Source organism: uncultured Pontibacter sp., assembly GCF_947502515.1.
In the GTDB taxonomy this organism is placed as follows: Bacteria; Bacteroidota; Bacteroidia; order Cytophagales; family Hymenobacteraceae; genus Pontibacter.
This window is the reverse complement of record NZ_CANNAI010000002.1, coordinates 1-57,671: the sequence shown is the minus strand read 5'-3', so window position 1 is coordinate 57,671 and position 57,671 is coordinate 1. Positions and strand designations below refer to the sequence as shown.

Sequence of the window (57,671 nt, the reverse complement as noted above, 5' to 3'; positions counted from 1 at the left end):
TCGCTTCATTAAAGTATAAAAAGAGCGAGGCCCTGTATCATTTGGTACAGGGCCTCGCTCTTTTTATAGCACTACCTAATTAGTAGATCGTAGGATAAGCCTTTGGATCAGCTTCGTGCATGATCTCGTATACCGCCTCAAACACATCCTCCGGATTCGGCTTAGAGAAGTAGTCGCCGTCAGATGAGTACGGCGGACGGTGCGCATGTGCTGACAGGCACTGTGGCTTGGAATCCAGGTAACGCCAAGCGCCCTGCTCGTCCACCACCTGCTGCATCATATAGGCTGTTGCCCCTCCTGGCACGTCCTCGTCAGCAAACAGAACACGGTTTGTCTTGCGGATGGAGTCTGTGATCATGTGCTCCAGGTCAAATGGCAGCAAAGACTGCACGTCGATCACTTCAGCCGATATACCAAACTCTTCCAACTGACGAGCGGCATCCATCACAATGCGGCACATAGAGCCGTAAGTCACGATGGTGATATCAGTGCCTTCCTTCAATACTTCCGGCTTACCAAGCGGCACAGTAAACTCACCTACGTTGCTAGGAATACGCTCTTTCAAACGATAGCCGTTGAGACATTCAATTACCAGCGCCGGCTCGTCAGACTTGAGCAGTGTGTTGTAGAAACCTGCTGCCTGCGTCATATCACGCGGTACTAACACATGCATGCCTCTGATGCTGTGCAGGATCATACCGATCGGAGAACCGGAATGCCAGATACCTTCCAGGCGATGACCACGGGTACGCACGATCAAAGGTGCCTTCTGGCCTCCTTTGGTGCGGTACTGTAGGCAGGCCACGTCATCAGACAGGATCTGGATGGCATATAATAAGTAGTCCAGGTATTGGATCTCGGTAATTGGGCGCAGGCCACGCAGGGCGGCTCCTATACCTTGACCGATGATCGTACACTCGCGTATACCTGTATCGGTGACACGCAGCTCACCGTGCTTCTCCTGCAGTCCGGCGAAAGCCTGGTTTACGTCACCGATGCGACCAACGTCCTCGCCGATAGCGAACACACGTGGATCACGGGCCAGCATGGCATCAAAGCAGGCCTGCAGCACCTCACGGCCGTCTACCACAGGAGCATCCTCGGCAAACTCAGGCTTGATTTCCTCTACTAACAGAGCAGCCTCTTCAGACTGGCTATATAAATAGGAGTTGAAACGATCCGCATTTTCGCCCATGGTCTGCTCCAGCCAACCCACCAGTTCACGCTTGGCCTGGTTGTTTTCGTCGCGTACGTAGCGCAATACTTTGCGCACCGCTCTCACCGCATCGCTACGGATAGGAGTTGACGTTTTGCGAAGCTCTTCAGTAATAGTGGCGATCTCTGTGATATGCTCACTGGCAGCTGCCAGGTTATCCATCAGCTTCAGAGCCTCCTCGTGATCGGCCTTGATGCTATCTGCAAAAGCAGTCCAGGCGGCAGTACGAGCCTGACGCACGGCTTCTTTGGCTTCATTTTCAATCTGATCAAGCTGGTCAGTAGTTGCTATCTCATTAGACAGCATCCACTCGCGCATCTTCACGAGGCAGTCATACTCTGCTTCCCAAGCCAGACGGTCTTTAGACTTATAGCGCTCGTGCGAACCAGAAGTAGAGTGCCCCTGTGGCTGTGTTACCTCTTCCACATGCACCAATACAGGCACATGTTCTTCGCGGCATACCTTTACGGCTGCTTCGTAGGCTTCGCAGAGGGCGGCATAGTCCCAGCCCTTTACTTTAAATATCTCGTAGCCATGCTCCTCGCGACTGTTGCGCTGGAAACCGGCCAGAATTTCAGAAATGCTGCCCTTAGTGGTCTGGTACTCAGCCGGCACAGAAATACCGTAGCCATCGTCCCAAACCGATACCAGCATTGGCACCTGCAGCACACCAGCAGCATTGATCGCCTCGAAGAACATGCCTTCTGAGGTGGAAGCGTTACCGATCGTACCGAAAGCCACCTCGTTGCCATTCACTGAAAACTGCTGCATCCCCTGCAGATCAGGATTCTGACGGTATAGCTTAGAAGCATAAGCCAGACCTACCAGGCGTGGCATTTGCGAAGCGGTAGGCGAAATATCAGAGCTGGAGTTTTTTTGCTCCATCAGGTTTTTCCAATTGCCCTCCTCGTCGAGCAGGCGGGTACCGAAGTGGCCGTTCATAGCGCGACCGGCTGTGGAAGGCTCGGCCTCTACATCAGTATGCGCATATAATTGAGCAAAGTACTGCTGGAGCGTCAGCTCGCCAATGGCGAACATAAAAGTCTGGTCACGGTAATAGCCAGAGCGAAAATCGCCATTCTGGAAGAACTTGGCCATGGCCAGCTGGGCAACTTCTTTGCCATCGCCGAAAATACCGAACTTGGCTTTACCCATAAAAACCTCCTTGCGGCCGGCAAGGCTCGCATGGCGGCTCTCCCACGCAATACGATAGTCGTTGAGTATTTCCTGAGTGCTTAGTCTTTGAGTTATAGATGCTTCAGCAGTTTGCATGTCTTGTCTGTAAAAGCTAATGATGGATTTTCTCTTCAAAAGTACAGAAGATTAGCCTAAAATCAAATTAGAGCCCTTCTGCCGCCTAATCAGGCATAGGAATTGTTACTGTTTTTTTGTCAAAAGATTTTATATCTTTGTTTGTTTGCAGAACCTCTTTTTACTTTCGCAAAATTTCTTTACTTCGCATTATGAACAGAAAATTTTACTTCCTTACATTCCTTAGCCTTCTGTTGGCTGGTTTTTCAGCCCAGGCGCAGGGCGAGCTCAAGTTTGAGAAAGAGACCCACGATTTTGGCACATTTGCCGAAGGTGTGATCGCTTCTTACGAGTTTGTAGTGAAGAACGTAGGCGACAAGCCTGTGGTTATAGCGCAGGTACAGCCATCTTGCGGCTGCACCACACCGGAGTGGACCAAAGACCCCATCATGCCAGGTAAAACAGGCGTGATCAAGGCGATGTACAACAGCAACGGTCGCCCCGGGCCCTTTCACAAGTCTATTTCTGTGATCTCAAATGCTGCTACACCTCAGGCTGTTATCTTCATTAAAGGAGAGGTTGGACCAAAAGATTTAAAAACTAGTTACACGCCGGAACAAAAAGCAAACTCACCGCGTTTGGCTGTTGGAACTACTTCACACAGCTTCGGAAAACTTGAAAAAGGACAAAAAGCGGTGGCAAAGTTCACAATCAAAAACACAGGTCGGCAGGACCTTGTAGTGCAGGGCGTGAAGTCAAACTGCAACTGTGTAACCTATAAAGTTTCGGAACCAGCATTAAAACCGGGACAGCAGGCAACTTTGGAACTAACCTACATTCCTACAATGTTAAAGGAGCAAAATGAGGTAGTAACCATCGTTTCAAATGATATTGTAATGCCAGACCTGAAGCTCACGCTGAAGGCAAATGTAGTAGAGAGTCTGGCTCAAAAGAATATGTTAAGGGAAGGCAATCAGCCAGTACCTTTCAGATAGTTTTTTTCATAGTTTTATTTTGTACTAATGGCAGTGATTTTATCACTGCCTTTTTTCATTTTATACCTTTTGGTTCTGGCATTCTGGAATAAGTAGGATACAATTTGAAAGTATCCCCATCATTCACTCCCCAATAGCTAGGTCATGTCCGTCTGTCGTGCAAGACCATACCCCCTCCTATCCTATTCCAAATCCCTTTAAATCAACCGTGTGCAAATGTTTATACAATCTTAAAGCAGGTTTCTTGTTTAGCCTTTTATTTCAAGATAGATATGGTATATTTGCGCAGCTTTTCCAATATCTAATACTATAAATAGAACGACATGATTATTGGTGTTCCAAAGGAAATCAAGAATAACGAAAACCGCGTAGGCGTAACCCCTGCCGGCGTGGTGGAACTGGTGCGCAATGGCCACACCGTGTACGTACAGGCTACTGCCGGCGAAGGCAGCGGCTTCCCAGATGATATGTATACCCAGGCTGGTGCTTCTATCCTGCCTAGCATTGAAGAGGTATACGGTATCGCTGAGATGATCATCAAGGTGAAAGAGCCGATTGAGTCGGAGTATAGCCTGATCAAAGAAGACCAGTTGCTGTTCACCTATTTCCACTTTGCTTCATACGAGCCGCTTACGCACGCTATGATCAAGCAAAAAGCGGTTTGCCTTTCTTACGAAACGGTAGAGCGCGCTGACAGAAGCCTTCCATTGCTGGTGCCTATGTCAGAAGTTGCCGGCCGTATGTCAATACAGGAAGGTGCCAAGTACCTGGAGAAACCACTGAAAGGCCGTGGTATTCTGCTGGGTGGCGTACCTGGTGTGCGTCCTGCCAAGGTAATGATCCTGGGCGGTGGTGTGGTAGGTACCAACGCAGCCAAAATGGCCGCTGGTATGGGTGCTGACGTGACCATCCTTGACACGAACCTGGCCCGTCTGCGTTACCTGGACGATATCATGCCAGCCAACGTGAACACTTTCATGTCTAATGAATACAACATTCGCGAACTTCTCCCTACGCACGACCTGATCATTGGCGCTGTGTTGATCCCAGGCGCTAAGGCTCCTCACCTGATCACACGCGACATGCTGAAGGAAATGCGTCCGGGTACAGTGGTAGTAGACGTGGCAGTTGACCAGGGTGGTTGCATCGAAACCTGCAAGCCGACAACGCACGAGAACCCAACTTACATTATCGATGATGTGGTACACTACTGCGTTGCGAACATGCCTGGTGCCGTTCCTTACACTTCAACACTGGCTCTTACCAACGCTACATTGCCTTACGCTATCCAACTGGCGAACAAAGGCTGGAAGCAGGCTTGCGCAGACAGCAACGAACTGAAGCTTGGCTTGAACGTGGTACAGGGCAAAGTAGTGTACAAAGGTGTGGCAGAAGCCTTCAACCTAGAGTACACAGACGTTAACTCTGTTCTTTAATTAAGGTATAGCCTTTCTATAAATGGAGCGCCTTCCTGATTTGTTCGGGAAGGCGCTCCTGTTTTGTGCAGACTATCGTAAAGCGCACCATTTTCGGTATCTTTGTGTTCCAGTGCCGGCATGTCTCCCTACAGAGACAGCCATGATGCTAAGATTCTCTTATTAAACAGATGTTTGACAGTTCATTTCAAGTGCTGCTGCGGCGCCTAGGGCTTGTTTTTCTGCTCTATACCTTGCTGCGTGCCGTTTTCTTCGTCTTCAACTTCGATCACTTTGCCGAAGCCTCCGCCGGGCAGGTGGCATTGGCCTTTGTGCACGGATTCCGCTTTGACGTAGCGGCACTGGTGATCATAAACTCCCTGTTCATACTGCTGTCGCTGCTGCCCCACGGTAACCTGCAGCACCCGTCCTACCAACGTGTACTTCAGTGGCTGTTTGTGCTCACCAACGCACCATTTATCGCCCTGGCGCTCGTCGATGTAGAGTTTTTTAAGTTCATAGGCAGGCGATCGGGCAATGAGGTGTTCACCATTACAGGCGATGTACTGGGGCAATTAGGGCAGCTGGCCAGCTATTATTGGTACATGGGCCTTGTCTTTGCAGGCCTGGTCTTCGCGATCATCAAGCTATACCCAAAGTCCGCTGCTATACCTGACCAAAAACCCGTGCTTTGGCTGCGCTACCTGCGTCTGCTGTTGGTAGCGGGTTTTGTAGTGTTGGGTATACGAGGCGGTATACAGCTAAAACCATTGCGCCCGGCACACGCTTTTGTGCACGAGCATGCTTCGTTGGGGCACCTTTCGCTTAACACGCCTTTTACTTTTATCAAGAGCATAGGCAAAACCACTTTAGAAGAAAAACACTTTTTTGCGTCAGACGAAGAAATGCTGGCCAGTTTGCCAGTTAAGCCGGGCAGGTATGCTATACCTGTCGGAGAGCCGATTCAGGAAAACGTGGTGCTGGTCATTCTGGAAAGCTTTGCCTCCGAGTATGTAGGAGCTCTGAACAACGGCGAGGGCTATACCCCTTTTCTGGACTCGCTGGCCAGTGAGGGGCTTCTTTTCCGCAACAGCTTTGCAAATGGCCGCAAGTCCATTGAGGCGCTGCCTTCCATCCTGTCGGGGCTGCCTTCGCTCCTGCCTGATCCTTACATCACTTCCCCTTACCAGTCCAACACAGTATACAGCGCCGGGCATCTGCTGCGAAACGCTGGCTATACAACTGCCTTTTTCCACGGCGCGATTAACGGCACCATGGGTTTCAATCAGTATACCCAAATGGCTGGTATACAGCACTACTATGGGTTGGATGAGTACCCTTCAGAACTCCGGGCAAAGCATTTTGATGGCAACTGGGGTATCTTTGATGAGCCTTACCTGCAGTACACGGTGCAGGAAATGAGCACATTCCCTCAGCCCTTCTTCAGCACCGTCTTTACGCTCAGCTCACACCAGCCTTATACCGTGCCTGCCCAGCACAAAGGCAGGTTCCTAAAAGGCGAACTGGAAATACATGAGTCTGTGGGTTATGCTGATTATGCCCTACGGGAATTTTTCAAGACGGCTTCCCAGCAGCCATGGTACGAGAATACCCTGTTTATACTGGTAGCCGACCATACCCAGAAAAGCATACGACCGGAGTACCAGCAGGAACTGGGTTATCATCGGGTGCCACTCCTATTGTTTCATCCGGCAAAAAAACTGAAGGCTGATGTGCAGAAGGTGACGCAGCATGCCGATATCCTGCCGACGATTGTAGATTACTTAAGATTACCGAGCGATAAACTGCTGCTATTCGGACAGTCCGTGCTTGACAGTGCCGCAACGGGTCATGCGCTCCTTTACAATGGGATGTCGTATTACCTGGTGCAGCAGGAAGGTGTGACAGAGTTAACGGCATCGGACGAACTACGCTTCCATACTTTCCCGGAACTGGCACCTGCCGAACAGGCAAATACTGCACATGAACAGCAACTGAAAGCCTATGTGCAGTACTTCAAAAACAAAATGGTGGCTAATGACCTGTATTTCTGGCTGCAGAAAAAGTAAGCTGGAAACCCCAAAAAAGCGATTTTGTAAACCTTAAGCGCTATACCTCTGTTCCGGAAGCCGGTGGTATACCTTGCAACGGTGTAAACTGCCGCGTCTCAAAATCAACTTCCCAGCAGTAGTGCTCCATGCCATTGGTGATGACTACATAGCGGGCTTGCAGCACCTGATTATAGACTGATACCTGTTTCACGACATCCTGCGTAATGGGTACATGCGCAGCCTTGCACTCAACAAGCAGATAAGGTTTGCCTTCCTGATCGTACACACACATATCGGTGCGTTTCTGCAACTTGTTGTAGGTGGTGCCCCGTTCAATACTGATAAGGCTTTTAGGATAGCGGTAGGTCCCGATCAGGAAATGCACGAAGTGCTGACGAACCCACTCTTCTGGCGTAAGCAGCACATATTTGCGGCGAAGCGCATCAAAAATCATGACATTAGCGCCAGAATGCTTAATTTTGTAATCAAATGTCGGTAAGTTCAGCATTTCCATTCCGCAATTTACCAAATTTACAGCCTCCGCCCCAGCAAACTCTCCCTTGCCAAGGCGGCTTTTTTATACCTAATTACTTATATTTAAAACATGAAGAGCAAAGAAGAAATTGTAGGCGACTGGTTACCAAGGTATACCGGTGTGCCTTTAGATGAATTTGGCGAGTATATTCTGCTCACGAACTTTATCAATTATGTGCGTATGTTCGCCGACCGCTTCGGCGTGGAGATAAAAGGCCTTGATAAACCGATGCAAACGGCAACGGCCAATAACATCACCATCATCAACTTCGGTATGGGCAGCGCCATGGCGGCCACCGTGATGGATCTGCTCTCTGCCATCAAGCCGAAAGCAGCCCTTTTTCTGGGTAAGTGCGGTGGTTTGAAAAGAAAAACAGCTATCGGTGACCTGATCCTCCCAATCGCGGCTATCCGCGGTGAGGGTACGTCCGATGACTACCTGCCACCAGAAATCCCGGCTCTGCCGTCTTTCCGTCTGCAGCGTGCCGTATCGTCTATGATCAAGAAGCACGAAATGGACTATTGGACCGGTACCGTGTACACTACCAATCGTCGCGTGTGGGAGCATGATGAGGACTTTAAAGAGTACTTGCGCCAGATCCGCGCCATGGGCATCGACATGGAGACCGCCACGATCTTTACGGTTGGCTTCATCAACGAAATTCCGCACGGTGCCCTGCTGCTCGTGTCAGATAACCCGATGATTCCGGAAGGTGTGAAAACCTCTGAGAGCGACAAGCTGGTAACTACTAATTATGTAGAGAAACACCTCAGTATAGGTATAGACTCCCTCATCGAGCTGATCAATTCGGGTGAGTCAGTGAAACACATGCGTTTCGAATAAGCAGATACATGAAAAAAACACTACGTTCCTTTGCAGCCACTGCCCTGTTGGGCCTCACCCTCCTGAATAGCTGCAACACCACCAACACCGGCAGTGAGTCGGTTGACCTGATCGTGTACAATGGCAACGTGTACACCGTGAACGAGAACTTTGACCAGGCCGAGGCCTTTGCCGTGAAAGACGGCAAGATCGTGGCAGTGGGTACGACAGCTGACATCCGGTCCAAGTATAGCGCCACCGAAGAGCTAGACGCTGAAGGTAAAACCATTTACCCCGGCCTGATCGACGGACACGCCCATTTTTTCCGATATGGACTGGCATTGCAGTCGGCTGACCTGGTAGGCACCACCTCGTTCAAAGAAGTGGTGCAGAAGGTCGTGGACCAGCAGAAAGCCTATCCGGAAGCAGACTGGATTACAGGCCGCGGCTGGGACCAGAACGACTGGGCGGTGAAGGAGTTCCCGACAAAGGACACGCTGGATCAACTCTTCCCAGACACACCGATCATCCTTACCCGCATTGACGGCCATGCCGCACTTGTAAACCAGAAAGCCTTGGATCTGGCAGGTATAACACCACAAACGAAAATGGTGGGTGGCCTGGTGGAAGTGGAAGGTGGCAAAATGACCGGTATCCTGATCGACAATGCCATTGATAAAGTGACGACTGTTATACCTGAAGCGGACGAACAGGAGCAGCGACAGGCCTTGCAGAATGCTGAGAAGAATTGCTTTGAAGTGGGCCTTACCTCTGTTGCGGATGCCGGTCTGGACAAGTCTACGGTTGACCTGATGGATGCCATGCACAAAAGCGGTGAACTGCAAATGCGCGTGTACGCCATGATGAATCCGGGCAAGGTAAACCAAGATCACTATTTTGCAAACGGACCTTATAAGACTGACCGCCTGAACGTGCGCTCCTTCAAGGTATACTCTGATGGTGCATTGGGCTCCCGTGGTGCCAACCTGCTCGAACCCTACAGCGACCGCCATAATCATTACGGCTTTTTGCTGGCTTCCGAACAGGAGTTCCGCGAAATAGCCAAGCTGCTCAACCAGCATGGTTTCCAGATGAACACCCACGCCATTGGCGACTCTGCCAACCGCTTGCTGCTCGACATCTACGGTGAAGTACTGGGTGGTAAAAACGACAAGCGCTGGCGTATAGAGCATTCTCAGATCATCAACCCAGCCGATATGGACAAGTTCGGCAGGTATAGCGTACTACCATCAGTGCAGCCTACGCATGCTACATCGGATATGTACTGGGCTGGTGACCGTCTTGGTAAAGAACGCATTGCACATGCCTACCCATTCAAGCAACTGCTCGATCAGAACGGTTACATGCCACTCGGAAGTGACTTCCCGGTTGAGGATATTAACCCTGTTTATGGTTTCCATGCAGCAGTAGCCCGTCAGGATGGTGAAAATTGGCCAGAAGGCGGCTTCCAAATGGAGAATGCTCTGAGCCGTGAAGAAGCTATGCGCGGTATGACAATCTGGGCTGCGAAAGCTGCTTTCGAAGAAAAAGAAAAAGGCAGCATTGAGCCTGGCAAGTTCGCTGACTTCATCGTCGTAGATCGTGACCTGATGAAAGTTCCAAACGACCAGATGCGTGGGCTGCAAGTACTCCGCACCTACGTGAATGGAGTACAGGTATACAAAAAGTAGGATTGAGTTTGAGAGTTTAGCAGGCAGAGACTTTATAATGTAAGGTCGTGCTAGAAGGGCAAACTGCTTCAGAGACAGGTATAGGATGGTAACTTCTTTTAGGGAGGTTGTAATCTGTCCGAATCGTGCTCCAAATAATCAGCAAACGACAAGAAACAAGTGAGCATTCAAGCCCCAACCTAAACCAAAAGCGGCAGCCTAATTAGGCTGCCGCTTTTGGTTTAGACACGTCAGCCATACCTAGCTAGCTACTGCCTCTGTTTCGCCTTGCGGCTCCAAGGACTTTTTACCTTTGATGAGCGAAAGGAAGATAAGGCCTAACACGAAGAAGATAATCAGTGCCAGGATGCTGTAGCGCATCGAACCTGTTACCTGCGCAACCGCTCCGTAAGCCAGGGTGCCGAGCATGATCGACACTTTCTCGGTCACATCATAAAAGCTGAAATAGGAAGCATGATCCTGTGTGGTGGCTGGAATCAGTTTGGAATAGGTCGATCTGGAGAGCGACTGTATACCTCCCATCACGGAGCCAACCACAGCCGCCAGGGCATAAAATTCATATGCGGTGGTGATAAAATAGGCTGCTATGCATATCCCAATCCATATAATGACAGCGATGATCAGGGCTCTGATGTTGCCATACCTGGCTGAGAGTGCTGCAAAACCGTAGGCACCGGCAATGGCCACCAGTTGAATGATCAAAATGGTAATGATAAGGTTATCGCTTGGCAGTTGCAATTCTTCTATGCCAAACAGCGTAGCCACATACATCACCGTCTGTACCCCCATATTAAAGAAGAAATAGGCCAGCAAATAGCGCTTGAGCAGGTGCAGCTCCTTTACCTGATTCAGGACTTTCTGCAGTTCCTTCACACCATTCAGGATCCAGCTCCCCTGCGGATTGCGTCTGTATACGTTGGCTGGCAAATGATAAAAGGTGTACTGGGCAAAGCCGAACCACCAGATGCCTGTCGTCAGAAATGCTATGCGCGGTGGTAAACTTGCGTTTTCAGCAGCAATCCCAAACCACCCCGGTTGCAGAATCATGGCGAGATTGAAAAGCAGCAGGAGCACACTGCCTATATACCCCATGGCAAAACCACGGGCGCTCAAGCGGTCATACTGATCTTCGGTAGCAATCTCGGGCAGGTATGAGTTGTAGAACACGATACTCCCGGTAAAGCCTATAGACGCCAGCATGAAAAGCACAACCGATATTGAGAAAGTCTCTCTTGTAAAAAAGAAGAGTCCGGCGCATGAAATGGACCCCATGTAACAGAACAACTGCATAAACAGCTTCTTACGTCCACTGTAGTCCGCAATGGCTGTCAGGAAGGGGTTCATGAGCACGATCAGCAGGAAAGAGCCCGACACTGCATAAGAAAACAGCACCGAACTCTGAAGCTCCAGCCCAAAGAAGCTTACGATGGTAGAGGCCGTTTCGGGGTGCTCCGATACTGCGCTATAGTAGATCGGGAAGATCGTGGAAATGATGACGAGCGAATAGACCGAGTTAGCCCAGTCATAGACGCACCAGGCCCTGGTGATGGTAGGGTTGTTTTTTTGCATAGCTGAAATATAGCAAAATATTTATTCAGCGTGTGCGTACCTTCAAATTCACTTCAGCTTTTGCCAGAATCTGCAGGATCAGATCCCATAAATGCTCGTACGGTACAATTTCAATTTCTGCATAGGCATCTCCAGGGGCCGGTGTTTCTATCAGTCTCTTGTAAAGCGCCTCCCCTTTTGTGCGGCAAGCCACTGCATCGTAATCTTCTGTCACGGTGAGTACCAGCAGCTTTAAGAAAAGCTTACTACGTAAGCTAAAGGCATCTTTCAGGTGCGTAGAAACATATTTCTTGATGCTCTCGATGCGGTAAAGCAGCGCTTCCGTCTCGCCTCGTTCCAACAAATAAATGAACTGCAACGTGAGGATCGCCACATTAAAGCCCAGCTTATCTTTGCTGTACTCAGGCAGCGAAAGCAGGTATGGATTATTAGCCTCACCTTCCGGAACAGCTGCCTGCGGATAAATCAGCCTGAAGTACGACCGGTACAGCATCCAGCGTTCTTTGGCAATGGTAGGAATGGTTTGTAGGGCACTGTTTTCGATTACTTGCTGCAGCAGTATATCCGCTAGATCATACCTCCGAGCGTGCACGGCCAACAGGAAATAGTTTTCCATATAGGCAAACCAGTTTCGGGTAGACGGCTGGTAAAGCCCCAGGTTTTCCTGCGCATACATCAACCCATCACTCAGCTGCTTTGCCCTTAGGTGAGCATAAACCATGATAAAGTTGTTATAAGTCAGATCAAAGCGATGCGCGTTGATCTTATTCTGCTCAACCAATCTGAGTGCGTCTACTGTGATTGTAATAATATCCTTGAAATTACCTTCCAGTTCGTGATACCAGATATAGGTCCTGTAATAGGCATAGTAAGTGCTAAAAGTGCCTGATTCGTGCCATAGTTTTTCAAGTTGAGCTATTAAAACTGGCAGCTGAGGCAAAAATTCCTTCCTGGTCTTAGTTGATTTACGAAGTTGCATGTTAATGTGCTGGAACATAGAAATCGCTTCACGTTCCTTAACGAATCGCTGCATCGTCATTTTGAGATCTTCTTGAGCTACTGCAAACTTTTTGATCAATCCCTGATCTGAGTATCCCAAACAGAGTAGCTCAAGTGCAGATAGTTTCAGGTCAATGAAATCAAACTCCTGGGCTACAGCGAGTGCTTTGTTAGCTAAGTTAATCACCAGGTCAAACTCATAGCGGGCACGCACTATGTTTGCCTGGTATATTAAACTGTTACACTGAATTTCCTTCTGTCTTACAAAGTTTGCGGTGACCTTTTCAGCATTTACATAATTCAATTCATTAAAGAGCTTCTTTTTAACCCGGTGCTTCAGCATCTTATACCTTACATCATTTGGGTTAGCATTGTAAAGATCTTTTGCAGCCTCCTCATCTGATGAATAATGCCCGAGTTCTATTCCCTGAATGAATTTCTTCTCCTTAATACTTTGCTTAGGAAGTTCAAGCAAAGCTGTTTCAGCCTGACTACAGGAAAGAACGATATCAATCAGTTTTTTAATTTCCTTCATGCAAACTATCAAGTAAAAATTCTATATATTAGAAATCTGTTAGCTTTTTAAAAGTCAAAAAGCACGCTTTACTACTAACTTCAATAAATTTTAGCTTAAATGTAACTGACTAATGTTACTTTTAAAACTTAATTAGATATTAAAATGCAAATACAATAACATCTGCCTATACATTCATAGATTTTATAAATATAATATAAATTAATATTTTTATATTGATAGTTACCTTTATCTAAAAACTTTCTTTTCTTTTCATCTGATCCGTTTGAATCTTTGTTACATAATAAACCGATTTAACCCCTAGAAATCATGGCAACTATCATCATCACTATCATTCTGAACCTGTTGTTGGGCACTCCTACTGACACTACTAAGGAAACAACAACTACTACAAGCACAACTACAACAACTAATACAAATAAAACTGACGACGCCATGAAGGCAATGGGCGGCTCAGGTACTTGGACAACTATTGAGAAATAGGAAAGCAGTCGATTCTTGGGAATTGCTGTATTTTCCCTATCTTGCCTCTACCCGATTTTAGCTAAAGGGAGTCAAGATAAAATGAGGAAAACTCAAGCATTCCTACTAAGCTTATTATTACTACTAAATTTTTGCGGTCAGCCAGCACGGCAGCCTGATGAAGTACGTCTGCGCTTGGCTATAGACCCAGGAAACATAAGCCCTATTAACTACAACTCACAAGAGGCCTTACAGATAATCAATCTGCTCTACCAAAGCCTGCTGACTGTAGATCTTGAAGACAACACACTGAAGCCGGGTCTTGCCTCCGCTTTTCCGGAAGTGGAGCGCAAAGACTCGCTTACTTTTTTCCATTACCAACTGCGCCCCGAGGCCGAATGGTCTGACGGAAGCCCCGTTACAGCGCAGGATGTGGCCTTCACCCTGAAGGTGCTGAAAGCTCCTTTTATACGGAATGAGAGTATTCGCTCACAGGTTGAGTTTATACAAGACATCCAGTTAGACGCTTCTGATCCCAAAAAATTCACACTGGTTTGCCAGGGTTTTACACCTGAAATGCAACTCCTGACCGGTGACTTCTTCATTTTGCCAGCTTATCTACTTGATCCTCAGGGAAGTTTTTCAGCTATACCTTTCACTGCATTGTCGCAGGCTGACAGCACCCAGTATAACACAGCTCATACACGGGCTGTGGCGGCGCGCTGCAACAAGCTGGGCTCACCAGATAGCAAAGACATATTGCAGGGAAGTGCCGGCTATAGACTAGCTGAGTGGGCTACAGGGCAGCACGTTGTGCTGAAACGCAAAGACAACTGGTGGGGGAAGAACACAGGCAATGCCGTCAGTTACCTCAACGCCAATCCTGAGCAGATTAATTTTCAGATTGTACCTGACAATACCACGGCCCTGCTGGCGCTCAAAAATGCGCAACTCGATGTGCTGGACAATATCCCTGTCAATGAATTTGAGCAGCTACAGCAGGATGACAACTTCCTGAAAAACTATGAGCTGCATACCCCGCAAGGCTATGACCTAATCTACGCTGCGATTAACACGCGCAAGGCCAGGTTCCGCGACAAACGAACCAGGCAGGCTATTGCATACCTGATGGATGTGGACGGCATGATCCGGGTTAGCCAGCAGTCCTATGCTACGCCGACAGTAGGGCCTATACCTCCTGACCGGAAAGACTTTTACCACCCACAGCTACGGCCCCGCCCGTACAACCCTGAGCAGGCAGTTACGCTACTAAAAGCTGCTGGCTGGATTCAGGAGCAAAACGGCTGGTACAGAAACCTGAATGGCCAGCGGGAAGATTTACGTATTGAGCTGCTCTACAGAGCCGGCAACACCATGTACGAGCAAATGGCGCTAGTCTTTCAGCAACACGCGGCCAAAGCAGGTATACCTGTGAGTTTGCAGCCGCTTGAGGGAAATGTTTACAACCAGAAGATAGAGCAACTGGATTATGACATGCATTTCAGAGGCATTTCAGGCAATCCTTTCGTCTTCAATTTTAAGCCCCTTTTCCACACGAGCTTTGCCGGCCCAGGCGGGTTTAACACAACTGGCTTTGGCACGCCTGAGAGCGATCAACTGCTGAACCAGATCAATGAAACTGAAAGCGAAACTGAAAAAGCCCGGCAATTGCACAGATTACAGGAGATCATACAGGAAGAAGCTGCTTTTGTGCCACTTTATTTCCGAAAAGAAAAAATAGCTATACACAGCAGGTTCACCAATACCAGGGTATCGGGTGTACGCCCCTATTACGACCTAAGTTCATTTATGCTAAAGCCTTGATGATGCTATGGCCACTTTTGTATTCAGGCGGCTTCTTCTGGCTATACCTACGCTCTGGTTTATAGCATCTGCCATTTTTTTGCTGAGTAAACTGATGCCAGGCGCTTTTGGGAGCACCAGCCTGGGGCAGCAGGAAGCGGGCTATTACAGCCGAAGCGATGTTGCATCGCGCGAGCATAACTACCGCCAGTTTTTAGAGGCTACCGGACAGGACCTGCCGCTGTTTTATTTTAGTATCACCTCCGCCGCCTTACCCGATACCCTGCACCGTGTTTTCCCGGAGCGTGATCGTACCTTCCTGAAAAAGCTTTCCTGGCAGTATGGCAACCCAATGGCAGCCACCCGCTTTTTCAGAAGCCTGAAAGAGTTTGAAAAAGCCCTGTCTGATACAGAGCGTCTGCAGGTACAACAGCATATTTTCTCAATCTATAGTCACCAGGAGCACGCCGAACTCCGGCAAGCCCTGTCAGGTATAGCTCAGCAATTACCTGCCAGATCAGCTATCACTTCTGAGTTGGTAGTTAAGGGTGATACCTTAATGACTGATTCCTCCAGCTATACCTATTTACTCCCATCTCTACAGTGGCACGGTTCTCAGAATCAGTACCACCGCTGGATAGCCGGAATGTTAAAAGGAAGCCTAGGAACTTCACTGCGAGACGGCAGGCCGGTGACCATCGTGCTGGGCGAAGCGGTCGGGAACACCTGGTGGCTGTTGCTAGCAAGTATCGTCGTTGCGGCATTGCTTGCCCTGGAAATGGCCATCCTGATGATACGCCGCTCCGGGCGCATCTGGCGCAGCACGCTGCTTCCCTCTCTTTTCCTGCTGGATAGCGTGCCCCTCTTTGTCCTGGCCATGCTCTTGCTGGTGCTGCTGGCGAGTCCTGCATTTTTACAGCTTTTCCCGGTATATGGTATGGGCTACTACAGTGCTTACGACCAGAACTGGCTACAGCAAACAGGTCAATGGCTGCAGTTCATGGCACTCCCGATGATTTGCCTGGTGCTGGCCAACCTGCCTTACCTCACCAATCAGTTTTACCAGGCGATGTCAGGGGTCGCGGGGCAGGACTATATCCGCACGGCACGAGCAAAAGGTCTTTCTGAGCATCGCGTCATTCGCAGGCACATGCTGCGCAATGCCTTACTGCCCGTCATCACGCTTTTGTCTGATTACCTGCCTGCCCTGGTGGCTGGGGCCGTTATTGTCGAAACCATTTTTGCTATACCTGGCGTTGGCCGATTGCTCATTGACACTGTACTGGCCCGTGACTATCCGGTTATAGTGGGCATCGTTGTCATCGCAGCTGTGTTCAGGTTGTTATCGCACCTGCTGTCTGACCTGCTATATGCCCTGGTTGACCCGCGTATACGCGCCCATGCATCATGAAAAAGCTGTGGCACATAGCGCGTGAGGTATGGCAGCTGGCACCGGCTTTCAGGCTATCCTTGCTATACCTGATTTTGCTGACTGTTGTCGCACTGGCTCTTCCCTGGTTGCCACTTGCTTATGGGCCAAACGAACTGGACCTGGAGCAGATCTTCCAAGCGCCACTGGGATGGGGAAACGAAACTAACAAACCCAAGCACTGGCTCGGAACGGATGGCCTCGGCCGTGATGTATTAGCTAATGTGTTGTATGGGATCCGTACGGCATTTGCCATCAGTCTGCCTGTTATGGTGATGGCCAGCCTGATCGGCTTGATGCTTGGAGCAGTAGCGGGACTTTTCGGAAACCGCCGTCTGCGCCTAAGCCGGTCCTTGCTGGCAGCTTTGCTCTTCGCCCTGTTACCTTTTACCTATTATGGCATCTATCTCCCTACAATGTTGTACAGCCAGGGAGCCCCTTACTCTGACTTCTTGCTCACAGGCACTGTTGCTATCAGCTTGAGTTTAGTGTTTGTACTTGTTTCTGCACCGCTTTTCAACCGAATGCCTTTTCTCAGAAGGACGATTCATTTTCCAACTGATGAGCTTTTGCTAAGAATAATTGAGATACAGACGAGCATCCCCCGATTAATTTTGATATTGGTACTAGCGGCTATAGTACCACCTACCCTGCCAGCTCTATCAGTGTTGCTCGTACTTACTTTCTGGACAGGAACGGCCCGGTTGGCAAGAGCAGAGATGCTCCGCATCAGAGAACTGCCCTTTTTTGAGGCCGCTACGAGTCTGGGATTCACACAAAGACGCCTTCTGGTGCAACATGCACTTCCACTCCTATTGGGGCCGGTGCTGGTCGCATTTTCATTTGGCTTAGCCGGTTTGCTCATGCTGGAGTCTACGCTGTCATTTCTGAACATCGGCGTGAGCACCGACCTGGTGAGCTGGGGCAGGATGATAGCCGGTATTCGCACTAACACGTCTGCCTGGTGGCTCGTTGCTATACCTGGTGCCATGCTATCACTCACAGTCCTCGCTCTGCAGACTTTCAGCTATTACATTCTGCGTTTCTTACAGCATAAAAAGTAAACACTCCTTTGTTACTTTTTACCATATACCCTCTCACATATAGCTTGCAAATACCCAATTAAGAAGCTACCAAAGCACATTTTGTTAGTTAATTTATAATTATATTTAAAATAATTCAAGTTACCTTATGAAAATATGTTTCCTGTGTTAGGAGAGTGCGTTACTGTATTATTGTATCATACAAAACCAAACTACCCAATCACATGAAGATCTATGAAAGCACAGTCGGCATGTCAAAGCAGAGCATTGGCTGCCGCAACAACTTAAAAACTACAAAAAGCAATTCCCAGGTTGAGGATTCGCAGGAATACTCTACCATTGATGGGGAGGTGATTAATTCGTCATTAGGCTCAGACGCGGTTAAGAAAGGAACTGGTCTGTTTATAGGCGATTATTTCGTAGGTATACTGGACTCGCTCTCCGGGGTGAACAACATGCCTTACCTACGCTACTAATACAAGGCCGCTACACCTTGAGAATAGAATAGAATAGAATAGAAATAGATTGAATAGATAATATTAGTGTTGGTTGTTTGTGTTTAGATTAGGCATTTGCCCTGCAGTCCCCTGCAGGGCATTTGTTTTGTAGCCTATCTCAAAGGGCTTATACCCACCCTTTGCGCTCACTGAAGTGATTACAGCCGAACTGTGCCCCTGTAATCATCTCAAATTTTCTGGGCTTCTTATCTTCCGGGCCTTCATGTACCAGCGGCAACACATAAGCCGGCTCCAGGGCATGCTGCCCGGTTAACTCATCGCACAAGCCAAATTCATTGCTTTGAAGTTGTACTTTGTTTGGGTCCTGCTCCCAATGATTGCAGTTATTGCATGTTGCTTCCATATCTAAAATTTTTAAGTCCTACATTATTCTTCTAATCCATATTTACCTGTTATTACCCACAACAGGTTGCATACACCCCTTGTTATACAGTAATTTAGAATAAAGCTAAACAATCACATCTGCCAAAAATTCACCACCCCTATCAGGTAGCTATCATTAATGCCAAAAGGTGCATGTCATATCCTTTACAGTACGCAGCGAGTATAAACTTTCAAGGAATAAAACTCGAAACAATCGCTACATATAGCTTACGTGCATGAAGCAAGAAATCTCATTTATCCGCAAAGTTGTCATTACCACCTCGGTTGTATTGTTATTAAGTGCTGCGCTGGCTTTGGTTTTATACGCTGTGCATTTTTTCTTCCTGGTGTTCGCCAGCATCCTGTTTGCCGTGCTGCTACGTGCCATGACCAATTGGCTGCATGATAAAACAGGTTTGGGCAAAGGGCTGGCTTTGGCGCTTTCTTCGCTGTTGTTTTTCGGGCTGATTTTTCTTGCAGGTTGGCTCATTGCCCCTACCGTGCAAGCGCAGATAGAAGATTTGCGTGAAACCTTGCCCTCTTCCATCGAACGACTAAAGGACCAGTTGGGCCGAACAAGCTGGGGCGCAAAAGCACTCGACGAGCTCGAGAGCAGCCAGGAGAGCATGATGCCTGAAACACAGGAAATCGTGAATAAGGCTCAGACTTTCTTTACCTCCACCATCAGCATCATCACCGATCTGTTTATCGTGATTGTGATCGGTATTTTCTTCGCATCGAGCCCGGCACAGTACCAGAAGGGCATTGTTAGCCTGGTTCCGGTACGGCACCGCACACGGCTGTGGGAAGTGCTGGACAAAAGCTATGAAACACTTAAGTGGTGGCTATTCGGGAAGCTCGTCACCATGGTGTTTGTGGGCATTCTGACGGCCGTCGGATTGATGCTGCTCGGTATACCCATGGCACTGGCGCTGGCCGTTATCGCCTTCTTCCTGGATTTCATTCCTACTGTCGGTCCCATTATTGCTTCTGTCCCAGCCATCCTGATCGCCTTTCTGGACGGCCCCATGACGGCGCTGTATGTAGCCATCCTTTACTTCATCATTCAGTCTATTGAAAGTTATCTGCTAGCGCCCCTCATCTTTGAAAAAACCGTGCACATTTCACCCGTGATCACCCTTCTCTCGCTGGTACTTTTCGGTATACTGGTCGGTCCGCTAGGTGTGATACTGGCTGCCCCGCTGGTGGCTGTGCTGCAGGTGTTTGTGCGGGAGCTTTACATAAAAGACTACCTCGAGCGTGACCTGCCCAAAAATCAGTAAAGCTGCTTACCAGGTACTGATCTATACTTCCCTGATTCCGGCCAAATTTGCGAAACACGGCTTTTTGAGCGAAATTGGCAGAAAAAGTGCTATATGAAAATCAAGCTCATCGCGATCGGTAAAACTGACGAGGCATTTCTGGAAGAGGGTATACAGAAGTATATGAAGCGACTGAAGCATTACCATCCGTTCGAGTTCATCATTATACCTGACATCAAACAGGGAGGAAAGTTCACAGAGGAAAACCTGAAAGAGGCCGAAGGCAAACTGCTACTTCAAAAGCTACAGGACGGCGACCATGTGGTGTTGCTCGACGAGAAAGGCAAAACCTTTACCTCTACCGAATACGCACATTTCCTGCAAAAGAAACTCAACTCCGTTACCACTAACCTGGTTTTCATCATCGGGGGCGCCTACGGCTTCTCTCCTGCTATTTATGAGCGGGCCAACGACAAAATCTCTCTTTCTAAAATGACTTTCTCGCACCAAATGGTCCGCTTGTTTTTTGTAGAGCAGCTATACCGGGGTTTCACGATTCTGAGGGGAGAGAAGTATCATCATGACTAAGGTTTAGGAGTTCTCCTTATATAAGGACTTAACTCAATAGAATCAGATTGGGAAAATACACTTACTAGTAACCATTAAACGCGCCAAACAAAATAGCCTGCAAGTTATTCACTTACAAGCTCTTTCGGGTTATGCAGCAGAGAGCAAGGGATTCAAGTCCCACTTTTTGAAGTTTAGCATCATTCAATAACAAACCACCTGCAAAAGCAACACCTGAGGCCGGTATCACATAGCGCTGTTTTCCGAGTGGTTGAACTACGTAAGAGATTCTGTCGGCTGTTGTGTCACAATGTTTTTGCGTACACGGAATTGGGTACTTCAAACGCTGTTCGGGCAATTGCTCCATATGTGCCATCACTTGTTCCCGGAAGTATACCCTGTGAAACGGCTTGGACAGCAAACCACACTGGTATACGATATCCGCCGACAGCGATGCCTGCATCTTCTGATTGATGACCTGCGATAAGGTAACGGAGAGGTTGCAGGATTACCTTTTGTTGGTGACAACCTTTTTGTTCTTTCTGAGGCTGCTTCTCCCCTGTAGCTTCTGACTGCAGGAAGCTGCGAATTTATCAAGTGCGTTGCGGCTCCTGCTGTTCTGTTACAGTTAGTCAGCGACTACCATCAGCATGGCTGCTTTCTTCATCATTCAGCGGGATCAGTATAGCAAGCGAGGGCTTTGTGACGACAGTAAAGTCCGCTTCAGTTTGCTATACCTTCGTGGGAAAAATTAACTGAATCACACCTTCTGCGTCCCTACTTTGTGCTCTGCATAGTAGCCTTCGAACCAGTTCATGAAAAGATCTATACCTTGTTTCAAAGTGGTTCGGGGTCTGTAGCCTATGGCAGCTACAAGTGCATCTACATTAGCGTATGTGACAGGCACATCTCCAGGCCGCATCGGCATCAGCTCTAGGTTCGCCTTCATCTGCAGGCGTCGTTCCAGTGCAGCCACCAACTCCATAATCTGCACCGGCTGATTGTTTCCTATATTGTAAAGGCGGTAAGGAGCGCTTGCTTTATGACCAGCTTTGCTTTTCGGAGCTGCTTTTAACAGTTTGACAATAGCGGCAGTAACATCACCAACATAAGTAAAGTCCCGCCACATATTCCCTTGGTTGTATAGCTGAATGGGCTGCCCTTCTATAATGCTTTTAGCAAAACTGAAATAAGACATATCGGGACGCCCCCAAGGTCCGTACACTGTAAAAAAACGCATACCGGTAGTCGGAATTTTATAGAGGTGTGCGTAACTATAAGCCATTACCTCGTTCGCCTTTTTGGTAGCGGCATAGAACGAAACAGGACGGTCTGTAACATGGTCTACAGAAAATGGGATTTCCGCGTTTTCCCCATAAACGGAGCTAGACGATGCAAAAAGGAAGTGCTTCACAGGGTATTTACGGCAGACTTCCAGCAGATTTGCAAAGCCTACCAGATTACTTTCCACGTAGGCCATAGGGTTCTCCAGACTGTAAGCTACTCCTGCCTGCGCTGCCAAGTTGACCACCACATCAAATCGCCTTGCTCCAAACAACTGCTCAAGAACGGTTTTGTCGGACAGGTCCAGGCGAATAAATGAGAAATTTTTATTCAACTGACTCTCAACAAGGTTCCCGGACTCAATCTCCAAACGTTTAAAACCCTGTTTAGCTAAACGGGCGTATTTTAGATCGGGATCATAGTAATCATTGATATTATCCAGACCAACCACCTCGTATGGATGTTGCTGAAGTGCCTGCATTAAGTGATGGCCTATAAATCCTGCACTACCCGTTATTAAAACACTTTTCCTTTTCCTCACTCTTGTACACGCCTCCATGTTAACCCGCCTATACCTTCAATCAATATAGCTGATATACAAAGGATTATATACGTTTTACATCTACTGAAAGACAGTTAAATATTGAATATTCACAAGTAAATTTAGCTGTAACAGATGGGTTCAATGTTGAGTCGGGCATTTTGCGTGGCTAACGGCTTAAGAATTTAATTTCCATGTGTTACTCCACTCCTCCAGCTATACCTGGGTGGTACTGTGTCTTTGAATGGTGTCAAAGGCAGACTCCTTATGTTTAAAGCAGATCTGTCTGACAGGTATGTATAAAAAAACAATTAGTTACACACCAATTCGTGTACCCGAAAACGGAATGCTCTGGATACCCGAATTTGCCACATCAGAAAGGAACAAAAATATAAAAATTCAGGTAGTGCTAAAACAAAAAAGCCCTTAAATCGCTGATTTAAGGGCTTTTTATACTAATTAATATGGTATTTCGCAGAGAGCAAGGGATTCGAACCCTTGATACCCTTTTGGGGTATACACACTTTCCAGGCGTGCTCCTTCGACCACTCGGACAGCTCTCTATTGTGGGTACAAATATACGCCAATAACTTACACTATCGCAAATTTTTGACCTGCTATACCTTAAATATATTGCACTGGGCTAGATGCTGATCTCACCGCGCAAGTTACTGGCAAGCAGCTCACGGGTTTGCGTTGTCGGCAGGTCGAGCCCGAGCACAAACATCAACTTCGTAATCGCCGCTTCTGTCGTGATGTCATCGCCGCCGATCACCCCCATGTTGAGCAGGAATTTACTGGTTTCGTAACGGCCCTGGTCTACCCTGCCCTCGTCGCACTGCGATACGTTCAGGATGTAAATTCCCCTTGATATAGCATCTTCCAGCATCTCGAGCAGCCAGCCTGCTGTAGGCGCATTACCTGCCCCGAACGTCTCCAGTACTACCCCACGCAATCCCGGCGCTTCCAGCACACTGCGCATTACCTGGGGTGTTATACCCGGAAAAAGCTTCAGGATCGCCACATTGTCATCCAGTTGCTGGTGCACATGTAATGGTCTCTCCGGATGCGGCAAAATAGCACTTTCATAAAAATCGATGCTGATCCCGGCTTTGGCCAGCAGTGGGTAGTTCTCCGACTTAAAGGCATTGAAATGCCGGCTCTCTACTTTCTTGGCCCGGTTCCCCCTGATAAGCAGGTTATGGAAATAGATGCAAACTTCGGGAACAATGCTTTTCCCGTTAACTTTAGTGGCCGCAATCTGCAGGGCCGATATCAGGTTTGCGCGCGCATCGGTACGAGTACGCCCGATCGGCACCTGCGCACCTGTAAAGATGACAGGCTTCTCCAGGTTCTCGAGCAGATAGCTAAGCGCGGAGGCGCTGTAAGCCATAGTATCGGTGCCGTGCAGAACCACAAAGCCATCATAATCGGAGTAGTTATCGCGGATCAGGTTGGCCAGCATCAGCCAGTCACTTGGCGCCACGTTAGACGAATCGATGGCCGGCTCTATGCTCAGCACCGTCAGCATATACTTGAAGTTGCTCAGCTCGGGTACTTTCTGCAGTATCTGGCTAAAGTTGAAAGGCACCAGGTGGTGTTTTTCGTCATACACCATACCTACCGTTCCTCCCGTGTAGATGATCAGAATGGAGGCCTCCGCATGTGCGGGTGCGGCGGTGTCAATATGGGTTTTTACTACATCCATCACTTAGAGTTTAAAAAGGTTGAGGGCGTTGCAGGTTGTGGTTTGTGCCACTTCCTCTACGGGCTTCTGCATCAGTTCGGCCACGCGGCGGGCTACCAACGGCAGGTATACAGGCTCGTTGCGCTTGCCACGATGCGGCACGGGTGCCAGGTAAGGACAGTCAGTTTCGAGCACCAGGTTGTCCAGGCTCACATGCGGCAGTACCTTGTCCAGGCCACCGTTCTTAAAGGTAGCCACACCGCCTATACCCATCAGGAAGCCGAGTTCCTTTACTTTCTCTGCCTGCTCCACGGTACCCGAAAAGCAATGAAATATACCTTTCAGACTGCCGTCTTGCGCAGCGGCGATGATCTCGTATGTTTCGTCAAATGAGTCTCGGGTGTGAAGCACGATCGGAAGCTGGTGCTTTTTTGCCAGCTCCACCTGCACTCTGAGGGCCTCCTGCTGCTGTGGCAGAAAAGTCTTGTCCCAGTACAGGTCGATGCCGCATTCGCCCACGGCTGCAAACTTGCGCTTGCCCAGCCATTCTTCCACCAGGTATAGTTCTTTTTCAAAGTCCTTGTCCACTGAAGTCGGGTGCAGGCCCATCATGGCAATGCACTGGTTTGGGTGCTTCTCCTCCGTCTCCAGCATGATATCAATAGAGGTATGGTCGATGTTGGGCATGTAGATCTTCTCTACCCCCTCGGCCAGCGCCCTTGCAAGCGCCTCCTCCCGGTCCTGCTTAAATTGCTCTGAATAGATATGTGCGTGCGAATCAACTAAAGTCATCTGTGTCGTTTTGAATCAAAAATCTCGGCACAAAGGTCCGAACTAATGGCTAAGGCTGCAAGGAGAAGTATAAACTCCTAATACTTCCTCCCTTTCCACCTGACTTTGGTAGGCAAAAAGAAGTAAATGATCAGGATGAAAGTAGTCACCAGCAGGTATAGCTCAAAGGCAATGAAGTGCCACCAAGAGGCGCTTCGGTGCAGGCGCTTGAGGCAGATGTGCATGAATAGGCTTTGAAATACAAGTTTGACGATCGCGATGCTGAGCGCTATACCTAGAGAGGCCTTGAAGAAAAACGGAATCAGAACAGGATAGTAGGCCGAGTGCAGCACAAAAAGCGCAAACATATACTTGGGCATATACACCGAGCCACGCATCCAGCGTTTGCGCTGCTCCAGCAGTGCACCATAATTTGGGGCGGGTGCAGACAAGGCCAATACGCTGTTGTTGTACAGATTCCGGAAGCCGAAGCCACGCTTCAGTATCTGATTAAATATGGCGATGTCTTCTGTGATTGAAAACGGAATGTTCTCAAAACCGCCCACCGATTCATAGGCCTTGCGGGTGAGCAGCATATTATTGCCCATGGTGGTAACCGGCATGTTCAGGTCACTGAATACCTGCATTAGCCCAATTGAAAATAGCCAGTCCATGCGCTGCATCTTATCGAACAGGCGACTGCCCGTCACCGTGGTAAGTCCTGTCACAACACCGACTTTTTCGTCTAGACCAGCCAGCATGGCCTTGATCCAGGTAGGTGGCACCTCGATGTCGGCATCAGTGAAGAGGAAGATGTCGGAACTTGCTTTCCGGGCCAGCTGCGCCAGCACATTGGCCTTGCCCCTCGCCTGCCCCACTGTGCCGGTAATCGGTAGGCAGGTATAGCCAGGCTTGTCCTTTATATAGGCTTCTACCAAGGCACGCGTCTGATCCGTGGAGCCATCATCACCTATCAGTACTTCGATCTTATCAGCTGGATAATCAAGTGCGGCAATGGCCTGCAAACAAGCCAGAATATTGTGCTCCTCGTTACGGGCAGCGATCAGGATGCTGACCTGCGGAAAGTTTACAACCGTTGAGGTATAGCGCCTGCGGTTGAAGAGCAGCAACAGAAGAAGCGCTGTAAAGACAATAAAGTAAAGTATAAAATAGGCGACGGATACCATCATAGGGTCTGGAAGGTATAGCCCTGTGCGGTAAAATGGTCTAAAAAACGGGGCAGGGCGTATTGCATGTTTCGCTGGGCCTTCAGGCTGTCGTGGAATACGATGATGCTGCCGCTTTGGGTACAGCGAATGGCTTCACGCAGGCATTTTTCGGGACTAAGCGAACGGTCGTAATCGTTGGTGAGCACGTCCCACATCACCAGTTCATACGCTGGTCGCAGGGCTGCTGCCTGTTTCGGCGTAATGCGCCCGTAAGGAGGTCGGAAGAGCTTTGGCTGAGCTGAATTGGGGTTTAGACGTTCCAGCTCCTGCTGACACTGCTGCACATTTTCGAGATAATGCTCCAGTGAAGTTTCCCAGCCCCGCAAGTGATTGTGTGTGTGATTAGCGAGCCTGTGCCGCTGCGCTAGTATCTGCTCCGCTATACCTTGGTGCTTCACCAAATTATCACCTACAGCAAAGAAAGTAGCCTGGGCTTTGTAATGCGCCAATTGCTCCAGCACCCAGGGAGTCACCTCCGGTATAGGTCCGTCATCGAAAGTCAGGTATAGCACTTTCCCCTGCTCTTCCCGCAGCCAGGTATAGCCAGGCAAAAGCCGGCGAAGCAAAGCGGGTGTCTTGTAGAGGCGGAGCAAATTAATTGTTGATGGTTAATTATTGATTGTTAAATCGCTTATTTTTAATCGCCTAGCCTATACACTCAACTTGCGAGAGCTATCCTGCGGCAAATCGCATAAGTTTTCACAGGGTTCCGCTGCATGAGCCATGAGCAAGGGTACCACTAATCCTTTCGAAGCTCAAAAATCAACTATAGGCAATCAACAATCAAAGCTATTTAAACCTACACGATAGCAGGGTGATATCGTCGTTGAAAGAAGCTTCTTCATTGAAGAGGTTGATTGCGTTGAGCAGTTGCAGGTGCAGCATTTTAGAGCTCAGGAAGCGGTTTTTCTGTAGGAAGTCGATCGTACCTTCAATACCAAATTCCGATTCATCTTCATCAAACACCTCTGTCAGGCCGTCGGTGTAGCAAAGCAGCACGGCATTGTGCGGCACATGAATCTTGCCTACGTTCATGAAAGGCAGCACATCAAACACACCCAGCATGGTGCAGCCGTCGTTTAGCAGGTCGTGGGTATTGTTTTCGTAGAGCAGAACCGGGGCGTTGTGGCCGGCATTCACATAGCTCAGTTCGCGGGTACTGCGGTTAAAGATGGCGACAAAGGTAGTGATGAACTTCTCAGCGATCGCATTGCGGTAGATCAGGTGGTTGAGCTCAGAAACGACCGTGTTCAGATCCGATGTCTGACGTATGATTGTGCGCAAACCAGCCTGGAAGTTCGACATCAGCAGCGAAGCCGGTACACCCTTGCCCGATACGTCGGCTACGCAGAACAGAAACTGGTCCTGGTCGATCTCGATGAAATCATAGTAGTCGCCACCAATGGAAGAGTGCGGAATATAACTGGCGTGTATAGCCACGTCTTTGTCGTTGGGCAGCTTTTTGGGGAAGAGCATGGACTGCACTTCACGGGCAATCTCGATCTCCTTCCGGATCGATTCCTGTGCCAGTCGCTGACGGGCCATGCGGTGATTTTCGATGGCCACGAGCATGATATTACTCACCGTCTGCACAAAGTTCAGCGCCTCAATATTGGTATAGTAGGGCTGAATCTTGCCGATCATCACAAAGGCGAGCACTTTGCCATTGTGTAGGATCGGGATCACAATCTCGAAGTTACGCCACTTCTTGTCCACGCTCAGCTTGGATATGCGGGTGATTTCCTTGAGTTCGAGAATGGTTTCGGGGAGGTGTTGCTTGGCGGCTTCCAGGTCGGTGCCAAAACTTACTTTGCAGTCCCACTTCTCGTCGTGCACAAACAGGGCCAGTCGGTTGATCTGCAACTGTGCGAGTAGCGTAAAGCGGTAGATTTTGTAGAGCGCCTCTTCGGGCAGGTTGTCGTTAATCGCCTGCGTGATTTCCAACAAGGCCGATAATTCCAGCTTTTTGAGGTTTAACTCTTGCTGTATGTTCGGAGCTACTATATCAGGCATTCGGTTTCATAGTTTAGGGTTGGCGAGAAACCCGCACTCGGGGGCTCTGCCGCCAGTTACACCTGTCACGCAGGCATATACCGGGTAAATTTACAAAAAATCAATCGCATTCTTTACCACACCCTACAATTCCTTTGAAATAATACGTATTCGTCACATGCGCACACTTGCAACTACGTAGTCCAGGTATTTGTTCGGCCTTGCGGTGAAAAATATCACCATCAGATAGAGTTATGCACCACCAACCCCGCTTTGGTGGCCAGGTAAAAGTACTCCTGACAGTGCTTCCCAAATTTAGACTCATCGTATGCATGCTCCGTATCCGGGTCCGGGTACAGGATTCTGATATAGCCTTTGGAGATCAGGTCGCGCAGGGCCGCGCAGAGTTCTTCATCAGTTAGTGCGCTGGTGCTTTTGAGGTCAGCGTAGGACGTCACAAAATAAAGTTCGTCCATGATAGCAAATTCATTCTCAGTCATGATTTCGGATGGTTCGGCCTTTCCATGTATAGCGACCTGTGAGGCCGCTGAGGGCGGTATATAGTACGTAAGGAATGTAAACAAGCTGCAGGGGGAGCATAAAAATCAGATAATTTTGCCGCCCCATGAAAGTCAGTATTTGGTTTAAAAACAGGAAATCTATCAGGAACTTAGCAGCATAGGCCGCCAGAAAAGTCCAAAACGAAAGCCAGCCCAGCAGTACGCTCGGTATGGCCAGAAACAGCAGTAAATTGACAGCAAACACAGTAAGGGCCACCAGCTTCACTGCCAGGCTCTGATAGCTCTGCCACTTGCTTGCCCAGCGCACCCGCTGTGATATAAAACTACGCACCGTTTTGCGTGCCTCAGTATGCACAATGGCTCCGGGATGCTTCAGAAAAGCAATTCGCTCCGGGTATAGCTGGTTTACTTTATGCAGCAAAAATTCATCATCACCGCTTGCTATACCTTCGTTTCCGGCAAAGCCACCCACCTCTTCGAAAACTGCCCGGGTGTAAGCCAGGTTGGCACCATTGCACATATTAGGTTGTCGCAGCCCAATGGAGGCTCCTCCCACTCCGATCAACGATGCGAACTCGACCAGCTGCATGCGCTGCAGCAAAGTATGGGTATTGTGAAAACTCACAGGTCCTGATATGAAAAATGCCTGCTGCGTTTCGTAGGTATGGGCGAAGTATAGAAGCCAGTCCGGCTGCACACGGCAGTCACCATCGGTAAAAACCAGGAGCTCACTACTGGCCTGGGTTATACCTTGTTTGATAGCGGCTTTTTTGCCTGTAGCTTCCGTGTGCCCAGCCAGCCGGATCAAACGCAACTGCAGCTTAGTAGCAGCTATAAATTCTTGAATCAGTTGAGCAGTGCCGTCATCGGAGTGATCGTCCACCACCAGTACCTCAAAGAGCTCCGCCGGGTAGTTCTGCTTTTCCAGGTCCTGCAGCAGAACAGGTATTTGTTGCGCCTCGTTGCGAACAGGGATGATCACCGAAATTTTAGTGGCAGGTATAAACCCGGCAGGTATAGCCGGCACCAACAGGCGCTTCCAGGCAAAGAATGCTCTTATAATAAGCCAGCCGTAGGCTAGCAGCGAAAGCAACAATAGCAGCACGAACATCAGGCGGCACCTCCTCTCCTGCCGAGCTTCAGGCGCAGTACAAAAAACAAACCCACAGCACTAGGCACCACAATGTTCAGCAACCACAGGCTCAGACTGGCACTCAGCACCTGCAGGCGCTCCTGCCCCAGCAAGCCGAACACATACATGGCCGACAGCTCCCGCACGCCCAGATCCGACAGCAATGACACTGATGGTACCACTGACTTCAGGAAAAAAGCAGTCGACACGCCACTGATGTACTCCACCGGACTCAGCCGCACCTCAAACAGTACCAGCAACAGCACGAACTGCAGCAGAAACACGAAGTAGCGCAGCAGCGACAGCAGCAGGACCTTGTTCATCTCCACGAAGGTATAGCGCCCCATGATAGCCAGGTACTTGGCCAGTTTGCGCAGCGGACCAACCGCAGCGACTAGAGCCACCATGGCACGGGCATTAAAGAGCAAAAGCAGCATGGCCACGTTGAGTACAAGCAATAGAAAAAATACACTCAGGCAGATAGCCGGGTAATCTCTCCAGTAAAGCAGCAAAGCAAAGTAGAACAGTCCAAGAGAACCCACCAGTACCGTCGCCACCAACTGACAAAACCTGCCGATGAAGACGGCGCCTATACCTTCCAACCGCTCTTTGCTTTTAAGCTCCAGCACCCGACCGGCGTAGTCGCCGAGTCGGTTGGGGGTGATGAAGCCGAGCGTGAGCCCAACCATGACTGCACGGAAAGCCCTTAGGTAGGAAATGCGCTCCAGTTTCTGCCCCAGCAGCTGCCACTTCCAGGCCTCGAGTCCCCAATTGGCAGGTATAAGCAAGGCACTCAGAATCAGCAGAAAAGTATAATCACTTTGGCGGGCCGCCCGCAGTATACCTTGCCAGGAGAGCAGCGTGTCTGGTGTCGTGAAAATGGCCAGGTATAGGAAGTATAGCGTGAGCAGCACCACGACAATTTTGCCGGCGACTAAAAGGAACCTTCTGTTGCGGGTAATGTTCAAGATATTGTCTTAAATTGCGCCTCCTATGGTTTACTCTTCTGCACTCCCACCCAATAAATTAATACTTGGCATTGACCCTGGCACACAAGTGATGGGCTACGGCTTGATTGAAGTGACAGGCTCCAAGGTAAAAGTAGTGCAGTATGGCGTTATTCACCTCAAAAGCTACAGCAACCACGCCATCAAGTTAAAGAAAATTTTTGACCGCATGATACAGCTCATCGACGAATACCTGCCCGACGAGCTGGCCATCGAGTCGCCTTTCTTTGGCGTGAACGTGCAGAGTATGCTCAAACTTGGTCGCGCACAGGGAGTTGCCATCGCAGCTGCCCTCTCCCGTGACATCCCTTATGTGGAGTACGCTCCCAAAAAAGTAAAGCAATCTGTGACCGGAAACGGCAACGCTTCCAAAGAGCAGGTGGCGAGCATGCTCGTTCAGATCCTCAAGATCCAGCCCGACCCGAAGATGTTCGACGCCACCGACGCACTCTCCGTGGCCCTCTGCCACCATTACCAGAAAGGAAACAACGCCAAGAAAGGCGCCAACTCCTGGAAAGCCTTCCTGACCGACAATCCTGAAAGAAAGCTTTAATTTTACTGTATTGTTTGCCCTATCCTGTCATTTCGACCTTCGGGAGAAATCAGGATTCTGAACTGTTTTACGCCAGATTTCTCATTGTATTTGAAATGACAGGTAATCTGTTTCTTATACTTTCTGACTTCCCCACTCTCAAACTCCCCAACTCGCCTACCCTTAAACATCCCCAAGTATAAGCTTTTGAAAATATTTCGCAGATTTGTAAAAAATCGCCTCTATCTTTCGTAAGGCTTATAAGCCTGCTTGATCAGCATTGTGCGAGGGTAAAAATTCAGCCTGCACTTTATGCAAAATACCACGCCAAAACAAAGTTTAAACATGTTTTTGCGAACACAGTTAAACATAGCATCAGGCTTATTCTTAATTTTGAGTTAATTTGCCGCTGCCTATACTTGGGCCAGCGTACAGACGAATCCTAAAAAGCTTAAATGGATTTAGACAAAGATAAACCGGGAAGTGCTCCAGCCCGGCGCAGGTATGTAACGACACGCAGACTCGACAGAATATTTGTCGAGCTGGCCAATATATACCGTTTTAATGCGCGGTTTTTCAAGGAAATGTGGTTCCCGCCATACGAATTCAAAGAAATTATCAAGCAGTGTTACGAAATAGGCGTGCGCTCCCTGCCGCTCATCTCGCTCACTGGCTTTATCATCGGTATCGTATTCACCAACCAGTCGCGTCCCTCCCTTGCCGACTTTGGTGCTACCTCCCTCCTGCCTGCCCTTATTTCTGTGGCGATCATCCGGGCCATCGGTCCGCTAGTGACGGCGCTTATTGCAGCCGGCCGAGTAGGTTCCGCCATTGGTGCTGAGTTGGGCTCTATGCGGGTAACCGAGCAGATTGATGCCATGGAGGTGTCAGCCACCAATCCGTTTAAGTTCCTGGTGGTGAGCCGGGTGTTGGCCTCTACTTTAATGATTCCGGCGCTAACGATGTATACCACTCTCGTGTCCCTGCTGGGCGGCTACCTGAATGTGCACCAGAACGAGTTGACAACGCTTACCACTTTCTTTTACCAAGTGTTCGATGCCATCACTTTTCTGGACATCGTTGCTTCTTCTGTAAAGTCGGTGATTTTTGGCTTTACCATCGGTATGGTAGGTTGCTACAAGGGCTACAATTCTTCTAAGGGCACTGAGGGCGTGGGCAAAGCGGCCAACTCGTCGGTGGTAACGGCCATGTTCCTTATTTTTATTGAAGAGCTGCTTATCATGCAGGTCATTAACGCAATCAGAGCTTTTTAATGGAGGCAAAAGAAATAAATCCCAATATTGATAGAAACGAGAAAGTGATTTCTATCCGGGGCCTCAAAAAAGCATTCGACGATTTTGAGGTTCTCAAAGGCGTGGACCTGGACCTGTTCAAAGGGGAAAACCTGGTCGTGCTGGGTCGTTCAGGTACAGGTAAGTCTGTTCTGATCAAGATCATCTCGGGCCTGTTGTATGGTGACGAAGGCTATGTCAATGTGCTGGGCAAAGAAGTCGGCACACTGAAGCCGCGGGAGCTGGATGCGCTTCGGCTCAAGATCGGTTTCTCGTTTCAGAACAGTGCCCTTTACGACAGTATGACGGTACGGGAAAACCTGGAGTTTCCGCTGGTGCGGCACGCCAAACACATGTCGGAAGCCGAGCGTGAAGAGCTGATTCACTATGTACTGGAAGCCGTGGGACTTGCACAGGCCATTAACCAGATGCCTTCTGAGCTATCAGGTGGTCAGCGCAAGCGCATCGGCATTGCCCGTACGCTGATCTTGAAACCCGAGATCATGCTGTACGACGAACCTACCGCCGGTCTTGACCCCATCACCTGTATTGAAATCAATAACCTGATCAACGAGGTGCAGCGCAGGTTCAACACCTCTTCTATCATCATCACGCACGACCTTACCTGCGCCCGCGCCGTAGGAGACAGAGTAGTGATGCTACTTGACGGACAGTTCCAGCGCGAAGGTACGTTTGAGGAAGTGTTCGATAGTCATGACGAACGCGTACAATCATTTTATAACTACAACTTTATAGACTAGATGAGTTCTGCAGATAATAAACGCACAGTTATAGTTGGCATTTTCACTTTCCTGGCGATCGTGATCCTGGTGGCGGGAATCTTTACCTTGGCCGGTCAGCAGAAGCGACTGATCAGCACAATAACGATTACGGCCATATTTGACGATGTGGCCGGTCTGCGCACAGGCAATAATGTCTGGTTCTCGGGTGTAAAGATCGGTACGATCAAATCCATCAACCTTTATGGTGACTCGCAGGTAGAAGTGGTCATGAACATTGAGGAGAAGGTGCAGCAGTACATCCGCAAAAACGCCTCAGCCCGCATCAGCTCTGAAAGCTTTATTGGTAACAAGAATATCGTTATTGACGGTGGCACCCAGTCAGCCTCACCTATTCAGGACGGGGACAGAATCACGGCTGTGAGTCCGCTCAACACAGATGACCTGATGGAGAAGCTGCAGCAGAACAACGAAAACCTGGTAGCGATCACCGGTGATTTTAAGCAACTTACCTCCCGGTTGGTAAACGGCGAAGGTACAGTAGGAGCCCTGCTTACGGACACCACCATGGCACAGAACTTCCGTGATGTGGTGGGCAACCTGCAGCGTACGTCACAAAGTACCGTGAATGCCTCCCGCTCCCTTTCTGCTTTCACCAACAAACTCAACTCACCAGGCGGATTGGCCAACCAGCTTGCAACTGATAAGGAAGTATTCCAACAGCTGAAGAACTCGATGACACAGCTGGAAGAGGCCACCGCTTCAACTTCTGAAATAACCGAAAACCTGCGCACGGCCAGCAGCCGTCTGAACAATAACAACAGTGCCGTGGGCGTGCTCTTGAACGATCAGCAGTTTGCCCGTCAGCTGCAAAGCACGATGCAAAACCTGGAGACCGGAACTGAAAAGCTGGACCAGAACATGGAGGCGCTACAAAGCAACTTCCTGTTCAGAGGCTTCTTCAGGCGACAGGCACGCGAGCAGGCCAAGCAGCAGGAGCAACAGCCCGCCCAGCAGCAGACCCAACCGACTGACACTATACAGTTCAAACCTTCGATCTTACAAAAGAACTAAAACAGAAAGGGGCGCATCATCAAGATGCGCCCCTTTTTTAATAACCTATCAGGTATAGCTATACCTTATGCGGCATCGTATACCTGTCGTATCTTTTCAGCTACTTCTTCAAACTCTTCTTTGCTGAACTTCTGTTTGTTGGCAAAATTCATGTCTGCCATCTTATTCAATGGAATCAGGTGCACGTGCGCATGGGGTACTTCCAGCCCTACCACCGCTACACCAATGCGCTTGCATGGCACCGCCTTTTCTACTGCGGCAGCCACTTTTTTGGCAAAGGCCATCAGGCCCAAGTATAGCTCGTCGTCCAGGTCAAACAGGTAGTCGATCTGTTGCTTAGGGATTACGAGGGTATGGCCTTTGGTCGTGGGAAACACATCCAGAAAGGCCAGGTAGCGATCATCCTCGGCTATTTTGTAAGCGGGGATCTCGCCTTTTACAATTTTAGTGAAGATAGATGGCTCCATAAGCTTAGCGACTAATTTCCAGTATTTCGAACTCGATCTTACCAGCTGGTACGGTTATCTCGGCTTTTTCGCCGACTGACTTGCCCAACAATCCTTTACCGATCGGAGACTTTACCGAAATTTTGCCCGAAGCCAGGTCCGCTTCTTCTTCCGCTACCAGGGTATAGTCCATCACCATGTTGTTCTTCAGGTTCTTGATCTTCACCTTGGAGAGAATCAGTGCCTTGCTCGTGTCCAGGTTCGACTCGTCTATGAGACGTGCGTTACCAACCACTTCCTCCAGTTTGGCGATCTTCAGCTCCAGGTGACCCTGCGCGTCTTTAGCGGCGTCATACTCGGCGTTCTCGCTCAGGTCGCCTTTGTCGCGTGCCTCTGCTAGCTGGCGGGCCACTTCTGAGCGGCCTTTTGTCTTAAGGTCGTGCAGCTCTTCCTTCAGCTTTTGTAAACCTTCAGCGGTGTAATAAGAAATGTTGCTCATAATATGTCTTCACGTTTTAAAACACAAAAACAAAAAGAACGGCTATGTGAAACATAACCGTTCTTTTTGCCTAATATGTTGATGATTAATTTTTTCTTCTTCAGCCTGGCTGCTTCAAAGCAAGCCGGGAATTCTGGGCAAGCCACATGCACACGGGCATCCCCCAGTGGCACTGTGTTGAGCAAATATACAAATTTATTTTAATACAAAATTTTTCTGCAATACTTATTTGCAAGCCTCTGAAGGCAATCTTTTAAGTAACAATATCTATTCTATACGTAAACCCGGCAGCATAGGACAGCCCCGGGGCAGGTATTCTCAATAAAGCTTTCCAGCCTCCTGCAAGGCCCGTATTTTCTGTACCAGCACCTCGTTTATCTTCACATAAGACTCGTGGGTCCAGCCAGCGATATGGGGCGTGAGCACCACATGATCAGCCGATCTCAGGTAATCGAAGTTTTGGCTTTGCTCCTCGGTCAGACTCTGAAGCTTTTCATTCTCAAGCACGTCCAGTGCTGCTCCTTTCAGCTTACCCGTCTGCAGGTGCCTGACGAGCGCTGACTGCTCTACTACCTCCCCGCGGGAGGTGTTCATGAACCAGATTGGCTTGCTGAAGCCCTGGAAAAAAGCATCATCCGCAAAGGCCCGGTTTTCGGGAATATAGGGTATATGCAGACTCACGATATCAGCTTCTACCTGTAAAACTTCGAGGGGCACAGGCTCAGCCGGAGCAGAGATCTTTTCAGGGGCGAAGCGGTCGTAAGCCAGGATACGGCACCCAAAGCCACTCAGCACACGGGCAAAGCTTTGGCCCATGTTTCCGTAGCCGATGACGCCAACCGTTTTGCCGCTGATTTCCTCCCCCCTGTTTTCCTCGCGCAGCCATACCTTGTTGCGCACCTGCCGGTCGCCGCGGGTAATATTACGCATCAGACTGAGCAGCATACCTAGAGCATGCTCCCCTACCGCCTGCCGGTTGCCTTCATTGGCCCCGATCAGCGCTATACCTCGCTCATGCAGCGCTTCGGCATCGATGTTATCCAGACCCGCTCCAGCTCTGGCCACAAACCTGAGCTGGTCAGCTAGCTTAATCGTTTCCGCTGTAATCCGCATTTTGCTCCGCACGATCAGCCCCTCAAAACATACCAGGGCCTCACATACCTCAATCGGCTTGATGTCCGGTCGATAATCATAGGCTATACCTATACCTTCCAGCATAGGAAACAGACTGTCATGCACTTCGTCGATGATCAGGATGCTAGGTTTTGCCATGGTGTTATAAATCATATAGCATATGCGCTACACCAAAGTAAATCGCCAGACCCAACAAGTCATTTGCAGTTGTAATAAAAGGTCCGGCGGCCACAGCTGGGTTCACGCCCATCTTATCAAGCAGCATCGGGGTCAGCGTTCCCATCAGGGAGGCCAGCATCACAACTGAGAAAAGCGCAACCGATACAACCATCGACAGTTTCAGGTCCTGCCGGAAAAGGTAGGAGAAGCCAAATACAAGGGCTGAAATAATCAGGGCATTCAGCAGGGCAACCAGAATGAGCTTCAGGAGACGCTGGGCGAAGTTCTCGAAGATCACGGCATTGGAAGAGAGCGTTTGAATGATGATGGAAGAGGACTGTATACCTACGTTACCACCCGTCGCAGTAATAAGCGGCACAAACAGCGCTAAAGCTGGTAGCATGGCAATGTCGGCTTCAAAGAAACCCATGAAATGTGCCGCCAGCAAACCGCCCACCATGCCGATCACGAGCCAGGGTATACGGGAGCGCGAGATGCGGAACACGCTGTCATCTTCCTCTACATTTTCCGAGATACCCGTCATGAGCTGGCGGCTGAGTTCGGCCTGTTCCTGCATTACGTCGATCACGTCGTCGATAGTGATGCGACCCAGTAAACGACCCTGTATGTTCACGACAGGTATAGCCTCCAGGTCATATTTCTGCATGACGGCCACTACCTCGTTTTCGTCCCGGAAAGACTCGATCGAAATCACGTCCTCATTATAAATTTCCTTTACCAGCTTATCATCTTTGGAGAGCAGCAGCGCTTTAATACTCAGTCGACCCAGCAGGATGTCGCGGTTATCCACCACGTATACTGTATAGATGCGCTCCACGTCTTCCGCCTGCCGACGAATCTCTTCAATACACTGCCGTACGCGCCAGTTGATGTTTACTTTGATAAGCTCTTTCGCCATCAAACCACCGGCACAGTCTTCTTCGTAGTGCAAGAGGTCTAGAATGTCATCCGCTTTCTCTTCGTTTTCAAGCAGAGCGATCACCTCTTCGCGACGCTGCACATTCATCTCGTTCAGAATGTCCACAGCGTCATCCGAATCCATCAGATTGACGTAGCGGGCTATTTCCGGGCTTGTGAAATAGGCAAGGAAATCTGTGCGGATGTCATAGTCGAGGTCACTGAGAATCTGTGAACCGATATCGGGAGGCAGGAGGTCAAGCACGTACTTCGACTCGTTGGTATCAAGCTCGTATAGCACCGTGGTGATGTCAGCCGGATACATGTCGGACATGGATTCGAGTATGAACCCCTTGTCGTCGCGTGTGATCGCCTCTTCAACCTGTTCTATGTATTCACGTGTGATCTCTACCTGCATGGTATTATATGTTCTGCTCTATGAGCTGGGTCAATGCTATAAAATCCTCTACTGACAGCTGTTCCGCTCTCTTGTCAAAAACGGGCTGCGTGGTCACCTCCGGTGGGAGATTAAATGTCTTGAGGCAGTTACGCAGCGTTTTGCGCCTTGTTCCAAAACTGTTTTTTACCACCGAGAAAAAAAGCTTTTCGTCACATGGCAAACTCTTCCGGTCATTGCGCACCACACTGATCACGCCTGACTTTACTTTGGGTGGCGGGTGAAACACGTTTTCGTGCACGGTGAACTTATAATCAATGGTATAGAAGGCTTGCAAGAGCACACTTAATATACCGTAGGCTTTATTACCCGGAGGTGAAGCCAATCGTTCCGCCACTTCCTTCTGGATCATGCACACGACCTCTGGCACCACATCGCGGTGTTCGAGTACCTTGAAGAAAATCTGGCTGGAAATGTTGTAAGGAAAATTACCGATGATGGCAAATTTACCCGGGAACAGTTTGCTCAGGTCCGTCTTCAGAAAGTCGGCCGAAATAATGCGGTCGCCCAAAGCCGGAAAGTGCTGCTGCAGGTAGGCAATGGACTCGCGGTCGATGTCCAGCACAGTGGTGCGGTACTCCTTGTGCTCGAGCATGTACTGTGTGAGCACGCCCATACCGGGGCCGATCTCCAACACATCCTCTACTCCGCCGGGCAAAGTCAGTTGCTCCACAATCTTGCGGGCGATGTTCTGGTCGACCAAAAAGTGCTGGCCTAAGTGCTTCTTCGGACTTACTTTGCTCACATGCTATGCGTTATGGCACCGGCTTGTTGAGACAAATTCACCGGAAACCCGTTATACCTTATTTATATGCGCCACCCGATCGCTATACCTGTACGCGGGCTTTTTCGCATTACACTATATACTTACTATATTGCGTCCTCAAAGATACGAATGACAAATGCCAACACAACTCAAATACAATACATCGGTAGGTAAAAATACAGACGTAGCCCTGATTGTGCGGGCTGATCAGACGGATTCACTCACAGAGCTAAGCTCAGACGAAACCGCCTACCTGAAACGTCAGTTGGAAGCAGAAGCGAAGATCGTTTCCCTGAACCGCTATACCCAACGGATATACGTGGTGGTATACGCCGAGGGTAAAACAGAGAACGCTACCAGAGAGAACCTGCGCCAGTCGGGCTATGCCCTGCTTAAGCAACTCAAAGCAGATAAGGTAGAGGAGCTCGCCATTCAGGACCTCACCAAATCGGACGCCAGCCCCTACCTGGCCGAGGGTCTATACCTGAGCAACTACCAGTTTCAGAAGTATAAGACCAAAAACAATAAGCCAAGCCCGCTGCAGACCATTACGCTGACTGACGAGAACCTGTCGGAGTTTGATGTGATGGAATTGCAAAATGTGCTCGACGCCGTGACCGTTACCCGCGATCTGGTGAACGAGCCGAACAGTCACCAGAGCGCTTCGCAGTTCAGCGAGCAGCTTGTAGAGCTTGGTGAAAAAGCCGGTTTTACGACGCAGGTGTTCGACGAGCTGCAGATACAGTCGCTCAAAATGGGCGGACTGTTGGCTGTGAACCAGGGTAGTGAGGAACCGCCAACCTTTAATATACTGGAGTGGAAACCGGAAGGCGCTGCCAACAGCAAGCCTTATGTGCTGGTAGGCAAAGGTGTGGTATACGACACCGGCGGACTCAGCCTAAAGCCAACGCCGCAATCCATGGACTACATGAAGTCTGACATGGCTGGCGCAGCTGCTGTGGCGGGCGTGATGTACGCACTGGCCAAGAACAACATTCAGATGCACGTGATCGCGCTTATACCTGCCACCGACAACCGTCCGGGCGGCAAGGCCTATGCGCCAGGCGACGTACTCACGATGCACAACGGCATGACGGTGGAGGTGCTCAACACTGACGCTGAAGGACGCCTGATCTTGGCTGACGCCCTGAGCTTTGCGCAGAAATATAAGCCGGAGCTGGTGATCGATATGGCGACTCTGACAGGAGCCGCAGCCCGCGCCATCGGCAAAGAAGGTCTGGTGGCGATGAGCAATGCTGGCGACGAGGTGATGACTGCCCTGAAAAAAGCAGGCGAAGCCGAGCACGAGCGCATCGTGGAGTTTCCACTGTGGGACGAGTATAAGAAACACATCGAGTCGGACATTGCCGACATCAAAAACCTGGGCGGTGCCGAGGCAGGCGCTATCTCAGCGGGTGTGTTCCTGGAGTATTTCACGGATTACCCTTGGGTGCATTTCGACATTGCCGGCACGGCCTATCTATTAGGTGAGGACTCTTACCGAGGTAAACTAGCAACTGGCTCAGGCGTGCGCCTCGTTTACAACTACCTTAGCTCGCAGGCTAACTAAGCAAAAAATGGACAACAGACACAAAGCAAAAATAGGTATCAGCATCGGTGACACGAACGGGATTGGCCCGGAGATCATCGTCAAAACCCTTTCAGACCAGCGCATCCTCAACTTCTGCACCCCGGTGATCTACGGTTCTGCCGGTGTGATCAACAAGGTGCGTAAGGCCCTGAGTGCCGATCATTTCCATTATCAGCAAGTGGGCTCAGCACAGGAGCTAGTAGCCAAAAAAATCAACCTGATCAACTGCTGGGAAGAAGACATCGCTGTAGAGCCAGGCTCACCGAAACCAGAGTCTGGCAAGGCATCGCTTGATTCGCTGATGACCGCCTGTCAGGATTTGAAAGCCGGCCTGCTGGACGGACTAGTGACTGCCCCGATCGACAAAGACAACATTCAGTCCGAGGATTTCAAATTTCCGGGCCATACCGAGTTCCTGACCTCCTACTTCGATGCTGCTGACAGCCTGATGCTGCTCGTAGCCGACGACTTGCGTGTTGCCACGGTAACGGGTCATATACCTGTAAAGGAGGTAGCGACCAAGCTCAACTTCGACCTGATCATCCGCAAGATCACGATCCTGCAGGAGTCGCTGCGCCGTGATTTCGGCATCCTGAAACCGCGCATCGCGGTATTGGGTCTTAATCCGCACGCCGGTGAGAAAGGACTGCTGGGTACAGAGGAAACAGAGATCATCCGTCCGGCTGTGATGCAGCTGAAAGACAAAGGACACCTGGTATTCGGCCCCTATCCCGCTGATGGATTCTTCGGCATGCGCATGTACAAGCAATTCGATGCAGTGCTGAGCATGTACCACGACCAGGGACTTATCCCTTTCAAGACACTGGCCATGGAAACAGGGGTAAACTACACGGCCGGACTGCCGATCGTGCGCACCTCACCGGACCACGGCACGGCTTACGACATAGCCGGCAAACACACAGCCGATGAAACCTCTTTCAGAGAAGCGTTGTTCCTTGCCTGCGACATCATAAAAAAGCGCCAGACAGAGCAAAAGCCTGTTTTATAAATAGGGCTGCTATTTTATTTGTCAAAATAATGTTCTAATTTTGCGTCTTGCAATAAAAACACGGTAGTGAAAAAGCTTAGAGACTACGAAATCGGCATTGCCAAACTCGCGAATAAGAAGCACTCTTATGAGTTTGAGATGGACGATTCATTCTTCTCTTTGTTTGAGCAGGAGATCATACTGGGGGGAAAGCTACTGGCAAAGGTAGAGCTCGATAAGACCGAGTCGCTGCTGACACTGCATTTTGACATCAAAGGACATGTACGCCTCACCTGCGACCGCAGTTTAGAGGAATTTGACCAGCCAGTGGACATAGAAGAGACACTGCTGATCAAGTTTGGTCCTGAGAACGCCGAGCTGGACGAGGACTTGTGGCAGATTACGCCCGAGACACAGACACTCAATGTAGCACAGCACCTGTATGATTACATAGGACTGTCGCTGCCCATGAAAAAGCTTCACCCACGTTTTGTGGAAGAGCTTGATGAAGAAGATGAAAGGGATATCCTGATCTACTCTTCACGCAAGGGAGGCGATAGTGAAAGTGAGGACAACGACGGTGATGACGATGACGACATTGATCCGCGTTGGGACGCTTTGAAAAACCTGAACTAACAAGCAGTAGAATAATAAAGTATTAAATAACAGCAAGTAAATTTTTAACTAAAAATGGCACATCCTAAACGCAAGATTTCGAAGACCAGAAGAGATAAGAGAAGAACTCATCAGAAGCTCTCTGAGAAAGCGATTGCTATCTGCCCTACTACAGATACTCCTCACCTGTTCCACCATGCTTATGTGGTAGAAGGTGATCTGTACCACAAAGGCAAATTGGCGATCAAAAATTATACAACTAACGCTCAGTAAGCTTAGACTGTACTCTGTTTAGTTCTGTATAATTTAACCCCATCCAGTACATGAGGATCGCCCTGGACGCTATGGGCGGCGACTTTGCACCCGAAGCAACTGTAAAGGGTGCTTTGTTAGCCGCAGAGCAGCTTGACACTGATTATGAAATCCTGCTGATCGGCAAGGAAGAAGAAATCAATCCGCTGCTGAAAGAATATGGATACACAGGCACTGGCATCAAAGTAATGAATGCCACACAGGTCATTGAAATGGGAGAACATCCCACGAAAGCCCTGACCCAAAAGCCTGACTCCAGCATTGCTGTTGGTTATGGATTGCTGAAGGCCGGGAAAGCACATGCTTTCTGCAGCGCCGGCAATACCGGCGCCATGCTGGTTGGAGCCATGTTCAGCGTAAAAGCCACTGAAGGTATTCTGCGCCCCGCTATCGGTGGCCTGGTACCGAAACTAAGCGGGGGCTTTGGCATCATGCTCGACGTAGGCGCCAATGCTGACTGCAAGCCAGAGGTTTTGGAACAGTTTGGTGAAATTGGCTCTATTTATGCCAAGTATGTACTGGACATCGAAAAGCCTAAGGTTGGCCTGATGAACCTTGGCGAAGAGGAAGGAAAGGGAACTGTAAATACACAAGCAGCCCACCAGCGCCTCAAAGCCAACCCAAACATCAACTTTATTGGCAACATCGAAGGACGCGATATGTTCAACGACAAAGCCGATGTAATTGTGTGCGATGGGTATACAGGCAACATCATCCTCAAGATGGCGGAATCCATCTACGACATCCTAAACGAGAAGAACATGCATGATCCGTTCTTCGACAAGTTTAATTACGAGGCCGTAGGTGGCAGCCCGATCCTGGGTATCAATGGCAATGCCGTGATCGGTCACGGAGTATCCAGCCCGAAGGCTATTTGCAGCATGGTGCTGCAGGCCCAGAAGATGGTAGCTTCCAACCTGTCAGAGCGATTTAAAAAGCATACAGGCGCCCAATAAGGCGCTGGCTTCGGCCAAACATATTTCTTGGCACAAACTGTCTCCCTACTCTTTTTGCGGTAACGACGGTTTGTGCCAAGTTTTTTTTATTATATTGCCGTCTTAAACTTCCAACACTTATACCTTTCACAACATGAGTAAAATTACTGCCGCGATTACAGGTGTGGCTGGCTATGTTCCCGATTACGTGCTGACGAACAAGGAACTGGAGACAATGGTGGACACAAATGATGAATGGATTCTTTCACGCACCGGTATAAAGGAAAGGCGCATTCTCAAGGGTGAAGGCAAAGGCACTTCCCATATTGCAGTACCGGCAGTACTGGACTTACTCAAGAAAACCAATACAAAAGCAGAAGAAGTAGACCTCCTCATCTGCGCTACTACAACTCCTGACATGGTATTCCCGGCTACGGCCAACCTGATCACGGCAGAGGTGGGCGCTGTGAATGCATTCGGTTACGATCTGCAGGCAGCCTGCTCGGGCTTCCTTTACGCATTGGCAACTGCTTCGAAGTTTATCGAATCGGGTCAGTACAAAAAAGTGATCGTAGTAGGTGCTGACAAGATGTCCTCTATTATTGACTATACCGATCGTACGACCTGCATTATTTTCGGTGATGGCGGCGGAGCCGTGATGCTAGAGCCAAACACGGAAGGCTATGGCATCATCGACTCGGTGTTGAAGTCAGACGGAACAGGCGCACAATACCTGCACATGAAAGCAGGTGGCAGTCGCAAACCGGCCACAATGGACACCATACTGGCGCGTGAGCACTATGCGTACCAGGAAGGTCAACAGGTATTTAAGTTTGCCGTGAAAGGTATGGCAGATGTTTCAGCAGAAGTGATGGAGCGCAATAACCTCACAGCAGAGGATGTTGCCTGGCTAGTACCGCACCAGGCGAACAAGCGCATTATTGACGCCACCGCGAATCGTATGGGCGTTGGAAGCAACAAAGTAATGCTCAACATTGAGCGCTATGGCAACACGACAAGTGGCACTATTCCACTTTGCCTGTGGGAGTACGAGAAGCAACTTAAAAAAGGGGATAACCTGATTCTGGCGGCTTTCGGTGGTGGATTCACCTGGGGCGCGATTTATGTAAAGTGGGCTTATGATCCGAAATAATTTATCCCTCTGTAAACAGAAAAAGCGGCACACTTAGCCGCTTTTTCTGTTTATAGTAATCGTAGCACTTACACGATATCGGCGCGAAGTGCTAAGCGTTTTTCTACCTGGGTCAAAAGCTCCTGAAAACGGTCAGATAGCTTTTCAATGTCTTTCATGCCAGCGTGTGCCTGGTCTATGCTACCATTGCGGTACAAGCCGAACAACTGGTTTGCGCTGGACAGCAAATCATTATGCGTTTTTTGCATACTGTAAAGCTCCGGCTCATTGCCATACTTTACTTTCCCGACCTGCACAAACCAGTTGCTAATTGGGCCAGCATCAGAAAAGAACACACTATCTAGTGCCCCACCATATAGCACAGAACGCACCTTGGACTTAAACAGAATATGTTTAATCCGAATTTGCTGAAAATCTATCTGTGCTGAATTCACGTGCCTCTCCCCTAAATTTTTCTGCTGCTATTCATCATCTACTGCAACACCTAATTCCTGCAGTTTCTTTTTTAACTGATATTTGTCAGTCACATTAAAACCGGCGATCAGTATACCTGTAATCTGGTTATGTTCGTCATAGAGCGGCTGGAAAATAAAGGTCAGGTAATTGTCCTCCAGTTTCCCCTCTGCATTGGCAAGCTTTACAATAATCTCCCTGGCTTCGAACGTCTCCCCTGTCTTGTAGACATTATCCAGAATGTCGATATAGCCCTGGTCAGCAATTTCAGGCAATGCTTCTGCCACCGTCTTTCCGATGAGCTCAACATGTGGGAACAGGTCCTGGTACTTGGGGTTAACCAGCTCATAACGATTCTCAGGACCTTTCAGGATACCAAAGAAAGTCGGCGCCTGCATAATCAATCGCTCCAGGGTCTCCCGCTCGTTCTCGGCTTTGCGGTATGCCAGTTGCACCTGGTCGGCCAGTTCCGACATCTGCTCGTTGCTAGACAGGAGTTCCTGCACCATGTTTTTCACATCATGGATGTCGCTGCAGCTGCCCAGCCACATTTTGATACTGCCATCCTCGTTGCGCATGGGCAGGTAACGGTTGAGGTGCCAGCGGTAATCACCGTCTTTGTCCCGAATGCGAATCTCTAACTGTGATGGCTCCCCTGTCTCAAGTGATTTTTCCCATGCTTTGTTCGCTGCCACCAGATCATCCGGATGTATCGCCTGCTTCCAATCACCAGCTAAAAGCCGCTCAACAGGTATACCAGTATAGTTTTCCCATTGCTTGTTGAAATAGGTAGAACGTCCACTGGCATCATCGGCGTCAACCAGGTGAGGCATTGCATCAGCCATAAAGCTGAACTTTTGCTCAATATCACGAAGCGCGTATTTAGTCTCCTCCCTTTCGGTTACATCTTTTGTTTCCTGTAATATATACACCACCTCCCCTTTTTCATTCAGGATTGGCGTATGTGATGCCTCCCAATAGCGTTCATCATAACCGCTGCCGTCAGGGCGGGAGATCGCATAGCGTATCACATCCAGGTATACCCGCTGGCCTTTCGCTACCGCTTCCTGTATCGAGTGCAATACCGGATTCTGTTCATAAGGCACATTGGGCTCCGGAAAAGCTTCCAGAAGAAAATGTTTGCCTACAATATCATCCAATTGGCGCATCGTCACTTCCAGATAACGCTTGTTGGCCCCCACAATTTTAAGATCGGGGTCAAGCAGTACCATGGCTTCAGGGCTATGTTCAAAGATGAGCTTATAATCCATGCAAAAAAGATTTACATTAAAAAAAGCACCAAGCAGGTGCTGTGGGCATACAACCATACGCAGAAATGCGAAAAGCGCATATGCTGGCACAGCTTATTTCTTTAAAATAAAGCCTAAATTATAGAAAAAAAAATGACTTACCTCCCTATAAGACAGGCTTTGTTGTACTGATGTTCACATCCTGCCTGACAAACAACTTGCCCTAAGCTTTTTAATCAATATTTGAGTATAATAGCTAACTTTGTTTGCAAGACAGCGATTTGCGCTATACTTTTATCGTTTCATTCAATATCAAGCGTAACAACAGCATACTATGGCAACCACAGCTGACATCAGAAATGGTCTGTGCATGGAATACAATAACGACCTCTATGTGGTTATTGAATTTCAGCACGTTAAACCAGGCAAAGGCCCGGCTTTCGTTAGAACAAAGCTTCGCAATATCAAAACCGGCAAAGTAGTCGACAATACTTTCTCTGCCGGCCACAAGATCACAACTGCCCGTGTGGAGCAGCGCCCTCACCAATTTATCTTCAAGGATGACCTGGGGTATAACTTCATGGACATGAATACCTTTGAGCAGGTAGCACTTGACGAAAAGATGGTTCCCTTTGCTGATTTGATGAAAGAAGGTCAGGAAGTAACGATCCTGTTCCATGCCGAGACGGAAACGCCGCTTACCTGTGAGATCCCTCCTTTTGTAGAGCTGACGATTACGTACACAGAGCCAGGCCTCAAAGGTGATACCGCTACAAACGCATCAAAACCAGCTATCGTTGAAACAGGTGCCACCATCCAGGTACCGTTGTTCATTGGCCAGGACGAAAAAATCAAAGTAGACACACGAACTTATTCTTACGCAGAAAGAGTAAAATAGAAAACATGAAAGCTAAAGAAATCCAGGACCTTATTGACTTTATCGCCAAATCTGGCTTGAATAAAGTAAACATTGAGACAGAAGAATTTAAGATCTCGGTGAAGCGCGATCCAGATCAGCAGGTAACGTATGTAAAGGAAGCTGCCTCTGCTCCGGTACAGCACGCTCCTGCTCCAGCCGCTGCCCCTGCTCCCGCAGCACCACAGGCACCAGCCGCTCCGGCCGCTCCGGCAAGCGACGACAGCAAGTACATTGCCATCAAAGCACCTATGATTGGTACCTTCTACCGCTCTTCAAGTCCAGACAAGCCATCATTTGTCAACGTAGGTGACGAGGTGAAAAAGGGCCAGGTGATCTGTATCATCGAAGCGATGAAGCTCTTCAACGAAATCGAGTCAGAAGTATCAGGCAAGATCGTGAAAGTGTTGGTAGACAATGCCAACCCAGTAGAGTATGATCAGCCTCTGTTCCTGGTAGATCCTAGCTAATTCATTGATTTGAAAATGTGAAGATTTGAAAATGGAGAAGGCATGTCCCTCTCCATTTTTATATCATTTTCACGACAGTCTCACGTTTCCAAATCTTCAAATCCGACAATATGTTTAAAAAGATACTAATCGCTAACAGGGGCGAGATTGCCCTGCGCATCATCCGTACCTGTAAGGAGATGGGCATTAAAACGGTAGCTGTGTATTCCACTGCTGATAAGGAAAGTCTGCACGTGCGCTTTGCCGACGAGGCTGTGTGCATCGGACCGCCTCCTAGTGCCCAGTCCTACCTGAACATGCCAAACCTGATCTCGGCTGCCGAGATCACCAATGCAGACGCGATTCACCCGGGTTATGGCTTCCTGTCTGAGAACGCAGAGTTCTCGCGTATTTGCGCTGAGCACAACATCAAGTTCATCGGTGCATCGCCCGAAATGATCAACGCCATGGGTGACAAGGCTTCTGCCAAGGACACCATGAAGAAGGCCGGCGTACCAACTATACCTGGCTCTGACGGCTTGCTTAAGTCTGCAGAGGAAGGCAAGAAACTGGCCAAGAAGATCAAGTACCCAGTTATCATCAAGGCAACTGCCGGTGGTGGTGGTCGTGGTATGCGTATCATCAAGAGCGAAGAAGAGTTCGACAAGGCCTGGAACGATGCCCGTACCGAGTCAAAGGCTGCTTTCGGTAACGATGGCATCTACCTGGAGAAATTCATAGAAGAGCCGCGTCACATCGAGATTCAGCTGATCGGTGACCAGCACGGACAGGTAGCGCACTTGTCAGAGCGTGACTGCTCTATCCAGCGCCGTCACCAGAAACTGGTGGAAGAGACACCTTCTCCTTTCATCACCGACGACCTGCGTGACCGCATGGGCAAGGCTGCCATCAAAGGTGCCAAGGCCATCAACTACGAAGGTGTAGGTACGATCGAGTTCCTGGTAGACAAGCACCGCGAGTTCTACTTCATGGAGATGAACACCCGTATCCAGGTAGAGCACCCGATCACAGAAGAGGTAATCGACTATGACCTGATCAAAGAGCAGATCAAAGTGGCTGCCGGTGAGAAGATCACGGGCAAAAACTACTATCCGAAGATGCACGCCATTGAGTGCCGTATCAACGCCGAGGATCCGAAGAACAACTTCCGTCCTTCTCCAGGTAGGATTACTAATCTTCACGTTCCTGGCGGCCATGGTGTTCGCGTAGACTCCCACGTTTACTCCGGTTATACCATCCCGTCGAACTACGACTCTATGATCGCAAAGCTGATCGTGAGTGCGCAGACACGTGAGGAGGCGCTTGTGAAGATGAAGCGTGCCCTGAGCGAGTTCGTGATTGAAGGAATCAAGACAACGGTACCGTTCCACCTGAAACTGATGGATGATCCGGGCTTTAAAGAAGGAAACTTCACGACGGCATACCTGGATAATTTCGATTTCAGCGCGATATAAGCGTATTAAATTATTTACAAGAAAACCGGTTCAGCAATGGGCCGGTTTTTTTGTTTGGCCCGATATATGTGGTTTTAAAATATAGACCGATTACCATATTTGCGTTAAATTAGCCACGTATCTGAAAAGAAACCGCAATGAAATCAAGCAAGCTATTTGCCATCCTGTTATGGAGTGTACTGACCCTGCAGCTAAGCAGCTGCGTGTCTGTTGTGATGATGGAAACAGTACGCCCTCCCGTGGTGCGGGTGAGTCCTGACCAATGGAAGGTACTGGTCGTTAATCGATACGATCCTGCTGTGCAGGCATCGAATAAAAATGGCAATGTGATGGAAGTGCTGCGTGAAGGAGCATACCAAGCAGCTGGTGGTGTGATGGGTGCCGTTTACAGTGACTCCACCTTTGTGCTGGTCAACCCAGATCAGGCTGTTGCCCTTTCCTCCTCCTCACCCAGGTTGAGCGAAGCCGAAGTGCAGGAATTGTATAGCAAGCACCGCCCTCACCTGATCCTGACACTTGATAAGTTTGACACGCGGTTCGGGAAGCAAATAGATTCCTATGAAGATGAAGACGGCTACAAGACCAAGACAGCCAACTTTGACCTGGTGGTAGCCAGCACCTGGTCGTTGTATGACAGCACAGGTACAGTTCTGGATCAGGCAACTATAGAGCAATCCGATTTTTACGATTCCAGGACAGTAGTAAGTGGTCTGCTCGCTATAGGCCCGGCTATGGGCAAAGCTGGTCCGGTCGTAAACCAATTGGCTGTGGAAACGGGCTATAGCTACTGGGACCGTTTCTACCCGCAGCCGATGCTGCTGGCAAGACAGATTTACACCGGCAGCCCCTTCCAGGATCTCAACCTGATGCTGCTGACAGGGCAGTTTCAGCAGGCCATTACCAAATTGCAGCCTTTGGCACAAGACCTGTCCACCAAAACAGGTATAAGAGCAGCCCATAACCTGGCTGTCGCTTACGAAGCTGCGGGTGATTACGAACAAGCAACGCACTGGGCTCGCCAGGCACAAGGCAAAGGCGATAAGCTGTCAAATAACCTGATTCAACTTTGGGCCACTGCTGGTCTGATCAAATAGTAACTTCAAATAAAACAGCAAAGCCCGGCCATTGAGGCCGGGCTTTGCTGTTTTATCAGTTATACCTTAGGTAGTAGCTGTTTGCTGTTCTTTTTCTATCATTTCTGTCAGTTCACCGTACCAGGCCTCCCCGTATTTGCGGATGAGTGGCTCTTTTAGGAACTGGTATACCTTCACACCCAGGTCTGCTCCAAAATTGCAGGCAGCGGCACAGATGCTCCAGCGGTCGTAATTCAGTGCCTCAAAGTCATCGTACTTGGTGATGCGGATCGGGTATAGGTGGCAGGAGATCGGTTTCTTCCAACTGATCTTTCCATCGTAATAGGCCTGTTCAATCGCGCACTTGAGTATACCCTCGTTATCGTAGAGCGCATAAGCACACTCTCTGTTTTCGATGGTTGGGGTAGAAAAGTCTCCTTCAAAATCCTCAATGTAAAGCCCCTGCTCCTCCACAGCCAGTTTACCGGCTCCGGTCATGTAAGGCTTAATGTGCTCGTAGTTCTCTTCCAGTATAGTCAGTTCTTCTGCATCGAGCGGAGCGCCCAAGTCGCCTTCTATGCAGCAGGCCCCTTTGCACTTTTCTAGATTGCAGACAAAGAAATTATCGCGGATGTCGTCACTGATGACGGTATTCTGGAGAACGATCATGTGTTGTAGGCAGTAAAATAAGCTTCTTATACTGGTGTCACCAGCAAAGATGAGACAAAATTAAAGTTAAATAAGTTTAGACTAACGCTTAGGTGCGCTCGCTCCTGCCGCCACCAGAATATTCTGAACGCTCTCGCGTTTTGCATAGTCCATGGCTGTTTTACCATTGTAGTCGCGCAGGCTCGGGTCAGCGCCAGCGTTGATCAGCATCACAATCACCTCGTTGCCACCATCCAGCTGACAAGCCAGCATAAGTGGCGTCAGGCCGTCCAGGTTTTGGATGTTCGGATTGGCACCACCCTGCAGCAAGCGGCTCATTTCCATCATATGTGTGCCGTTGGCAAAGCGCACCGCATAATACAGGGCTGTATTGCCTTTGTTGTCCACTATATTCGGATCAGCTTTGTACTTGAACAGTGTATCCAGCAACTGCGCCTGCTCAATCTCGAAGCCTTCTGTATTGATGCGGGCTCCTGACATAGCATAGTGCAGGGCTGTTTTGCCATCCTGGTCGGTTGCATTTACGTCAGCCCCTGCCTGCAGCAACTGGCTAGCCACCTGCAGTCGTACATCGGGCTGGTAGATCACGCCATAGTCTTCGAGTAGCAGCGGAATGAAAATGCCATGCATAAGCGGTGTGCGCAGCCTGAAATCAAAATCATAGCCATTCGGCACAGACACCGTGTTGACGTAGGCACCATTTTCCAGTGAACGTTTCACGATGTCCGGGTTACGTTCAATGGATGCCAGCACCAATTTCTGATCAGAAGACTGGTTAAGATACTTGAGCTGCTCAAACGCATTGGAGCTACCCTGTGAGATGGCCTCGTGGTAAAGTTTGCGTGCTTTTTCTGGCTCCACTTTGCCCAGGTTACCTTCTTCGTAAAGCAAGCCCAAGGTATAGAGGGCTTCTTTTTCTCCGACAGCGGCGCCTTTCTCGAGCCAGTACTTTGCCTGTGCTACGTCCTCTTTCACGCCCTCCCCTCTCAGGTATAGGTTAGCCAACGAGGTATAGGCTGCCACATCGTTTAACTCAGCGGCTCGTTTGATATAGGTAAAGGCATACTCCTTGTCCTCCATTTCGCCGTAGCCGGTATAGTACATACTGCCCAGGATGCGGTTACTGAAGGCATCGCCCGCAATGGCCATGTCCCGGATGTCGAGGGCGGCACTGCGCATGAGTCGGGTAAAGCGCTGCTTGTCCTCGTCGTTGCGCAGGGTCATCAGCTCAGCCAAACCCAGGTTGCCATAGAGGCTACTGCCCTCCAGTGCCTTTTCGAACAGGATACGGGCCGTGTCAGGGTCAGCTTTATAAAACTTCTCCGGGTTGCGCACATAGGCAACCGAGTCAGATGAAATGATCGAATCGATCGGCGCTCCATCTTCCCGAAGCTCGCCGTACTGGTGCATGCGGCCCATAAAGTAATAAGCAGCTGCCTCATCACGAGCAGCAGCCTGCCGGAACTTGGCATAGGCTTCGTTGAATTGCAGGCCGATGTAAAGGTCCATAGCCTCCTGCATTTCCGGTGTGCGCCATACCTGTTTGGCGGAACGCGGCACCTTTGCCTGTCTCAGGGAGTCTGGGATCACCTTGACAACCTGAGTAGTATCGGATTGCGCCACAGCCAGATGGCCGGCCGGGAGCAGTGCAAGTAGCAACAGAAGCTTTTTCATGCGTGGTATTGGGATCATATATTTTTCAGGTATAGCACAGGTATAAAACCCGCCCCAACCTTCTCAATTTTACAAAGATACAGATAATGCGGCGTTTCTCTAAAAAGCCCTGCCTGAAGACACGCAAATGAGAGGCCAAAAACGCATTACTTTATAAGAAACCAAAAGGAGGGGCTGTCTGGTTCTCTAAATGTGCAATCACCGTTCCTAAAACGGATAGGAATGTGTAAATTGCATGGATTATCAAAGTAGCACGCGGAAGAAAGCAAATGGATTATATTAGTTTACTGAACGAGTCGCAGCGCAAGGCCGTGCTCCACACCGAGGGGCCTGCCATGATCATTGCGGGTGCCGGCTCAGGCAAAACAAGAGTACTAACTTACCGGATCGCCTACCTGATCAGCCAGGGGGTGGATCCGTTTAACATACTGGCCCTGACCTTTACCAACAAGGCGGCCAAGGAGATGCGCCACCGTATCGAAAAAGTGATCGGCAACGAGGCCAAGAACATTTGGATGGGTACTTTTCACTCGGTGTTCTCCCGCATACTAAGAGCGGAGGCCGATAAAATTGGCTACCCAAAAAGCTTCACCATTTACGATACCGACGACTCCAAGACACTCATTCGCAACATTGTGAAGGAGATGAACCTGGACGACAAGCTTTACAAGCCGAACATCGTGCTGGGCCGTATTTCTTCAGCCAAAAACAAGCTGATTTCGGTGAAGCAGTACCTGAACGATGCCGTGATTCAGGCCGACGACGAAGCGGCTATGCGCCCAAAGATCGGTAAGATCTATGAGCAGTATGCGAACCGCTGCTTCAAGGCCGGCGCCATGGACTTCGATGACTTACTGTTCCAGACCAACGTGCTGTTCCGCGACCACCCGGATGCGCTCAACAAGTACCAGAACATCTTTAAGTTTGTGATGGTGGACGAGTATCAGGATACGAACTACTCGCAGTACCTGATCACGCGCAAGCTGGCCGCCCAGAACCGCAATATTGTGGTGGTGGGTGACGATGCGCAGTCTATCTACGCCTTCCGAGGTGCTGACATCCAGAACATCCTCAATTTTGAGCGTGACTACCCGGAGCTGGAGGTGTTTAAGCTGGAGCAAAACTACCGTTCTACCAAGAACATCGTGAACGCCGCTAACTCGGTAATCAAGAATAACTCTGCCCAGCTCAAGAAGGACGTGTACACGGACAACGAGCAGGGACCGTTGATCGAGGTGATCAAGGCCAACTCCGACAACGAGGAAGGCAAACTGGTGGCCACGACGATCTTCGAAGACAAGATGAGCAACCACCTCTCCTACGACGACTTTGCTATCCTTTACCGGACCAATGCGCAGTCCAGAGCCATGGAAGAGGCCCTGCGCCGCATGAACATCCGGTATAAGATTGTGGGCGGCCTGTCGTTCTATCAGCGCAAGGAGATCAAGGATTTGATTGCTTACCTGCGCCTTGTCGTGAATCCGAACGACGAGCAGGCGCTGCGTCGCGTAATCAACTACCCAAAGCGAGGTATAGGTGAAACCACCGAGCAGAAACTGTTTGTGACGGCTGATGAGACGAACCACAGCGTATGGGAAGTGATTCAGAACGCCGGGCAGTTCCTGGGCAACCGGGTGGGCACTGCCATCGAGAACTTCTCGATTATGATCAAAGACTTTGCCCGCATTGCCGATAACCAAGATGCCTTTGAGGTAGCCAAGCATGTTGCCAAGCACTCCGGTATAGTCGACGACCTCTACCAGGACAAAACCGTGGAGGGCCTCGCCCGCTACGAAAACATACAGGAGCTCCTTAACGGTATAAAAGAGTATGTAGACGATCCTGAGAAAGAGGACAAGAGTCTGTCGGCTTTCCTGCAGGATATCGCCCTGATCACCGATGCCGATACCAAGGCCGATATGGATGGGGAGTTTGTTACCCTGATGACCATTCACTCAGCCAAAGGTCTGGAGTTTAAGAACGTGTTCATCGTAGGTATGGAAGAGAACCTCTTCCCGAGCCAGATGATGCTGAACTCACGTGCTGACCTGGAAGAAGAAAGACGCCTTTTCTACGTAGCCATCACCCGTGCCGAAAAAAAGCTATACCTGACGTACGCCACAAGCCGTTACCAGTGGGGTAACCTGCGGGCCTGCGAGAAGAGCCGCTTCCTCGACGAGATCGATCCGAAGTACCTTAACTTCAAGTATGGCGAGCAGAATACGGCCAGCGGCGGTGGAGGAAACGTGTTTGACCGCGTGCTGCAGCGTAAGAGCAGCATCAGCAGTCTGGTACAGCCACCGGCCCGCAAACAGGCGGCCACGGCCTATACCGCCCCTGCCGATTTTAAACCGAGCGATACCTCAAATCTGGCAGCTGGCATGAAAGTAGAGCACCCTAAATTCGGCTTTGGCGTAGTATCCAAAATAGACACACAAGGCAACAGCACCAAGGCTATCATCAACTTCGACGAAGTAGGCGAAAAAACCCTGCTGCTGAGCTTTGCCAAGCTGAGAATTCATAATTGAGTGAATGAGTGATTTAGTGAATGAGTGATTATTCTATTTTTGATTTAATGGTTGAGTGAGTTTTGTTTTTGTTGATTTATTTCGATCCTCAAAATTTCTAAATTCAATAAAATTAAAACTCACTCAACCACTAAATCACTCATTCACTCAATAAAAATATATCCCTACATTTGAGATTCATAAATTGAGATAATGGAAGCAAGTACCACCTTTAAGCAAGACCTGTTGCTGCGCGAGTACGGCAGAAACGTTCAGGACCTGGTCAACCACATCCTGTCGGTAGAAGACCGCTCAGAGCGCACCCGTCTGTCGCACCTGCTCGTCAACCTGATGGCCAAACTGAATCCGCAGTTGCGCGACACACAGGACTTTCAGCAAAAACTATGGAACCACCTCTATGTGATGTCCGGCTCCAAACTCGACGTGGATGCTCCATACCCACTCAGTGCGATGGAGTACCTCAACGACAAGCCGCAGCCAATGGAGTACCCACTGAGCACGCCAAGGTATAAGCACTATGGCCAGAACGTGGAGCTACTGATTCAGCGCGCCACAGAGATCGAGGATGATCAGGAGCGTGAAGCCGCGACAATCTCGATCGGTAAACTGATGAAGACGCTGTACCGCTCTTATAACAAAGACAGCATCACAGACGATGTGATTCTGAACGATATACAGCAGATCTCCAAAGGAAAACTGAACCTGGACCTGGCTATGATCGAGAGCAATAACCTGTTCGAATCCGTGAGCAGCAAGTCGCAGGACAGTGGCAGCAACCGCTCGCAGCAGCAGCAAAACCGCGGTGGCGATAACCGTGGCCGCAAAAACACCAGAACAACTTCCAATCAACGAAACAAATAGTATTAAATGGCTTCATTTGAAGTAAAAGGCGGTGCAAAACTGCGCGGAGAGATTATTCCGCAGGGTGCCAAAAACGAGGCACTGCAAATCTTGTGCGCCGTACTCCTTACCCCCGAGAAAGTAACGATCTCTAATATCCCCGATATTCGCGACGTCAATAAACTGATTGACCTGCTGCGTTCGCTGGGTGTAAAAACTGAGCGCCTGGCGCCGGATACCTATACCTTTCAGGCAGATGATATCGATATCAACTTCCTGGACTCCGAACGATTTGTGGAGTTGGGTCGTGCTATCAGAGGTTCTGTGATGATCGTGGGTCCGATGCTGGCCCGGTTTGGCAAAGCGAAGATGCCGAAGCCAGGTGGTGACAAGATCGGTCGCCGCAGGCTGGACACGCACTTTACAGGCTTCGAGAAACTGGGCGCTTCTTTCGAGTACAGCGCTGAAGACGACTTCTTTACAGTTACGTCACCAGGCCTGAAAGGTGCGTATATGTTGCTTGACGAAGCTTCCGTAACAGGTACAGCCAACATCCTGATGGCTGCAGTACTAGCAGAAGGTACCACCACGATCTATAATGCAGCCTGCGAACCTTACGTGCAGCAGCTGTGCCGCATGCTCAACCGCATGGGTGCCAAGATCAGCGGCATTGGTTCTAACCTGCTCGTGATAGAGGGTGTTGAGAAACTGGGCGGCACTGATCACCGCATGCTGCCCGACATGATCGAGATCGGTTCTTTCATTGGTCTTGCTGCCATGACGGGTTCAGAGATCACCATCAAAGACTGCCAGATTCCGGAGTTGGGCCTTATACCGGACACTTTCCAGCGACTGGGCATCAAAATGGAATTCCGTGGCGACGACATCTTTATACCTGAGCAGGACCGCTACGAAGTAGACACCTACATCGACGGCAGCATCCTGAACATTGCTGACCATACCTGGCCAGGCCTGACGCCTGACCTGCTGAGCGTTGCTCTTGTAGTGGCTACACAGGCAAAGGGTACGGTACTGGTACACCAGAAAATGTTCGAGAGCCGCCTGTTCTTCGTGGACAAGCTCATCGACATGGGTGCTCAGATTATTCTCTGTGACCCGCACCGTGCTACTGTGATCGGTCAGAACAAGCAGATTCCGCTTCGTGGCATCCGCATGACCTCGCCTGACATTCGTGCTGGTGTAGCCCTGCTCATTGCTGCTCTTTCTGCTGAAGGCACCAGCATCATCGACAACGTAGAGCAGATCGACCGCGGCTACCAGAACATCGACGGCCGACTGAATGCGCTGGGTGCACAGATCAGAAGAATGTAGCATCTCGATTGAAAATTAAAGTGAAAGAGCGCTCCGAAATGGGCGCTCTTTTTATTTTGTCGAGGTAGGGTATGGAAGAATATATTAGGTATATTGTATATGTATTTAGTAGGTATAGAGGGGACTATACCTGTAGTGCAGATAGTAGGAGTAGGTACTCCTATTATATACTAGTTATACTTTATATTAATTGAAAATTGACCTTCAAAGGATTAGTTAAATAGCTCAATCCAACTAGGTGAACCTAGTTGGATTTTTAATTGCAACTTACGCAATTGGACTAATCGACATAATTCTTGGGAGGGATAACAACAACCTGAATAGCTTCGATGAATTTTACATCGCACTAATTATGGTTCCGATATTTCTGCTCACATATGGACTTCTGCCTATACTTGGTTTTCTGCTAGTTATGCTAGTGCTGGACACAGCTTTCTTTTTCAAAAATAGCAAGTATGTGCTCCCTATATTACTTGTGCAATGGGTGCTTATCGTACCGCGATTTATAATGTGGGCATTTGAGTCCGAATATTGGCTTTGGATATACTTGGCACTTTCCTTTTTAATTACTCAGTTTTTAAGAAGCAAAAAGGTCAAATCAATTATCTTGAAAGAAAATAGAATTACAAAGTATAATCGAGTAGACGGCCCCGTCAGCGTTAGCTGACGGGGTGCGCCTCTCACACCACTGTACAAGCGGGTCTCGCATAC

The 57,671-nt window shown here is 49.3% G+C and carries 52 protein-coding genes and 1 tRNA gene; 29 read left to right on the top strand and 24 right to left on the bottom strand.

The genetic code is table 11. The features are described 5' to 3' along the window. Positions 1-79 precede the first annotated feature (79 nt). A complete protein-coding gene (locus Q1A54_RS05025; RefSeq protein ID WP_299985554.1) occupies positions 80-2,488 on the bottom strand; it encodes a thiamine pyrophosphate-dependent enzyme in 2,409 nt (802 codons plus the stop codon). A gap of 191 nt (positions 2,489-2,679) precedes the next feature. Between Q1A54_RS05025 and Q1A54_RS05020 the strand changes: the two genes are divergently transcribed. The 3 genes from Q1A54_RS05020 (at position 2,680) to Q1A54_RS05010 (ending at position 6,946) form a co-directional block, all read left to right on the top strand. Continuing rightward, a complete protein-coding gene (locus tag Q1A54_RS05020) occupies positions 2,680-3,462 on the top strand; it encodes a DUF1573 domain-containing protein (protein WP_007655907.1) in 783 nt (260 codons plus the stop codon). Positions 3,463-3,785: 323 nt separating this feature from the next. Further along, on the top strand, positions 3,786-4,898 hold the full coding sequence (gene ald / locus Q1A54_RS05015; protein ID WP_007655908.1) for an alanine dehydrogenase: 1,113 nt from the start codon (positions 3,786-3,788) through the stop codon (positions 4,896-4,898). 170 nt (positions 4,899-5,068) lie between these two features. Then, positions 5,069-6,946, top strand: a complete 1,878-nt coding sequence (locus Q1A54_RS05010; RefSeq protein WP_299985551.1) for an LTA synthase family protein — start codon at positions 5,069-5,071, stop codon at positions 6,944-6,946. A gap of 40 nt (positions 6,947-6,986) precedes the next feature. On the opposite strand, the gene Q1A54_RS05005 is transcribed toward Q1A54_RS05010, so the two are convergent. Then, complete coding sequence (locus Q1A54_RS05005) at positions 6,987-7,442, bottom strand: type I restriction enzyme HsdR N-terminal domain-containing protein (RefSeq protein WP_299985549.1); 456 nt, start codon at positions 7,440-7,442, stop codon at positions 6,987-6,989. Positions 7,443-7,532: 90 nt separating this feature from the next. Between Q1A54_RS05005 and Q1A54_RS05000 the strand changes: the two genes are divergently transcribed. Continuing rightward, positions 7,533-8,306, top strand: a complete 774-nt coding sequence (locus tag Q1A54_RS05000) for an AMP nucleosidase (protein WP_007655911.1) — start codon at positions 7,533-7,535, stop codon at positions 8,304-8,306. Positions 8,307-8,314: 8 nt separating this feature from the next. Further along, on the top strand, positions 8,315-9,976 hold the full coding sequence (locus tag Q1A54_RS04995) for an amidohydrolase (RefSeq protein WP_299985546.1): 1,662 nt from the start codon (positions 8,315-8,317) through the stop codon (positions 9,974-9,976). Positions 9,977-10,216: 240 nt separating this feature from the next. On the opposite strand, the gene Q1A54_RS04990 is transcribed toward Q1A54_RS04995, so the two are convergent. Together Q1A54_RS04990 and Q1A54_RS04985 are read right to left on the bottom strand one after the other, a co-directional pair. Beyond that, positions 10,217-11,545: an MFS transporter gene (locus Q1A54_RS04990; RefSeq protein WP_299985544.1), complete on the bottom strand. Its 1,329-nt coding sequence runs from the start codon at positions 11,543-11,545 to the stop codon at positions 10,217-10,219. Between the two features lie 25 nt (positions 11,546-11,570). Further along, a complete protein-coding gene (locus tag Q1A54_RS04985; RefSeq protein WP_299985542.1) occupies positions 11,571-13,019 on the bottom strand; it encodes a hypothetical protein in 1,449 nt (482 codons plus the stop codon). Between the two features lie 369 nt (positions 13,020-13,388). On the opposite strand from Q1A54_RS04985, the gene Q1A54_RS04980 reads away from it, so the two are divergent. From Q1A54_RS04980 to Q1A54_RS04960, 5 genes are all read left to right on the top strand, one after another. Continuing rightward, positions 13,389-13,562 carry a hypothetical protein gene (locus Q1A54_RS04980; protein ID WP_299985540.1) on the top strand — a complete coding sequence of 58 codons (174 nt, stop codon included), beginning with the start codon at positions 13,389-13,391 and terminating at the stop codon, positions 13,560-13,562. 174 nt (positions 13,563-13,736) lie between these two features. Continuing rightward, positions 13,737-15,365, top strand: coding sequence for an ABC transporter substrate-binding protein (locus Q1A54_RS04975; protein WP_299985538.1), 1,629 nt, complete (start codon positions 13,737-13,739; stop codon positions 15,363-15,365). A gap of 7 nt (positions 15,366-15,372) precedes the next feature. Further along, positions 15,373-16,755, top strand: a complete 1,383-nt coding sequence (locus tag Q1A54_RS04970; RefSeq protein ID WP_299985536.1) for an ABC transporter permease — start codon at positions 15,373-15,375, stop codon at positions 16,753-16,755. Next, positions 16,752-17,837 (top strand): ABC transporter permease, encoded by a 1,086-nt coding sequence (locus Q1A54_RS04965; protein ID WP_299985534.1) that lies wholly within the window; start codon positions 16,752-16,754, stop codon positions 17,835-17,837. Before Q1A54_RS04970 ends, Q1A54_RS04965 begins: the two co-directional genes overlap by 4 nt. A gap of 203 nt (positions 17,838-18,040) precedes the next feature. After that, on the top strand, positions 18,041-18,292 hold the full coding sequence (locus Q1A54_RS04960) for a hypothetical protein (RefSeq protein WP_196120574.1): 252 nt from the start codon (positions 18,041-18,043) through the stop codon (positions 18,290-18,292). A 148-nt stretch (positions 18,293-18,440) separates the two neighbouring features. On the opposite strand, the gene Q1A54_RS04955 is transcribed toward Q1A54_RS04960, so the two are convergent. Continuing rightward, positions 18,441-18,677, bottom strand: a complete 237-nt coding sequence (locus Q1A54_RS04955; protein ID WP_007658863.1) for a hypothetical protein — start codon at positions 18,675-18,677, stop codon at positions 18,441-18,443. A 256-nt stretch (positions 18,678-18,933) separates the two neighbouring features. Here Q1A54_RS04955 and Q1A54_RS04950 point away from each other — a divergent pair, with 256 nt between their 5' ends. Then, positions 18,934-19,980, top strand: a complete 1,047-nt coding sequence (locus tag Q1A54_RS04950; RefSeq protein ID WP_299985531.1) for an AI-2E family transporter — start codon at positions 18,934-18,936, stop codon at positions 19,978-19,980. Positions 19,981-20,073: 93 nt separating this feature from the next. Continuing rightward, a complete protein-coding gene (gene rlmH, locus Q1A54_RS04945; RefSeq protein WP_299985530.1) occupies positions 20,074-20,547 on the top strand; it encodes a 23S rRNA (pseudouridine(1915)-N(3))-methyltransferase RlmH in 474 nt (157 codons plus the stop codon). A 739-nt stretch (positions 20,548-21,286) separates the two neighbouring features. Here rlmH and Q1A54_RS04940 read toward each other — a convergent pair. The 10 genes from Q1A54_RS04940 to Q1A54_RS04895 all read right to left on the bottom strand — a co-directional run bounded on the left by Q1A54_RS04940 (position 21,287) and on the right by Q1A54_RS04895 (position 30,651). After that, the gene (locus tag Q1A54_RS04940) at positions 21,287-22,369 is read right to left on the bottom strand and encodes an NAD-dependent epimerase/dehydratase family protein (RefSeq protein ID WP_299985528.1); all 1,083 of its coding nucleotides are present in this window, start codon (positions 22,367-22,369) and stop codon (positions 21,287-21,289) included. A 457-nt stretch (positions 22,370-22,826) separates the two neighbouring features. Then, a tRNA-Ser gene (locus Q1A54_RS04935) sits at positions 22,827-22,914 on the bottom strand. A gap of 80 nt (positions 22,915-22,994) precedes the next feature. Beyond that, positions 22,995-24,059, bottom strand: coding sequence for an asparaginase (locus Q1A54_RS04930; RefSeq protein WP_299985526.1), 1,065 nt, complete (start codon positions 24,057-24,059; stop codon positions 22,995-22,997). 3 nt (positions 24,060-24,062) lie between these two features. Further along, positions 24,063-24,830 carry a TatD family hydrolase gene (locus Q1A54_RS04925; protein ID WP_299985524.1) on the bottom strand — a complete coding sequence of 256 codons (768 nt, stop codon included), beginning with the start codon at positions 24,828-24,830 and terminating at the stop codon, positions 24,063-24,065. 77 nt (positions 24,831-24,907) lie between these two features. Further along, positions 24,908-25,999, bottom strand: coding sequence for a glycosyltransferase (locus Q1A54_RS04920; protein ID WP_299985522.1), 1,092 nt, complete (start codon positions 25,997-25,999; stop codon positions 24,908-24,910). Continuing rightward, entirely contained in the window at positions 25,996-26,631 is a 636-nt protein-coding gene (locus Q1A54_RS04915) for a polysaccharide deacetylase family protein (RefSeq protein ID WP_299985520.1), read from the bottom strand. The genes Q1A54_RS04920 and Q1A54_RS04915 overlap by 4 nt, the downstream gene beginning before the upstream one ends. 196 nt (positions 26,632-26,827) lie before the next feature. Next, on the bottom strand, positions 26,828-28,051 hold the full coding sequence (locus tag Q1A54_RS04910) for a GAF domain-containing SpoIIE family protein phosphatase (protein WP_196120581.1): 1,224 nt from the start codon (positions 28,049-28,051) through the stop codon (positions 26,828-26,830). 221 nt (positions 28,052-28,272) lie between these two features. Next, entirely contained in the window at positions 28,273-28,530 is a 258-nt protein-coding gene (locus Q1A54_RS04905) for a hypothetical protein (RefSeq protein ID WP_299985518.1), read from the bottom strand. Beyond that, positions 28,523-29,662, bottom strand: coding sequence for a glycosyltransferase (locus Q1A54_RS04900; RefSeq protein WP_299985515.1), 1,140 nt, complete (start codon positions 29,660-29,662; stop codon positions 28,523-28,525). The genes Q1A54_RS04905 and Q1A54_RS04900 overlap by 8 nt, the downstream gene beginning before the upstream one ends. Further along, positions 29,662-30,651 (bottom strand): lysylphosphatidylglycerol synthase domain-containing protein, encoded by a 990-nt coding sequence (locus Q1A54_RS04895; RefSeq protein WP_299985513.1) that lies wholly within the window; start codon positions 30,649-30,651, stop codon positions 29,662-29,664. The genes Q1A54_RS04900 and Q1A54_RS04895 overlap by 1 nt, the downstream gene beginning before the upstream one ends. Positions 30,652-30,676: 25 nt before the next feature. Between Q1A54_RS04895 and ruvC the strand changes: the two genes are divergently transcribed. From ruvC to Q1A54_RS04875, 4 genes are all read left to right on the top strand, one after another. Continuing rightward, complete coding sequence (ruvC, locus tag Q1A54_RS04890; RefSeq protein WP_040574461.1) at positions 30,677-31,243, top strand: crossover junction endodeoxyribonuclease RuvC; 567 nt, start codon at positions 30,677-30,679, stop codon at positions 31,241-31,243. 434 nt (positions 31,244-31,677) lie between these two features. Beyond that, on the top strand, positions 31,678-32,496 hold the full coding sequence (locus Q1A54_RS04885; RefSeq protein ID WP_196120585.1) for an ABC transporter permease: 819 nt from the start codon (positions 31,678-31,680) through the stop codon (positions 32,494-32,496). Then, positions 32,496-33,275 carry an ATP-binding cassette domain-containing protein gene (locus Q1A54_RS04880; RefSeq protein ID WP_299985509.1) on the top strand — a complete coding sequence of 260 codons (780 nt, stop codon included), beginning with the start codon at positions 32,496-32,498 and terminating at the stop codon, positions 33,273-33,275. The genes Q1A54_RS04885 and Q1A54_RS04880 overlap by 1 nt, the downstream gene beginning before the upstream one ends. After that, a complete protein-coding gene (locus Q1A54_RS04875) occupies positions 33,276-34,328 on the top strand; it encodes an MlaD family protein (protein ID WP_299985508.1) in 1,053 nt (350 codons plus the stop codon). 65 nt (positions 34,329-34,393) lie between these two features. On the opposite strand, the gene Q1A54_RS04870 is transcribed toward Q1A54_RS04875, so the two are convergent. The 5 genes from Q1A54_RS04870 to rsmA all read right to left on the bottom strand — a co-directional run bounded on the left by Q1A54_RS04870 (position 34,394) and on the right by rsmA (position 38,686). Next, entirely contained in the window at positions 34,394-34,795 is a 402-nt protein-coding gene (locus Q1A54_RS04870) for an HIT family protein (protein ID WP_299985506.1), read from the bottom strand. 4 nt (positions 34,796-34,799) lie between these two features. Continuing rightward, entirely contained in the window at positions 34,800-35,273 is a 474-nt protein-coding gene (gene greA, locus Q1A54_RS04865; RefSeq protein ID WP_007658900.1) for a transcription elongation factor GreA, read from the bottom strand. A 318-nt stretch (positions 35,274-35,591) separates the two neighbouring features. After that, entirely contained in the window at positions 35,592-36,545 is a 954-nt protein-coding gene (locus Q1A54_RS04860; protein WP_299985503.1) for an NAD(P)-dependent oxidoreductase, read from the bottom strand. A gap of 4 nt (positions 36,546-36,549) precedes the next feature. After that, on the bottom strand, positions 36,550-37,902 hold the full coding sequence (mgtE, locus tag Q1A54_RS04855; RefSeq protein ID WP_299985501.1) for a magnesium transporter: 1,353 nt from the start codon (positions 37,900-37,902) through the stop codon (positions 36,550-36,552). 4 nt (positions 37,903-37,906) lie between these two features. Next, the gene (gene rsmA, locus Q1A54_RS04850; RefSeq protein WP_299985499.1) at positions 37,907-38,686 is read right to left on the bottom strand and encodes a 16S rRNA (adenine(1518)-N(6)/adenine(1519)-N(6))-dimethyltransferase RsmA; all 780 of its coding nucleotides are present in this window, start codon (positions 38,684-38,686) and stop codon (positions 37,907-37,909) included. Between the two features lie 157 nt (positions 38,687-38,843). Between rsmA and Q1A54_RS04845 the strand changes: the two genes are divergently transcribed. The 6 genes from Q1A54_RS04845 to Q1A54_RS04820 all read left to right on the top strand — a co-directional run bounded on the left by Q1A54_RS04845 (position 38,844) and on the right by Q1A54_RS04820 (position 44,301). Continuing rightward, positions 38,844-40,277: a leucyl aminopeptidase gene (locus Q1A54_RS04845; protein ID WP_299985497.1), complete on the top strand. Its 1,434-nt coding sequence runs from the start codon at positions 38,844-38,846 to the stop codon at positions 40,275-40,277. Between the two features lie 7 nt (positions 40,278-40,284). Beyond that, the gene (pdxA, locus tag Q1A54_RS04840; protein WP_299985495.1) at positions 40,285-41,307 is read left to right on the top strand and encodes a 4-hydroxythreonine-4-phosphate dehydrogenase PdxA; all 1,023 of its coding nucleotides are present in this window, start codon (positions 40,285-40,287) and stop codon (positions 41,305-41,307) included. Between the two features lie 66 nt (positions 41,308-41,373). Continuing rightward, complete coding sequence (locus tag Q1A54_RS04835) at positions 41,374-41,922, top strand: DUF177 domain-containing protein (RefSeq protein WP_196120594.1); 549 nt, start codon at positions 41,374-41,376, stop codon at positions 41,920-41,922. Positions 41,923-41,976: 54 nt separating this feature from the next. After that, on the top strand, positions 41,977-42,174 hold the full coding sequence (rpmF, locus tag Q1A54_RS04830; RefSeq protein ID WP_007658910.1) for a 50S ribosomal protein L32: 198 nt from the start codon (positions 41,977-41,979) through the stop codon (positions 42,172-42,174). A 50-nt stretch (positions 42,175-42,224) separates the two neighbouring features. Then, on the top strand, positions 42,225-43,169 hold the full coding sequence (plsX, locus tag Q1A54_RS04825; protein ID WP_299985491.1) for a phosphate acyltransferase PlsX: 945 nt from the start codon (positions 42,225-42,227) through the stop codon (positions 43,167-43,169). 133 nt (positions 43,170-43,302) lie between these two features. Next, entirely contained in the window at positions 43,303-44,301 is a 999-nt protein-coding gene (locus Q1A54_RS04820; protein ID WP_076421630.1) for a beta-ketoacyl-ACP synthase III, read from the top strand. Positions 44,302-44,369: 68 nt separating this feature from the next. On the opposite strand, the gene Q1A54_RS04815 is transcribed toward Q1A54_RS04820, so the two are convergent. Next, the gene (locus tag Q1A54_RS04815) at positions 44,370-44,549 is read right to left on the bottom strand and encodes a hypothetical protein (protein WP_299985486.1); all 180 of its coding nucleotides are present in this window, start codon (positions 44,547-44,549) and stop codon (positions 44,370-44,372) included. 213 nt (positions 44,550-44,762) lie between these two features. Then, positions 44,763-46,025 carry a PAS domain-containing protein gene (locus tag Q1A54_RS04810; RefSeq protein WP_299985484.1) on the bottom strand — a complete coding sequence of 421 codons (1,263 nt, stop codon included), beginning with the start codon at positions 46,023-46,025 and terminating at the stop codon, positions 44,763-44,765. Between the two features lie 313 nt (positions 46,026-46,338). Between Q1A54_RS04810 and efp the strand changes: the two genes are divergently transcribed. The 4 genes from efp (at position 46,339) to Q1A54_RS04790 (ending at position 49,938) form a co-directional block, all read left to right on the top strand. Beyond that, complete coding sequence (gene efp / locus Q1A54_RS04805; RefSeq protein WP_007660147.1) at positions 46,339-46,902, top strand: elongation factor P; 564 nt, start codon at positions 46,339-46,341, stop codon at positions 46,900-46,902. A 5-nt stretch (positions 46,903-46,907) separates the two neighbouring features. Continuing rightward, on the top strand, positions 46,908-47,390 hold the full coding sequence (gene accB / locus Q1A54_RS04800) for an acetyl-CoA carboxylase biotin carboxyl carrier protein (RefSeq protein WP_299985482.1): 483 nt from the start codon (positions 46,908-46,910) through the stop codon (positions 47,388-47,390). A gap of 110 nt (positions 47,391-47,500) precedes the next feature. Then, positions 47,501-48,844 (top strand): acetyl-CoA carboxylase biotin carboxylase subunit, encoded by a 1,344-nt coding sequence (gene accC, locus Q1A54_RS04795; RefSeq protein ID WP_196120598.1) that lies wholly within the window; start codon positions 47,501-47,503, stop codon positions 48,842-48,844. A gap of 137 nt (positions 48,845-48,981) precedes the next feature. Next, a complete protein-coding gene (locus tag Q1A54_RS04790) occupies positions 48,982-49,938 on the top strand; it encodes a DUF6340 family protein (protein WP_299985479.1) in 957 nt (318 codons plus the stop codon). Positions 49,939-50,004: 66 nt separating this feature from the next. Here Q1A54_RS04790 and Q1A54_RS04785 read toward each other — a convergent pair whose 3' ends face one another. Further along, complete coding sequence (locus tag Q1A54_RS04785; protein ID WP_299985477.1) at positions 50,005-50,586, bottom strand: DUF3109 family protein; 582 nt, start codon at positions 50,584-50,586, stop codon at positions 50,005-50,007. Between the two features lie 81 nt (positions 50,587-50,667). Further along, entirely contained in the window at positions 50,668-52,278 is a 1,611-nt protein-coding gene (locus Q1A54_RS04780) for an ankyrin repeat domain-containing protein (protein ID WP_299985475.1), read from the bottom strand. A gap of 251 nt (positions 52,279-52,529) precedes the next feature. Between Q1A54_RS04780 and Q1A54_RS04775 the strand changes: the two genes are divergently transcribed. The 3 genes from Q1A54_RS04775 to murA all read left to right on the top strand — a co-directional run bounded on the left by Q1A54_RS04775 (position 52,530) and on the right by murA (position 56,960). Then, the gene (locus Q1A54_RS04775; protein WP_299985473.1) at positions 52,530-54,788 is read left to right on the top strand and encodes an ATP-dependent helicase; all 2,259 of its coding nucleotides are present in this window, start codon (positions 52,530-52,532) and stop codon (positions 54,786-54,788) included. 192 nt (positions 54,789-54,980) lie between these two features. Then, complete coding sequence (locus Q1A54_RS04770; RefSeq protein WP_196120602.1) at positions 54,981-55,649, top strand: DUF4290 domain-containing protein; 669 nt, start codon at positions 54,981-54,983, stop codon at positions 55,647-55,649. A gap of 6 nt (positions 55,650-55,655) precedes the next feature. After that, on the top strand, positions 55,656-56,960 hold the full coding sequence (gene murA, locus Q1A54_RS04765) for a UDP-N-acetylglucosamine 1-carboxyvinyltransferase (RefSeq protein WP_299985469.1): 1,305 nt from the start codon (positions 55,656-55,658) through the stop codon (positions 56,958-56,960). Positions 56,961-57,671: the final 711 nt, after the last annotated feature.

Coding starts and splice junctions, on each gene's coding strand:
- Q1A54_RS05025 (WP_299985554.1), bottom strand. CDS start 2,488: ATGCAAACTGCTGAAGCATCTATAACTCAAAGACTAAGCACTCAGGAA.
- Q1A54_RS05020 (WP_007655907.1), top strand. CDS start 2,680: ATGAACAGAAAATTTTACTTCCTTACATTCCTTAGCCTTCTGTTGGCT.
- ald (WP_007655908.1), top strand. CDS start 3,786: ATGATTATTGGTGTTCCAAAGGAAATCAAGAATAACGAAAACCGCGTA.
- Q1A54_RS05010 (WP_299985551.1), top strand. CDS start 5,069: ATGTTTGACAGTTCATTTCAAGTGCTGCTGCGGCGCCTAGGGCTTGTT.
- Q1A54_RS05005 (WP_299985549.1), bottom strand. CDS start 7,442: ATGGAAATGCTGAACTTACCGACATTTGATTACAAAATTAAGCATTCT.
- Q1A54_RS05000 (WP_007655911.1), top strand. CDS start 7,533: ATGAAGAGCAAAGAAGAAATTGTAGGCGACTGGTTACCAAGGTATACC.
- Q1A54_RS04995 (WP_299985546.1), top strand. CDS start 8,315: ATGAAAAAAACACTACGTTCCTTTGCAGCCACTGCCCTGTTGGGCCTC.
- Q1A54_RS04990 (WP_299985544.1), bottom strand. CDS start 11,545: ATGCAAAAAAACAACCCTACCATCACCAGGGCCTGGTGCGTCTATGAC.
- Q1A54_RS04980 (WP_299985540.1), top strand. CDS start 13,389: ATGGCAACTATCATCATCACTATCATTCTGAACCTGTTGTTGGGCACT.
- Q1A54_RS04970 (WP_299985536.1), top strand. CDS start 15,373: ATGGCCACTTTTGTATTCAGGCGGCTTCTTCTGGCTATACCTACGCTC.
- Q1A54_RS04965 (WP_299985534.1), top strand. CDS start 16,752: ATGAAAAAGCTGTGGCACATAGCGCGTGAGGTATGGCAGCTGGCACCG.
- Q1A54_RS04960 (WP_196120574.1), top strand. CDS start 18,041: ATGAAGATCTATGAAAGCACAGTCGGCATGTCAAAGCAGAGCATTGGC.
- Q1A54_RS04955 (WP_007658863.1), bottom strand. CDS start 18,677: ATGGAAGCAACATGCAATAACTGCAATCATTGGGAGCAGGACCCAAAC.
- Q1A54_RS04950 (WP_299985531.1), top strand. CDS start 18,934: ATGAAGCAAGAAATCTCATTTATCCGCAAAGTTGTCATTACCACCTCG.
- rlmH (WP_299985530.1), top strand. CDS start 20,074: ATGAAAATCAAGCTCATCGCGATCGGTAAAACTGACGAGGCATTTCTG.
- Q1A54_RS04940 (WP_299985528.1), bottom strand. CDS start 22,369: ATGGAGGCGTGTACAAGAGTGAGGAAAAGGAAAAGTGTTTTAATAACG.
- Q1A54_RS04930 (WP_299985526.1), bottom strand. CDS start 24,059: ATGGATGTAGTAAAAACCCATATTGACACCGCCGCACCCGCACATGCG.
- Q1A54_RS04925 (WP_299985524.1), bottom strand. CDS start 24,830: ATGACTTTAGTTGATTCGCACGCACATATCTATTCAGAGCAATTTAAG.
- Q1A54_RS04920 (WP_299985522.1), bottom strand. CDS start 25,999: ATGATGGTATCCGTCGCCTATTTTATACTTTACTTTATTGTCTTTACA.
- Q1A54_RS04910 (WP_196120581.1), bottom strand. CDS start 28,051: ATGCCTGATATAGTAGCTCCGAACATACAGCAAGAGTTAAACCTCAAA.
- Q1A54_RS04905 (WP_299985518.1), bottom strand. CDS start 28,530: ATGACTGAGAATGAATTTGCTATCATGGACGAACTTTATTTTGTGACG.
- Q1A54_RS04900 (WP_299985515.1), bottom strand. CDS start 29,662: ATGTTCGTGCTGCTATTGTTGCTTTCGCTGCTAGCCTACGGCTGGCTT.
- ruvC (WP_040574461.1), top strand. CDS start 30,677: ATGGTTTACTCTTCTGCACTCCCACCCAATAAATTAATACTTGGCATT.
- Q1A54_RS04885 (WP_196120585.1), top strand. CDS start 31,678: ATGGATTTAGACAAAGATAAACCGGGAAGTGCTCCAGCCCGGCGCAGG.
- Q1A54_RS04880 (WP_299985509.1), top strand. CDS start 32,496: ATGGAGGCAAAAGAAATAAATCCCAATATTGATAGAAACGAGAAAGTG.
- Q1A54_RS04875 (WP_299985508.1), top strand. CDS start 33,276: ATGAGTTCTGCAGATAATAAACGCACAGTTATAGTTGGCATTTTCACT.
- Q1A54_RS04870 (WP_299985506.1), bottom strand. CDS start 34,795: ATGGAGCCATCTATCTTCACTAAAATTGTAAAAGGCGAGATCCCCGCT.
- greA (WP_007658900.1), bottom strand. CDS start 35,273: ATGAGCAACATTTCTTATTACACCGCTGAAGGTTTACAAAAGCTGAAG.
- Q1A54_RS04860 (WP_299985503.1), bottom strand. CDS start 36,545: ATGGCAAAACCTAGCATCCTGATCATCGACGAAGTGCATGACAGTCTG.
- mgtE (WP_299985501.1), bottom strand. CDS start 37,902: ATGCAGGTAGAGATCACACGTGAATACATAGAACAGGTTGAAGAGGCG.
- Q1A54_RS04845 (WP_299985497.1), top strand. CDS start 38,844: ATGCCAACACAACTCAAATACAATACATCGGTAGGTAAAAATACAGAC.
- pdxA (WP_299985495.1), top strand. CDS start 40,285: ATGGACAACAGACACAAAGCAAAAATAGGTATCAGCATCGGTGACACG.
- rpmF (WP_007658910.1), top strand. CDS start 41,977: ATGGCACATCCTAAACGCAAGATTTCGAAGACCAGAAGAGATAAGAGA.
- plsX (WP_299985491.1), top strand. CDS start 42,225: ATGAGGATCGCCCTGGACGCTATGGGCGGCGACTTTGCACCCGAAGCA.
- Q1A54_RS04820 (WP_076421630.1), top strand. CDS start 43,303: ATGAGTAAAATTACTGCCGCGATTACAGGTGTGGCTGGCTATGTTCCC.
- Q1A54_RS04815 (WP_299985486.1), bottom strand. CDS start 44,549: ATGCAAAAAACGCATAATGATTTGCTGTCCAGCGCAAACCAGTTGTTC.
- Q1A54_RS04810 (WP_299985484.1), bottom strand. CDS start 46,025: ATGGATTATAAGCTCATCTTTGAACATAGCCCTGAAGCCATGGTACTG.
- efp (WP_007660147.1), top strand. CDS start 46,339: ATGGCAACCACAGCTGACATCAGAAATGGTCTGTGCATGGAATACAAT.
- accB (WP_299985482.1), top strand. CDS start 46,908: ATGAAAGCTAAAGAAATCCAGGACCTTATTGACTTTATCGCCAAATCT.
- accC (WP_196120598.1), top strand. CDS start 47,501: ATGTTTAAAAAGATACTAATCGCTAACAGGGGCGAGATTGCCCTGCGC.
- Q1A54_RS04790 (WP_299985479.1), top strand. CDS start 48,982: ATGAAATCAAGCAAGCTATTTGCCATCCTGTTATGGAGTGTACTGACC.
- Q1A54_RS04785 (WP_299985477.1), bottom strand. CDS start 50,586: ATGATCGTTCTCCAGAATACCGTCATCAGTGACGACATCCGCGATAAT.
- Q1A54_RS04780 (WP_299985475.1), bottom strand. CDS start 52,278: ATGATCCCAATACCACGCATGAAAAAGCTTCTGTTGCTACTTGCACTG.
- Q1A54_RS04775 (WP_299985473.1), top strand. CDS start 52,530: ATGGATTATATTAGTTTACTGAACGAGTCGCAGCGCAAGGCCGTGCTC.
- Q1A54_RS04770 (WP_196120602.1), top strand. CDS start 54,981: ATGGAAGCAAGTACCACCTTTAAGCAAGACCTGTTGCTGCGCGAGTAC.
- murA (WP_299985469.1), top strand. CDS start 55,656: ATGGCTTCATTTGAAGTAAAAGGCGGTGCAAAACTGCGCGGAGAGATT.